Below are 54815 nucleotides of genomic sequence, written 5' to 3'. Positions count from 1 at the left end.
GTGCGGCTCGAGCCGAGCACCCTGACCGCGCCCACGGCGGCGCCCGCGCCGGTCGTACCCCCCGCTCCCCTCGCTCTGCGCAGGTGGGTGCGCGAGATGGCCGCGATCCTCGAGCCCGACGCGGTCGAGTGGACCGACGGCTCCCCCGAGGAGTGGTACCGGCTGACCGGTCGCATGGTCGAGGAGGGCAAGCTGATCGCTCTGAACGCGGAGTGGCGCCCCGGATCGTTCCTGGCGCGCACCGATCCCGACGACGTCGCCCGCGTCGAGGACCGCACCTTCATCTGCACCACGGACGAGGCCGATGCCGGCCCGACCAACAACTGGCGCGAGGCGTCGTCGATGAAGGCCGAGATCGCTCCGTACTTCGCGGGCTCGATGCGCGGCCGCACGATGTACGTCGTCCCGTTCTCGATGGGCCCGGTCGGCGGCCCGCTGTCGCAGCTGGGCGTGCAGCTCACCGATTCCGCCTACGCGGTGCTCAACATGCGGATCATGGCGCGCGTCGGCGCCGCTCCGCTCGCCGCCTTCACCGAGGACACCGCCTTCGTGCGCGGCGTGCACTCGGTCGGCTTCCCGTTGCGCGACGCCGACGGCACGACCCGCGAGGACGTCGCCTGGCCCTGCAACGAGACGAAGTACATCACCCAGTTCCCCGAGACCCGCGAGATCTGGTCGTTCGGCTCCGGCTACGGCGGCAACGCGCTGCTCGCCAAGAAGTGCTTCGCGCTGCGCATCGCGTCGGCGATGGGCCGCGAGGAGGGCTGGCTCGCCGAGCACATGCTCCTCATCCGCATCGTCTCGCCCGAGGGCCGTCGCTACCACGTGGCGGCGGCGTTCCCGAGCGCGTGCGGCAAGACGAACCTGGCGATGATGCAGCCGGCCCTGCCCGGCTGGCGGGTCGAGACGCTCGGCGACGACATCACCTGGATGAAGAAGGGCGAGGACGGGCGGCTCTGGGCGATGAACCCCGAGACCGGGTTCTTCGGCGTGGCTCCCGGCACCGGGCAGACCTCGAACCCCAACGCTGTGCAGACCCTCTGGGGCAACACGATCTTCACCAACGTCGCACTGCGCGAGGACGGCGACGTGTGGTGGGAGGGGCTCACCGACGACGTGCCCGAGCGCCTGACCGACTGGCGCGGCGAGCCCTGGACGCCCGCCTCGTCGACGCCGGCCGCGCATCCGAACGCCCGCTTCACGGCGCCCGCGCTGCAGTGCCCGTCGCTGTCGGACGACTGGGACGCCTTCGAGGGCGTGCCGCTGGACGCGATCGTCTTCGGCGGCCGCCGCGCCACGAACGTGCCGCTCGTGACGCAGGCCACCTCCTGGCAGCACGGCGTGTTCCTCGGCGCGACCATCGCCTCCGAGAAGACCGCGGCGGCGGAGGGGACCGTCGGCGAGCTGCGCCGCGATCCGTTCGCGATGCTCCCCTTCTGCGGGTACAACATGGCCGACTACTTCGCGCACTGGCTCGCGGTCGGCGAGGACCTCGGCGCGAAGGCGCCCGCGATCTTCCAGGTGAACTGGTTCCGCAAGGGTGCCGACGGCTCCTTCCTCTGGCCGGGCTTCGGGGAGAACGCCCGGGTGATCCAGTGGCTGGTGCGCCGGCTCGAGGGGGCCGCCGACGCGCGGCGCAGCCCTCTGGGCGACCTGCCCGTCCAGATCGACACGCACGGGCTGAACCTGTCGGACGCTGTGAAGCGCGAGCTGTTCGCCGTGCCGGTCGAGGCGTGGCTGGACGAGTGCGCGCTGACCGAGGAGTTCTTCGCGAAGTTCGGCGACCGGCTCCCCGCCGAGCTCACCGCCGAGCTGGCGGCGCTCCGCTTCCGGCTGCTCGCGCAAGAGCTCACCGCGGAGCCCGCGGTCTGACCCGACTCGCAGGCTCCGCGCCTGCGCACCCTGTGGCCCGCGGGAGGAGCATCCCCCTTCTCGCACCCCCTTCCGCGGGTCCACGTCCTTCAGAACCGCGGATCGCCGCGGAGCAGGAACACTGGAGCACATGACCGACCGCATCACCCTCCGCTTCCTCGCCGCTCCGCAGGACGCCACCGCCGACGGCCGCAGCGCCCAGGCCGGCCGCGTGCTCGAGTGGATCGACAAGGCGGGCTACGCCTGCGCCGTCGGCTGGAGCGGCGGGTACTGCGTCACCGCCTACGTCGGCAACGTGCACTTCACGCGGCCGATCGTCGTGGGCAACCTCATCGAGGCGAGCGCGCAGGTGATCCACACGGGACGCAGCAGCATGCACGTGCTCGTCCGGGTCGGCCAGGCGGATCCGCGCACGGGCCTCTACGAGCCCGCGACGCACTGTCTCCTGATCTTCGTGGCGGTGGACGGCGAGAAGCGGCCGCGCGCGGTGCCGGAGTGGCGGCCGCGCTCGATCGAGGACGGCGCGCTCGCCGAGGGCGCCGCGGCCCGCATCGCCGGGCGGCGGGCGCTGCACGAGGTGATGCGGGAGCAGCGGTACACCGACGAGGGCACCGGACCGCGGATCGTCTTCCGCTTCCTCGCGGCTCCCGGCGATGTCAACTGGGGCGGCAACGCGCACGGGGGCATCGTCATGCGCTGGATCGACGAGGCGGCCGACACGGTCGCGCAGCGCTGGAGCGGGCGCGACGCCGTCGCGGTCTACTCCGGCGGCATCCACTTCTACCGCCCGGTCCGCATCGGTCACCTCGTGGAGGTGGAGGCGCGGCTGATCCACACGGGCGGCCGGAGCATGCACCTGGCGATCCACGTGCGCTCGGGCGACCCCCGCACCGGTGAACTCGAGCTGACGACCCAGTGCATGAGCGTCTTCGTCGTGCCGGGACCGGACGGCACCGCGGAGTCGGTGCCGCGGCTCGAGCAGGTGACCGACGAGGACCGCCGTCTGGACGCCCACGCCCTCGAGCTGATCCGCCTCCGCGCGGAGCTGCCTCCGCTCCCCCTGGACCTCGCGGCGCTCGCTCCGGTGGAGTGAGGATCCTCGACGCTAGGGTCGGAGCGTGACCCTCCCGATCCTCGTCGTCAACGGACCGAACCTGAATCTGCTCGGCACGCGCGAGCCCGAGCTGTACGGCTCGGCGACGCTCGCCGACGTCGAGTCGCTCGCGACCGAGCGCGCCGGCGCCCTGGGCCTCGACGTGGAGTTCTTCCAGGCGAACTCGGAGGGCGCGATCATCGACCGCCTCCACGCGGCGCGCGGCACCTGCTCGGGAGTGGTCCTCAACGCGGGCGCCTACACCCACACCTCGATCGCGATCCGCGACGCCGTGCTGGCGACCGAGCTCCCGATGGTCGAGGTGCACATCAGCAACGTGCACCGCCGCGAGGAGTTCCGGCACCGCTCCTACCTCTCGGACATCGCGGTCGCCGTGATCGTCGGGGCCGGCATCGCGGGGTACGGCTTCGCGATCGACGTTCTGCACCGCGGCCTCGTAGCCTCGGAGGCATGACGCAGCAGGATCCCGCCCGTTCCTTCGGCAGTGCCGTCGACGCCTACGACCGCGGGCGGCCCGGCTACCCGGACGACGCGGTCGACTGGATCGTGGCGCACGCGCCGGCCCGGGCGCCGGGCGCCCGCCTGCCGGAGCGCGCTCGTGCCGCCGGGGCGGACGCCTCCGATCGCCTGCGCGCGCTGGACCTCGGTGCGGGGACCGGCAAGTTCACGGCGTCCCTCGTGGCGCGGGGTCTCGACGTCACCGCCGTGGAGCCCGATGGCGCGATGCGCGGGCGGCTGGTGGAGTCGCTGCCCTCGGTGACCGCGCTGCCCGGCACGGCGGAGGAGATCCCGCTCGAGAGCGCATCGGTCGAGCTCGTGACGATCGCGCAGGCCTGGCACTGGGTCGATCCCGTCCGGGCGAGCGAGGAGATCGCGCGGGTGCTCGTGCCGGGCGGAGTCGCGGCTCTCGTCTGGAACATCCGCGACGAGAGCGTGCCGTGGGTGCGCCGCCTCGGCGAGGTGGCCGGCTCCTCCCCCGCGGAGCGTTTCGAGACGCTGCAACCGCCGCTGGGACCTGCGCTGGTGCGCCGGGCCTTCGCGGCGTTCGACTGGACGTTCGAGCTCGAGCGCGCCGCCCTGCTCGACATGTTCGCCTCGCGGAGCTACGTGATCGCCCTGCCGGAGGAGGAGCGGGCTGCGGTGCTCGCCGCGGTGTCGGGAGTGGTGGAGGGGCTGTCGGGCGACCGCGTCGGGATGCCCTACGCGACGCGGGTCACGCTCGCGGGGCGCGCGGGCTGACGCCGCTCCTGCTGGTCGGACGATCTCAAGAGGCCCTCCGCGGCTACTGGATCAGCGAGTACCCCCGCTGGTCGAGCAGCCGCGGCAGCGGCGTCTCGAGACCCACCACCGCCGAGAGGACGGGGATCTCGATACGCCCCTCCGCGGCTACTCGATCAGCACGGGGCCTCCCGCCCCGGTGCTACGCGACCTCTTTCGGGTCGCCGCCCACGCGGCCGGCCCGCTCGAGGGCCGTGATGGCGTCCCGCTCGTCGTCGGTCAGCTCGAAGCCGAAGACGTCGATGTTCTCGACGATGCGCGCCCTCGTCGACGACTTGGGGAACACGATGTGCCCGCGGTCGAGGTGCCAGCGCAGCACGACCTGTGCGGGAGTCACGTCGTGCGCCTCCGCGGCTCCGGTGATCACGGGCAGCTCCAGCAGCGGGTACTTGCCCTGCCCCAGCGGGCCCCACGCCTCCGTCGCGATGCCGTGCTGCGCGCCGAACGCCGTCACGGTCGGCTGCTGGTGGTACGGGTGCAGCTCGATCTGGTCGACGGCGGGCACCACCTCGGTCTCGGCGAGCAGGCGCTCCAGGTGCGGCACGAGGAAGTTCGAGACGCCGATCGAGCGGGTGCGGCCGGCCGCCTGCAGCTCCTGCATCGCCTCCCAGCTCTCGACGTAGCGGTCCTGCGCGGGGCTGGGCCAGTGGATGAGGTAGAGGTCGACGGAGTCGAGGCCGAGCTTCTCGAGACTGCGGTCGAGGGCTCCCGGCGCGGTGTCGCGGCCCTGGTCGCCGTTCCACAGCTTCGTGGTCACGTAGAGCTCGTCGCGCGCGAGCCCGGAGGAGGCGATCGCGCGGCCGACGCCCTCCTCGTTGCCGTAGATCGCGGCCGTGTCGATGTGCCGGTAGCCGGCCTCGAGCGCCTCGGACACGATGCGCTCGGTCTCGTCGGGGTCGACCTTGAAGACGCCGAAGCCGAGCTGCGGGATCGAGGTGCCGTCGTTGAGCGTGAGGGTGGGGATGCTGGTCATGCGTCCACTCTGGCGGCGAGGGCCGACATCCGGCACCGGCTTGCGCTCGCCGACGGCTGCGCTCACGGAGGTCCGCGCTCACGCCCGAGGCGAGTCCGCCGGGCGACTACCCTCGAAGGGCGCCCGCGCGGGTGCACTGACCGCACGAGGAGCAGTACGTGAGCATCATCGCCGCCGCAGACGGATCCGCCCTGGGCAATCCCGGCCCCGCGGGCTGGGCCTGGTACGTCGACGACGCGCGCTGGGCCGCGGGCGGCTGGTCGCACGGCACGAACAACATCGGCGAGCTGACCGCGGTGCTCGAGCTGCTGCGCTCCACCGCGCACGAGGACGAGCCGCTGCACATCCTCTGCGACAGCCAGTACGCCATCAAGGCGTGTACCGAGTGGCTGCCCGGCTGGAAGCGGAAGGGCTGGCGCAAGGCCGACGGCAAGCCGGTGATGAACGTCGAGATCATCAAGGCCCTCGACGAGGCCCTCCAGGGCCGCGCCGTCACCTTCGAGTGGGTCAAGGGCCACGCGAACCACCGGATGAACGAGGCCGCGGACGTCCGCGCCCGCGCCGCCGCGACGGCGTTCCAGCGCAGGCAGCCCGTCGATGCCGGACCCGGCTGGCCGAGCGCCGCGGCCGCTGCCGCCCCGTCCGCGGCGGCCGTCGAGGACTCCTCCGCGACGCTGTTCTGAGCATCCGCACGGAAGCGGCCGTGGTCAGGGCAGGACGAGCATCCCGGTCGCGATCAGCTCCCGCACTCCCGGCAGCACGGACGCGCTGACCGCCTCCTCCTCGACCTGCAGGATCGACGCCACGGCGGCGATGATCGCCGCGAGTGAGAGCTCGCCGTCGCAGGCCCCGACGACCGCGGCGAGGGCCGTATCGACGTCCTCGGTGCGCGAGAAGCCGCCGCCCTGGCGCAGCCGTAGCACGGTCGGGTCGTCGTTGCCCGGCCAGTAGTGGCGCTCCTCCGTCACATCGCGCGCGACGACGAGCGACAACCCGGTCAGCGCGCGGTCGTCGAGGTCGGCGAGCCGCTCGAGCGCATCGAGGCAGTGCGCAAGGTGCCCGCCCAGGCCCGCCGTCGAGAGGGCGCCGTCCACCCGCTCGAGGCGGCGCAGCGGGGGCCGCGGACGGGCGGGCAGCCGCAGGGTGACGTAGCCGAACCCGACCCCCGTCACTCCGCGGTGCTCGAAGTCCTCGAGCCAGGCGTCGACCAGCGCGTCGAACTCCGCACCGCGGGTGGTCCCTCCGTCGCGGATCCACGTCTCGGCGTAGACCGCCGGGTCCTGCTGCTCGCGCTCGACCACCCAGACGTCGAGCGGCGACGCGGAGCCGTCGATCCACGCGTCCAGTCCCGCACGACCGGGTTCGAGCGCCTGCTCGAGAGGAGCCCTCGCATCGGCCAGCCATGCGCGCACCCGGTCGAAGGCGTCGGCCGTGGCGCGGTACTCCCAGTTGCCGAGCAGCTGCGCGACCCCGCCCGGAGTCAGGTGCTCGGCAGCGCCGAGCACGACGCGGCGCACGATCTCGTCGCCCTCGAGCCCGCCGTCGCGGTACTCGTACGACGGCACGCCGGCACTGCGCGGAGTGATGACGAACGGCGGATTCGTGACGATGTGATCGAACCGCTCGCCGGCGACCGGCTCGTACAGGCTGCCGTGGCGGAACTCGATCGAGTCGATCCCGTTCAGCTCGGCGTTGAAGGCGGCGATCGCCAGCGCCCGGTGCGAGATGTCGGTGGCCACCACCCGGTCCGCGTGCCGCGACGCGTGGAGCGCCTGGATGCCGCAGCCGGTGCCGAGATCGAGGACGCTGCCGACCGGGCGCTGGATCATCAGTCCGGTCAGGGTCAGACTGGCGCCGCCGACGCCGAGGACGTGGTCCTCGGACAGCGCGCGGCCCAGCGCCAGCTCGCCCAGATCGGAGGCGATCCACCAGGACGCGGCGCCGTGCAGGTCGACGAGGTCGTAGGGCCGCAGATCCAGCGCGGCGACGACGACCGCTCCGGCCTCCGCGCGGACGAGCTCGAGGCCGATCGCTCCCTCGAGTCCCAGCGACGCGAACGCCGCCCCGGCCTCCGCGGCCGTCACCGGATCGGCGAGCAGGAAGAGCCTCGCGAGGACGGCGCGCGCCTGCTCCTCGGGCGATGAATCGGAGCGGCGCTCGAGCGCTCGGCGCGCGGGCACGCGGTCGCCGCGGTGGAGGGCCTCGGCGGCCGCCTCCCCCCACAGCTCGCGGACGGCGTCGACGCCGTAGCGGGCGCGGAGGAGGTCGTCGCGGAGGCGCGCGATCAGCGCGCGGTCGATCTGGTCGGGAGCCTGCACCGCTCCATCCTCGTGCACGTCCGGAAGCGATCGCGCACCCGTGGCTACGATCGGAGCATGCCCCTCACCGGAGAATACGAACCGAGCACGTCCGCCTGGGCCCGCGAGCAGGCCGAGCTCTACGAATCGAGCGGAGGCGCGGAGGGCAACCTCCTCCGCGGCAAGCCGATCATCGTCCTCACCACCGTCGGATCGCGCAGCGGGAAGCTGCGCAAGACCGCGCTCATGCGGGTCGAGCACGACGGCGAGTACGTCGTCGTCGCCTCCAAGGGCGGCGCCCCCGAGCACCCCGTCTGGTACGGCAACATGCTGAAGGAGCCGCACGTCGAGCTCCAGGACGGGCCCGTGAAGAAGGACTACACGGCGCGCGTCCTCGAGGGCGACGAGCGCGCGGTGTGGTGGGAGCGCTCCGTCGCGGCCTGGCCGGACTACGCGGAGTACCAGACGAAGACCGAGCGCGAGATCCCGCTCGTGCTGCTCACGCCCTGGAGCTGACCCGCGATCGGCCGGGCGCGCCTCGGCGCCCCGGCCCCGTCACTCCGGATCGACCCTCGACGCGATGAGGTCGAGCACCTTCGGGTGCGACAGCAGCGCGAAGTGCCCGACGACCGACACCGCGATGTTCTCGCGCGCGCCGACCAGGCGGCTGCCGCCGGGGATGTACTGGTCGCGCATGCCGTAGATCGACGTGATGCGCGCATCGGCGTCGCGCTCGGCGAGCAGGGTCCGGATGACCGGGCGGTGCGGATCGAACTCGCGCAGGGCGCGGGCGGGTGCGATCCGTGCGAGTGGTGAGCCGGTGAAGGGCGTCGAGACCGCGATCATGCGGTCGATGCGCCGCTCCTGCAGGTCGTCGACCACCATCATGTGCTTGCCGATCAGCCCGCCCTTGCTGTGCGCGACGACGACCACGTCGCGCAGGTCGTGCTCGCGGAGGTACTGCTGCCCGAGGGCCGCCGAGGCGACGATCGGACGCGTGTTGTGCCCGAGCGCCGGCAGCACGTGGATCGGATGGCCGGCGCCGTTCAGCCGGTCCGCGACGGGCCGGAGGAAGTGCCACGTCTCGTAGACGCCCGGGATCAGCAGCACCGGTGCGCGATCGCCGTCGGAGTAGTGCGAGACGTCCCAGCCGTCGCGCAGATGCGCGAAGCGCGACCCGTAGGCGTAGCGGTAGTCGCGGAGGTAGGCCCGCCGGAGCGAGACGGAGCGGCGCGCCGTCCCGGATCTACGCGCCGGCATACGCCTGTTCGAGCGCGTGGATGTCGAGCCGGTCCATCGCGAGCATCGCCTGCATGGCGCGGGAGGCGCCGTCGGCGTCGGCTCCGCCGAGGAGGTCGCCGAGGACGGATGGGACGATCTGCCACCACAGCCCCCATCGGTCCCGGAGCCACCCGCACCGGCTCTCCTGACCGCCGTCGGCCGTGAGAGCGTCCCAGAGCCGGTCGAGCTCGGCCTGCGACTCCACGGTCACCACGATCGAGACCGCCTCGGTGAAGGGGAAGCGCGGGCCCGCGTTGATCGCCTGGAACCGCTGCCCGTCGAGCTCGAACACCACCGAGAGCAGCGCTCCCGGTGACGGCGACCCCTCGGGCAGCACGCGGCTGTCGAGGATCCGCGAGTTCGGGACGAGCGACGTGTAGAACTCCGCCGCCTCCCCCGCCGCGTCGTCGAACCACAGGAAGGTGCTGACCGCGCCCATGGGAGCCTCCTCGTCCTCGTGCCGCGGACCGCCGATCAGAGCGGATTCACTCCGAACGCCGTCGCGAGCTTGTCGATCTTCTTGGCCCGGCCCAGGCGCGGCAGGTCGCTGCCGTCGCGGATCACGCGCCCGCGCGCCTCGAAGTCGTCGAGGAAGTCGCGCGCCCACGCCACGTCGGACGGGGTGGGGCTGATGACCTCGTTGATGACCGCGAGCTGCTCGGTGTCGAGGCAGAGCTTGCCGGTGAGCCCGAGCGACACGGTCAGAGCCGACTGCTCGCGGAGCACGGGGTGGCTGTTCGAGACCGTCGGACCGTCGATGGGGCCGGGCAGATCCCCGATGCGCGAGGCGACGACGAGGCGCGAGCGCGGGTAGGCCATGGCCAGGTCGTCGGCGCTCGTGCCGGTGTCGCGGCGGTAGTCGCCGCTGCCGAACGCGAGCCGGAAGCAGCCGCGGGCGCGGGCGATGGAGACCGCCTCCTCGATCCCGAGGGCCGATTCGACGAGGGCGAGGACCGGGGTCGAGCCGCCGAGGCGGTCGAAGGTCTCGGTGACGTGCTCCGCCGCCTCCGTCTTGGCGAGCATGACGCCGGCGAGGCCGGGCAGGCCCTTCAGCGCATCGACGTCGTCCGACCAGAAGGGCGTGGAGTGGTCGTTGATGCGGACCCACGCCTTCTTGTCGCCCTTCAGCCACTCGACGACATCGGCGCGGGCGGCGGGCTTCGCCTTGGGATCGACCGCGTCCTCGATGTCGAGGACGATCTGGTCGGCGCGAGACGCGTGCGCGGCGTCGAAGGTCTCGGTGCGCGTGGCGTTGACGAGGAGCCACGAGCGGGCGATCTCGGCGGGCACGTCGCGCCCCTTGCGCGTCAGGGGGGCGGGGGCGGTGGTGGTGTCGGGCGACGTCACGTGGTGGTCCTCTCGGTGGCGCGGTCCTCGCTCCGCGGACTCCGCCGCTGGGCGGCGGTGCCGGCTCCAGGGTAGCGGCATCGCGAGTGCGGCCGCCGTCGGCCGGGCCTCAGGCGCGCTCGGCCAGGCCCTTCGCGAAGGCGGCCTGGCCCACGTGCTGGGCGTCGTCGTCGACGACCGAGACCAGGCGGACGCCGAGGGTCACCGGCGGGTCCCACTGGCGGTCGACGACCTCGGCGAGGTCCTCGTCCGAGAGCGTGTCGAGGTAGGCGAGCGTCGTCGTGTGCACGGCGTCGTGGTACTCGGCGAGCAGGTGCGCGGGAACCGCGGCGAGCGCCGCCACCTCGGACGGCTCCTGTCCGTACCCGCTCGCGCCCGGCTCGAAGGGCAGAGCGGAGCGGCCGTGGAAGTCCTCGGCTGTCCACACCTGCTCGTGACCTGCGAGCGGCGCGAGGTGGTCGTCCTGCACGCGCGTCAGGTGCCAGATCAGCCAGGCGGGCGAGTTGGCCTGCGCATCGGCGCGGAAGCCGAGCTGCTCGGGAGTGATGTCGTCGAGGACCGCGTGCACGTTCTGGTGCACCCGGTCGAAGGCGTCGCGGAGGAGGTCGATGGCTGCGCTCATCGCTCCAGTCTGCGCGGAGGCCCGCCTCCGCCGTCACCCCCTCGCCCCGGGCTCGGAGCAACCCCGGAGGCTGATGCCCGATAGTGGCTCCGTGACTCCCGGAACCCCGTACCTGGCGACGAAGCCGTGGCTGACCTCCTACGCGGAGGGCGTCCCGAGCGAGATCGATCCGCCCACCCAGACCCTCGTCGACCTCCTCGAGGACTCGGTCGCCCGCTACCGCCGCGGCACGGCCCTCGAGTTCTTCGGTGCCGGCACGACCTACGCCGAGCTCGGCGAGAAGGTGTCCCGGGCCGCGGAGGGGCTGCGCCGGCTGGGCGTCCGCCCCGGCGACCGCGTCGCGCTCGTGCTGCCCAACTGCCCCGAGCACGTGATCGCGTTCTACGCGGTTCTGCGGCTGGGCGCGATCGTGGTCGAGCACAACCCGCTCTACACGCCGCGGGAGCTGCGTCGGCAGTTCGAGGACCACGGCGCGCGCGTCGCGGTGGTCTGGGACAAGGTCGCCGACACCGTTGCGGCGATGCCCGCCGATGTCGGCGTCGAGCGCGTCGTCGCGGTCGACCTGACGGAGTCGTTCCCGCTGGCGAAGCGCCTGGCGCTGCGCTTGCCGCTGCCCAAGGTCCGCGCGGCTCGCGCGAAGCTGACGGGGCGGCCCCGCTCGCGCTCGGTCCTCCCGTTCTCCCGCCTGCTCGGCGGCCGCCGGCTCTCGCGCTCGCACCCCCGTCCCTCCCTCGGCGACACCGCACTGCTGCAGTACACGAGCGGTACCACCGGCACGCCGAAGGGCGCGATCCTCTCGCACGCGAATCTGCGCGCGAACGCGATGCAGGGGCAGGCGTGGGTGCCGGGGCTCCGCGAGGGCGACGAGACGTTCTACGCGGTCCTCCCCCTCTTCCACGCCTACGGACTCACGCTCTGCCTGACCTTCGCGATCAGCATCGGGGCGAAGGTCGTGCTGTTCCCGACGTTCGACGTGGGACTCGTGAAGGCGGCCGCGAAGTCCTCGCCGCCCACGTTCCTGCCTGCAGTGCCTCCCGTGTACGACGCACTGGCGCGGGCGTCCGAGCGCGGCGAGCTCGATCTGCGCGGCATCCGCTTCGCCATCTCCGGAGCGATGGGGCTCCCCGTCGCGACCGTCGACCGCTGGGAGCGCGCGAGCCGCGGGCTCCTCGTCGAGGGCTACGGCATGACCGAGAGCTCGCCCGTCGCGATCGGCAACCCGGTGGGGCCGACTCGGCGGCCGGGCACCGTGGGCGTGCCGTTCCCGAGCACCGAGATCCGCCTCGTCGACCCGGCCGACCCCTCCGTCGACCGCGGTCCCGGCGAATCGGGCGAGCTGCTGCTGCGCGGGCCCCAGGTGTTCCAGGGCTACTGGAGGCGCCCCGGCGAGACCGGCGAGACGCTGCTGGCCGACGGCTGGCTCCGCACGGGCGACATCGCGACGGTGTCGGCGGACGGCTTCGTGACGATCGTCGACCGCGCCAAGGAGCTGATCATCACGGGCGGGTTCAACGTGTCGCCGTCCGAGGTCGAAGGCGTCCTCGAGTCGCACCCCGACGTGTCGCGCGCGGCCGTGGTCGGGCTGCCCCGCCCGGACGGCGGCGAGAGCGTCGCGGCCGCCGTGGTGCTGCGGGCGGGCGCGGCCGTGGACCCCGAGGCGCTGCGCGACTTCTGCCGCGTGCACCTCACCGCCTACAAGGTGCCCAAGCGCGTCGTCCCGGTCGACGAGCTGCCGACCTCGCTGATCGGCAAGGTGCTGCGCCGCGAGGTGCGCGACCGGCTGCTGGGCTGACGGATCCCGGAGGAGGACGACGTGGCGAGGATCGTGCAGTACCGCCGGATCGGCGGACCGGAGGTGCTCGAGGTCGTCGACGTGCCCGAGCCCGAGGCTCCCGTGGGCGGCCTCGTGGTCGGGATCCGGGCTGCGGGCGTGAATCCGATCGAGTGGAAGATCCGCTCGGGTGTCCGACCGAGCCCGCTTCTCACGGAGCCGCGCCGGCTCGGCTCGGACGGGGCCGGAGTGGTGACCGCGATCGGCGCCGGAGTCGACGGCCGGCGCGTCGGGGACGAGGTCGTCGTGCAGGGCGCCTCCGGCACGTACGGCACCTCCGTCGTGGTCCGTCCCGAGAACCTCGATGCGAAGCCCCCGACCGTCTCGTTCGAGCAGGCGGCCGCGCTCGGCATCCCGATCGGCACCGCCTACCAGGCCGTCGTCTCGCTCGGCGTCGCCGAGGGCTCGACCTTCCTCGTGCACGCGGGGGCCGGAGCGGTCGGGCAGGCCGCCGTGCAGTTCGCCCGGGAGCGGGGCGCCCGGCTGATCGCGACCGCGAGCCCCGCGAACCACGAGCGGCTGCGTGCGCTCGGTGCAGAGCCGGTGGCCTACGGGCCGGGCCTGCTGGCCCGGCTGCTCGAGGCGGCTCCCGACGGCGTCGACCGCGTGCTGGACGCCGCGGGCACCGATGAGGCCGTGGACGCGTCGCTCGCCCTGGTCCGGGATCCGCAGCACGTGGGCACCGTCGTCGTGGGGGCGCGCGCGGCGGAGCTCGGCATCCGCGCCTGGTCGGGCGGCAACCCCGTACCGCTGACCCCGGAGGAGCTGACCCTCCGCCGCGAGGCGATCCCGCACGCCCTCCGGCTGCTCGCCGAGGGCCGCTTCACGGTCGAGCTCGGGCCGCGCTTCGCCCTCGAGGACGTCGTCGACGCCCACCGGGCGAGCGAGGACGGGCACGTCCGCGGGAAGATCCTCCTGGTGCCCTGACCGGCACCGTCCGCTCTCACCGTCGAGAAGGAGCCCGCCGTGGCCGCAGACAACCTCGTCCCCGTGATCCTCGGGGGTGCCCGCACCCCCTTCGCCCGCTTCGGCGGCGCGTTCGCCACCCTGTCCGCGACGGAGCTCGGTGCTCACGCGGTCCGCGCGGCCCTCGAGCGCTCGGGCGTGGAGGCGCCCGACGTCGACGCGGTGATCCTCGGCCAGGTGATCCAGGCCGGGGCCGGGCAAGGGCCGGCGCGCCAGACGGCGATCCTCGCGGGCCTGGGCTGGGACGTGCCCGCCGTGACGATCAACAAGCTCTGCCTCTCGGGTCTCACCGCGGTGATCGATGCGGCCCGGCTCATCCGGACCGGCGAGGCGGCCGTCGTCGTCGCCGGTGGGCAGGAGTCCATGACTCGTACCCCCCACCTGCTCCTCGGCGCCCGCGACGGCGTCGGGGTCGGTGCGCAGCCGCTCGAGGACGCGCTTCTGCACGACGGGCTGCTCGACCCGTTCGACCGGCGGATCATGGGCCGGGTGACCGACGACGGGAACGCCGAGCGCGGCATCCGGCGGGATCGCCAGGACGCCTACGCGGCCCTCTCGCACCGACGGGCCGCGGCCGCCCGGGCGGCGGGGGTCCTCGCGGAGGAGATCGTGCCGGTGGCCGTGCCGCAGCGGCGGGGCGAGGACGTGGTCGTCTCGGAGGACGACGGGATCCGACCGGAGACGAGCGAGGAGATCCTCGCCGGCCTCCGACCCGCCTTCTCCCCGGAGGGGACGATCACCGCCGGCAGCTCCTCCCCCCTCACCGACGGAGCCGCGGCGCTGGTCGTCGCGAGCCGGGGCTGGGCGCGCTCGAGAGGGCTGACCTGGATCGCCGAGATCGCCGAGCACGGGCAGGTCGCCGGCCCCGACAACTCGCTGCACTCGCAGCCGTCGGCCGCGATCCTCCGCGCGCTCGCCCGGCGCGGCGGCACTGTCGCCGACCTCGACCTGATCGAGATCAACGAGGCGTTCGCGTCGGTCGTGCTGCAGTCGGCCGACGACCTGGGCCTGGCTCCCGAGGCGGTCAACCTCGACGGAGGCGCGATCGCGCTGGGCCACCCGGTCGGCGCCTCTGGCGCGCGTCTGGCTCTGCACCTCGCACTCGCGCTGCGGCGCCGCGGCGGCGGACTCGGCGTCGCCGCCCTCTGCGGTGGCGGCGGCCAGGGCGAGGCGCTCCTGCTGCAGATCTGACGCACCTCGCGAGATCCCACTCCGGCACGCCTTGCGCGGCGTGTCGCGTACCGCACCGGCATCTCGCGGGCGCCGGATCGTGGTCGGGGGGCCCGGCGTCCCGTCAGACCCTCCGGCTACGCTCGCGGCATGAGCATCCTCAGCCCCGACGGCCTCGAGTTCGTGACCGAGCGGCACCTGGCCACCCTCTCCACTCCGGGTCGCGGCGGCCGCCTCCACGTCGTCGCCGTCGGGTTCACCTACGAGGACGGCGTCGTGCGCGTGATCACCTCGCGCGAGAGCCAGAAGGTGCTGAACGTGCGCCGCGGAGGCACCGCGACGGTCGGTCAGGTCGACGGCATCCGCTGGTTGAGCCTGGGCGGACCCGCCTCGATCGAGGAGGAGCCCGACGCGGTCGCGCACGCCGTCGACCTCTACTCGCGCCGCTACCGCGTTCCGCGCGAGAACCCGCTCCGGGTCGCGATCCGCATCGACGTCGACTTCGCGCTCGGCTCCTCGGGCCTGCGAGCCGAGTAGCCCCCGTGGGCTCGACCGACGCTCTGCGCGCCGACGGCTCCGTCTCCTCGCTGCGCACCCATCGCTACGTGCGGCTCTCGCTCTGCGCGGCGGTGCTGCTGCTCGGCGCCGGAGTCGGCTGGCACCTGGTCGCGGTCGGTCCGCTGCGTTCCATCAGCGCGGCGTACTACACGCCCGCCCGCTCCGTGTTCGTCGGCGCGCTGTCCGCCGTGGCGGTGGCGCTCGTCGTGCTCGCCGGGCGCAGTCTGCGCCGCTACCTCCTGCTCCTCGGCGGGATGACGGCGCCGCTCATCGCGCTCGTCCCCGTGCCCCTGCGCTCGGACGAGCTCACGACGCTGACGGGCACGGGCTGCCCCGCAGGTGCCGCGCGCTGCCTGCCCGCGAGCGCGGCCGACGAGGTCGCGGTCGGGATGCTCGCCTACCTGGTCGTCGCGTCGGCGGTCCTCGTCGCCTCGATCGTGCTCCTGGCCCTGGACCGCCGGTGGGACCGGATCGCGGCGGTCCGGAGCGCCGTCGCGGCGGTGCTGCTGGTCGCCCTCGCCGTCGCGTCGGCCACTCCGGCCTTCGCGCTCGCGGGTCACTACGCGGCCGCCGCCGTCTTCTTCCTGCTGATGGCCGCTGTCGCGGGTGTGCATGCGTACGAGGTGCGAGCGGAGGGAGTGCGCGGCCCGGGCTCGCCTCGTGGCTACTCGATCGCGTACGCCGGGCTCGCGGTGCTGCTCGCCGTGACCGATCTCGCGCTGGTCGTTCTGGTGGTGAGCGGCCGCGGGGAGGCGCTGCTCGGTGAGCAGTGGCTCCTGATCGTCGAGGCGGTGGCGCTCGCCCTCTTCACCGTGTTCTGGGTGCTGCAGACCATCGAGAACTGGGGCGAGCCGGACCCGTCGCTGCACTGACCGTCGACCGTCGGTGGGCGCTCCGCCTTCCCGATGGAGTCCACCGGTACCGAGCTCAGCCGGAACGAGCCTCGCCCGGTCGGCACCCGCTCTCTAGCGGGCCTGACCCTGACAAACACAGAAGGCCCGCTCTCGAGCGGGCCTGACCCTGACAAACACAGAAGGCCCGCTCTCGAGCGGGCCTGGCCTTGAGAAACACAGAAGGCCCGCTCTCTCGAGCGGGCCTTCTGCAGTACCGGTGGATCCGAGGGGATTCGAACCCCTGACCTCTTCATTGCGAACGAAGCGCGCTACCAACTGCGCCACGGACCCGTGCCTCCCGAGCCGTCACCGGCCCGAACAACTCGTCCACACTAGCACGCCGCGGAGCGGGCTCCGAATCGACGAGCGGAGCCGTCAGGCTCCCCGTCGGCGCTGCAGAGCGCGGTCGAGGTCGATCGCGTCGACGCCGTCCACGACGCCCATCGACGCGAAGCGCGAGGTGGGTCGAGGGGCCTCCGGAGCCGGCGCGGGAGCGGCGGCGCGGGGGGTGCGGATCGGGGCGACCTCGGGAGCGGCGGCGGCGGCGCGCTGCGCCAGCTCCGCCTCCGCTGCTGCGGCACGCAGGCGCTCGACGGCGTCGATCGACGCCATGGCGCTCGCGGCCACGGTGCCCCGCGAGAGGTACAGCGGCTTGGGCAGCGGCTTGGGCGTCCAGCTCGCCGCCTCCTCCGCGACCGCCGACTCCTCCTCCGCGGGTGCGTCCTGCGCGAGCTCGGCCTCGAAGACCTCGGCGGGGCGACGCGAGACGGGGACCGACGTCGACGCCTCCGCCGCGGGAGCCGCCGCACGACGGCGCCCGGGAGCCAGCACCAGCAGTGTCGCGACTCCCGCGACGAGGAGCAGTGCGCCGAGCGAGGGCACCACCGCGGTGCCGCCGAACGGCAGCATCACGAGCCCGACCAGGCCGGCGACCATTCCGACCAGGACCGCCGCCGCCGCACCCTGACGCCAGCGCAGCACACCCGGCTCCGTGCGAGTGCTCTGCTCCGTGGTCGCGGATGCTCGTCGCAGCGCCTCGCGCGCCGCCTTCTCCGCCTGTGCCAGCTCCATCGCCTGTGCCTTCTCTTCGGCTCGTCGTCGTGTCTCGGTGGCCCGGAGGGTGCGCTGCTGCAGCGCGACCTCGCGGGCCGTCGCCTCCGCACGCACGTGCTCGGGCACCTCCGCGGTCTCGGCGAGGATCCGCAGCGTCTGCTGCAGCCTCACCGCGTTGCGCTCGGTCGCGTTGTACGACCGTCGGCGCATCCACGTGGGGATCAGGTAGGCGACCCACAGAACGGCGGCGAGCGCCCAGACGACGCCCCCACCCAGCCAGTCGCTACTCATGCGACCCACGCTAGGAGTCGGAGGGTGTCCCGTCCGTCATTACGGGTAGGTGTGTCCGCGCGGATCGCCGAGAAGGCGGCTCCCCGTCCGGGGGATCCCCGCGCCGTCCGGCGGTCCGGAGAGACCCGAGCGGTGCGACGCGCGCTGGTCGGCCTCGCTCGGAGTGCCCACGTCGTGCGGCACCTGGCCGTCGAGGTAGCGGCGCAGGACGCCGCGCGGCACCTCCTCCGCCACGAGGGCGAAGCAGAAGTGGTCGCGCCAGTCGCCGTTGATGTGGATGAACCGGCGCCGGAGGCCCTCGTAGCGGTAGCCGAGCTTCTCGACCACGCGCAGGCTCGGGCGGTTCTCGGGCCGGATGCAGATCTCCATCCGGTGCAGACCCAGATCGAGGAACGCGTGGTCGGTCGCGAGGGCGACGGCGATCGGAGTGATGCTGCGGCCGGCGAACCGCTCGGCCACCCAGTAGCCGATCGATCCCGACGAGAGCGAGCCGTAGCCGATGTTCGAGATGTTCAGCTGCCCGGCGAGCTCGCCGTCCCACTCGATCAGGAACGGGACCCCTCCCCCGGCGCGGGCGTTCTGCTGCAGCGAGCGGATGCTCGCACGCACGTCGAACGCGGCGCCGCCGCGGGGATCGGACGCCTCCCACTGCCGCAGCCAGGCCCGGTTGGCGATCAGCTCGCGCTCGAGGGGGCGGGCGTCGCGGACCCGGATCGGGCGGATGGTGACTCGACCCTCGGAGAGTGTCGGGACTGGCAGCGGCATGTCCCGACTGTACTGCGGGATCGGAGGGGCGGAGAGGGGTGGACCGGAGCGGTCGGAAGGCTCACCGGGCCCGCGGATCCGGCCCGCACGCACGGGATCCCCCGCCGGAGCAGGGGATCCCGTCGGTGCTGTGCGAGGCGCGACCTCGTCGTCAGAGCGTGCTGACGAAGTCCTTCAGCCACGGCTTGAGGTCCTCGCCCAGGTCGGGACGGTCGGACGCGAGCTGCACGATCGCCTTGATGTAGTCGAGCTTGTCGCCCGTGTCGTAGCGGCGTCCGCGGAACACGACGCCGTAGACTCCGCCGAACTCGGCCGGGTCCTGCGCCATGCGCTCGAGCGCGTCGGTCAGCTGGATCTCGCCGCCCTTGCCGGGCTGGGTCTCCTCGAGCACGCCGAACACGTCCGGCTTGAGGACGTAGCGGCCGATGATCGCGAGGTTGGAGGGCGCGTCCTCCTTCGAGGGCTTCTCGACGAGACCGGTGATGCGCACCACGTCGTCCTCGTCGGTGGCCTCGACCGCAGCGCAGCCGTACAGGTGGATCTGGTCGGGATCGACCTCGAGCAGTGCCACGACGGTCGTGTCGCGCTGCTCGGCGACGTCGATCATGCGGGTCAGGAGGGGGTCGCGGGCGTCGATGAGGTCGTCGCCCAGGAGGACGGCGAAGGGCTCGTCACCCACGTGGCGCTGCGCGCGGGAGACGGCGTGGCCGAGGCCCTTCGGCTCGCCCTGGCGGACGAAGTGCACGTCGGCCAGGTCGCTCGCGTACTTGACGTGGGCCAGCTTGGCGTCGTCGGCCTTCTTGCTGAGGTTGAGCTCGAGCTCGGGGACCGAGTCGAAGTGGTTGGCGAGCGCGTTCTTGTTGCGCCCGATGATGACGAGGACGTCCTGGAGACCGGCGTCCGCCGCTTCCTCCACCACGTACTGGATCGCCGGCTTGTCGACGACCGGCAGCATCTCCTTGGGGATGGCCTTGGTCGCCGGCAGGAAGCGGGTGCCGAGACCGGCGGCAGGGATGACGGCTTTGCGGATACGAGTGCCCATGGGGCGTCACTATAGCGGCGGTGATGGTCGCGGATGTTTCGCGGAGAGTCGGGGAGCAGGCGGTCGGCCCCTGTTCTGGGTCACCCCCGGATGAGCGGCACTCAGCGCGCCCCACCACCGCCGATCCCGCCGGTCACCCCCGATCTAGACTGAGCGCATGCCAGCCGACACCACTCACGAGAAGCGGGCGCTGCGCGCCGAGCTGCGCGAGCGCCGACGCACGCAGACGACCACCGCTCGCGAGCAGGCCACGGCCCGCATCACGGAGCACCTCATCGACCTGGTCACCCGTCACGGCGCCGGGTCGATCGCGTGCTACCTGTCGGCGCCCGACGAGCCGAGCACCCGCCCGTTCCTCGGCTGGGCCGAGAGCCACGGCATCCGGGTCCTCTTCCCCATCTCCCGCCAGGACGGGCTCCTCGACTGGGCCGTCGGCGACGGGCACACCGAGACGCAGGGCCTGTTCGGGATGCCGGAGCCGGTCGGCGCCCTCCTCGGACCGATCGCGATCAACGACGTCGACCTGATCATCGTCCCGGCCGCCTCCGTCGACCGGACGGGCATGCGGATGGGCTGGGGCCGCGGCTACTTCGACAAGACCCTCGGCTCGATGGAGAAGTGCCCGCCGGTCTACGCGGTCGTCTTCGACAGCGAGCTCGTCGACCACGTGCCCAGCGAGGTGCACGACCAGGCCGTCGACGGCGTTGTGACGCCCTCGGGCGTCCTCGACATCGCGCGCTGAGCGCACTCCTCCTCCTCCCCCTCCTCACTCCCCCTTCGCTTCAGGAGCACCAGTGCCCACCTACTCCTACCGCTGCACGCAGTGCGGCAACGCCTTCGACATCCAGCAGAAGTTCACGGACGACACCCTCACGGAGTGCCCGAGCTGCCAGGGCGCGCTGCGCAAGGTCTTCAGCGCGGTCGGCGTGACCTTCAACGGGTCCGGGTTCTACCGCACGGATTCGCGCTCGTCCGGGGCGAAGGGGTCGTCGTCGGGGTCGGACTCGTCGTCGTCGGGGGGCTCGACGCCGGCGCCGGCGTCCACGGGCGGGTCGTCGTCGGGAGGCTCCTCGTCGGGAGGGTCGTCGTCGTCGTCGTCGGGTTCCTCGGGATCCTCGTCCTCGGGCTCCTCCTCCTCCGGATCCTCCTCCTCCTCCGGGTCGTCGTCCTCAGGGAGCTGACCTCGACGTCTCGCACTCGGCGACACACCTCCGCGCACGACCCTCCGCCCGCCGGCAGAAACGGAACAGACCATGATCAACGGCTTTAAGGAGTTCATCCTCCGCGGCAACGTCATCGACTTGGCTGTCGCCGTGGTCATCGGCGCGGCGTTCACCACCATCGTCAACGCGATCGTGACGGGCATCTTCAACCCGCTCATCGGAGTGATTTTCGACGCGTCGTCGCTGGACTCGCTGGTCTGGCAGATCCGTCCCGCCGGTAATGGCCAGGACGCGTCGGTCCTGGCGTGGGGTTCGGTCCTCTCGGCCCTCATCCAGTTCGTGATCGTCGCGTTCGTGCTGTACTTCGCCTTCGTCCTGCCGATCAACCATCTCAAGAACGCGGCGTTCAAGAAGAAGATGGACGACGCTCCCGCTGCCGAGGACAAGGCGCCGACCGAGCTCGAGCTCCTCGCCGACATCCGCGACCTGCTCGCCAACGGCGGCACCGCCACGACCGCCAACTCGGGCAAGCACGTCGACTGAACTGCTCTGTTCTTCCTCGCCAGCGGCGAGGAAGAACCGCGGTCGGCTTCCCGAGGTGGGCGCGTTCCGCAGAGCGTTGTGCGGACGGTGCGTCCGAAACGCTCACACGCGTTTCGGACGGCACCTGCACCCTGCGGAGGTCGCCCTGTGGACGGCTCCGCGTCGCACCGAGGTGGCCGAGTTGTCGCCAGCAGGGGCGGCATCCCCTCCCCCGCTGGTCGAGTAGACGCCGCAGGCGGCGTACCGAGACCACCTGTCCCCCGGTGATGCGGATCTCGATACGCCCGCTGCGCGGGCTACTCGATCAGCAGAAAGTGGCCGCTTCTCAGCGGTCAGTCCGCGCAGCAGAGGCGCCGGACGACGCCGCACGGCTCAGTAGTGGGGCGGGACGTCCTGGCGGAGGCGGGAGTCGTTCGGGCCGGTGTCGGGGCGGAGAGGCGGCACCTCGGGGTCGGGCACGGGGGCGTCGTGCGGCGACGGGTCCGTGCCGGGCTTCGCAGGCAGGGTCGCCCGCCGACCGCCGCGCGAGCGCCGGAGCGGGCGATCGGCTCCGGCGGGTGCGGCGGTCGGCGGGTCCTCGGTCACGCGTCGTCGCGCGGCTGGATCTCGATCGGCTGGGTCTCGCTCGACACGGGCGCCGGCGCCGCCGTCGCGACGACCGCGGGAGCCGGCGTCTCGGGCTCGGGTGCCGGAGCCTCGTCGGCCGGACCCCCGATCAGCCCTGCGACCCGTGCGGCCACGGCCTCGGGGTCGGCAAACAGCTCGAAGTTGTGCACGCGCAGGTAGTGCCAGCCGAGACGGCGCAGCAGCTCCGGACGCAGCCGCAGCGAGACCCGGAGGCTCTGCGTGCTGACGTCGCGGTCGGTCTCGACCACGACGGCCCGCGTCCCGTGCGCGGCCACCAGCGCCAGCTTGCCCTTGTGCCCGATGTTCACCCTCAGCCCGCGGCGCTCGAGGCGTGCGGCCAGATCGACCAGCATCGGCTCGGAGTAGTCGTCGCGGTCGCTCGGCTGGACGCGGTCCTCCGCCTCCTGCAGCACCTGCGCGAGCGCCACCATGCCGTGCCGCATCCGCGACTCGTCGATGTCGCCGGGCCGGAAGCACGAGACGATGTCCATCGAGCGACGGGCCCTGGTCATGCCGACCGCGAGCAGCCGCTCGCCGCCCGCCTCGGCCAGCGCGCCGAAGTTCGACAGCAGCCGTCCGTGCGGAGTGCGGCCGTAGCCGATCGAGAAGATGACCCGGTCGCGGCTCTGCGCGACCGACTGCTCGAGGGTCACGACGGTGAACGGCTCGGGTCGGTCGCCGAGGATGAAGTCGTTCAGGTCGGTGCGCTTGGCGAACGCGGTGAGGACGGCCTGCTGCACGCGCACGGCGTGACGCGGGCTCGCGGTGATCACCATGAGCGACTCGCGCGGGCGGATGACCGCGTGCTCGAGGACCAGCTCGACGACCTTCGCGACCTCGGCGTCGACGGACTCGACCGCTCCGGAGTCGTTCTCGGGCATGCCGTGACCGCTCGCGATGTAGTGGAAGCGGAGCGAGTCGTGGCCGAGGAAGGATCCTGCCCAGGGCAGGGAGTCGATCCGGCCGCCGTAGAAGCGGCGGTTGACCAGCTCGGCGAGGTCCTCGCCGCCGGCCCGGTAGCTCCGGGTCAGCGTGACCGTGTTGAGCAGCTCGCCCAGTCGCGCGAGCGCCGACTGCGCGTGCAGGGCCTCGACGTCGGTGCGGGTCGCGGTGCTGCCGAACTCGACCGACTCGTCGACGCGCAGGCCGAACGGAGTGGGCGTCTGCGTCACCGGATCGCCGAACGCGACGACCTGCTTCGCGCGGCGGATCGCTCCGACGTTCTCGGCGAGGGTCGTGGCACCGGCGTCGACGAGGAAGACCGTGTCGAACGTGGTCTCGGTGCCGATGCGGTGCACCTCGTAGGGCGACACGAGCCACGCCGGAGCGAGCACGCGCGACAGGTGCGGAGCCGCCTTCTGCAGCTCCTGCGGAGTCGTCGCCGCCTCGGTGCGCAGCAACGCGCGCAGGGCGTCGCGCTCCTGCGGCCAGTCGACGAGGCCGATCTTCCAGGTCTCGGACAGCTTCCAGGCCAGCAGCTCGGCGCTGGAGGCGGCGTGCGCCTCGTCGACGAGCTTGAAGTCGGCCTCGAGGCGGTCGAGAACGGAGGTGTTCCCGCCGAGCAGCGCGCGCTCGTCGGTCAGCATGATCTCGAGGGCCGAGCGCCACCAGGCGAGGTCGAGCTCGATCGCGACCAGCTCGGCGGGCACGTGGCGGCGCGAGAGGTCGGCGAGCAGCGGATCCAGGCCCCACTCGCGCAGCGTCGAGAGCAGCGTGGTGCGCTCCTGCAGGTTGGCCAGGACCTCGCTGTCCTCGGCGAGCCCGGAGACCATCGAGGCGAGCTCGGCCAGCGGGAGCGAGGCGAGCTGGACGTTGGTGCCGCGACGGCCGAGCGGCTCGTCGAGTCGGCCCAGGTCGTCGGCGACCTGCTGGTACGCGACCTGCACGTCGGCGACGCCGACGGGCACCTCGGGCACCGTGCCGGCGACGGCGTAGCGCTGCCAGAGGGTGCGCTGCTGCTGCACGCGGCGCAGCGAGGCGTTGAGATCGGTGACGTGCGCGCCGGGCCGCATGTACTCGCGGGCGAGCTTCTTCAGGCGTCGTCGGTTCGTCGAGGACATCTCGGCGGCGTCCCGACGCGGCGAGGTCGCCACGATGAGGTCCTGGATCGACCGGTCGAAGACGGCCGGCTGGAACTTGTCGAGGGTCTCGCGGACGTCCTGGAGCAGGCGCAGGTAGATGCCGAGCTCGGCGACCGACTCGAACGGGCGCATCCGGGTCTGGCCGATGACGTCCTGGGCGCGGTCGAGCAGTCGAGGCAGATCGCGCAGGTGAAGCCGCTTGGCGAGCTCGTGCGCCGCCTCCGCCTCGCTGGTCGAATCGAAGTGCGCGCCGTACCACGGCGAGTCGCCCGGACCGTAGCGGAACTCCCCCAGCCGGGCCGACTCGATCAGCATGCGCGTGGCCTCGGGGCGGCTGTGCGCCAGAGCGGTCACGGCACGGCGCTCGAGGCGCGCGGTGGTCGACGGAGGAGTGCGCAGCTGCGACAGGCGCGCGAGCTCCTCGAGGGCCTGCAGCGCCGAGACGCCGAAGCTGTCGTCGCGGCGCGAGAGCGCGCCGCGGTAGTCGAGGAGCACCTTGCGCAGGCGCAGCAGGGCGTCGTCGATCTCGCTCACGAAGGGGCGCGCGGCCTTCTCGTTGCGGCCGATCGACTGGATGAGGTCGCGGCGCAGCGTGCGCGGGCCCACGGCGATGCCGCCGAGTCCGGCCGAGACGAGCCGCTGGTGGATGCTGTCGAGGCTCGAGCGGCGGGCGCCCACCACGAGCACCCGCTTGTGCTGCGCGGCGAGGGCGCCGATCGCGTTGACGATCGTCTGGGTGCCGCCGGTGCCCGGCAGAGTCTTGACGACGAGGGAGTTGCCGGCCGCGATGTTCGCGATGACCTGCTCCTGCTCGGCATCGGCGTCGAGCAGGAGGTTGTCGGTCGCGGGCGGACGCTCGTCCTGCGGGATGATCGAGGCGACCTTCTGCGACTGCTGGAGCGAGCGCTTGGCGGCGGGGTTGCCGGCCACCGCGTCCAGCACCGGGTGCTCGAGCATCCGGGCGTCCCGGAGCATGTCGCCCGCCACATCGGCGAAGCTCGAGACCACGAGGCGGGGGTGCACGGCGAACCAGGGCAGGTGCGAGGTCAGTCCGCGGAGCTGGTCGATGACCGGCTGCGGCTTGAAGACGCCGCTCTGCACGGCGAGCTCGACGAACTGCTCGGGATCGACGGTGATCCCGAACTGCTGCTTGAGGGCGCGCGCGAGCTGAGGGTTGAAGAACGGCTGACCCTTGAGCTTGAGCTCGAAGTCGCGGCCGTAGCGCCGGATCGCGAGCGGACGCAGCAGGACGGGAGCGGTGAACTCGGTCTCGCCCGCGCGCCACTGCGCCAGCCCGATCGCGAGGTGGACGCCCTCGATGCCGCGGACCGAGCGCAGCTCGATGCCCTTGTCGGTGATCGCCGCGGCCGCGTTCTTCGCGGTCCGCAGGGCGAGCTCGTCGCGGATGAGCGAGGAGAGGAGGGTCGTCTTGCCGGAGATGAAGGGAGGGAGGCCGCCCGGATGGGTGGTCGACAGCTCGATCCGCGTCCGGGGCGAGTCGACGAAGTGCAGGAGAGGCGACGGGCCGCCCACCTTCGCCAGCTCGTCACGCCACGACTGCCACACCGGATCCGCGACGTTGCCGCTGCGGTAGCCCGCCTCACCACTGGTCACCTGTCCGGGGGACGTGGTGGTGGAGGAGAGCTGGAGAGCGGACGCCTCCCGCGGGTCACCGGATTCGGGTGAGGTCGCCACCGGTCCGGCTCCTGGGAAATCGTCGACACGTTGCACACGGACACCCTAAACCGGGTACATGCGAAAGCCTGTAGCGACGCGGAGGACGCCCGGACGGGGGCGGCGGATCGAACGGGAGCCGTCTCAGAGCGCCCAGGAGCCGAGCGGCGGGACGGTCTCGACGCTCCGGCGATCAGCGGAGACGCGCACGCGACTGCCCGAACGATCGTGCCCGCCGACGCACGCGACGACCGTCATCACGAGCTCGGCGTGATCACGGGTGAGGTAGCCGAGGGCGGCGCGCAGGTCGATCGGGAGCCCGGTCGCCAGCGACAGCGCGATGCGGGCGACGGCCTCCTCAGAGAGATCCAGCGCGTGCACGTGGCGCTCGAGCGCGGCGAAGTCGATCGACCGGTGCCCGCCGGAGCGGGTGCGCAGGACCCAGGGACGGGCGGAGTCGGCGCATCCTGCGCGGGCGAGGAGCTCCTCCGCGAGCCGCACGGCGGGACCGGCGGGCAGCCGGCTCACGACGAGGCCCGCGTGCGGCGTCGACGGACGGAGCGGACGACGACCGGTACGGCCGCGACGACGAGGCACAGCGCCCCCGCGATCGCCGGGGTGAGCCAGCCGAGCGCGCTGACGCTCTCGACCGACGCGCCGAGGTACTGCCACTCGGCGAGGGCGTGGACGAAGAGGGAGAAGAAGCCCAGGGCCACGCCGGTCAGAGCGGCGACGAGGTCGGCTGGGCGGACGACGCCGCGGCGCCCGGGCGCCGGTGGGGTGTCGCTCGGAGGAGTCCCGGTCGAGAGGGTGTCGACGAGGCCGGTGAGGGTGGGGTCGGGCATCCACCGATCACAGCAGCCCCGGCGGTACCGCGACATCGTCCTCGAGCATGATGTCGCGATCCGAGAGGCTGGTCGTGCGGGCCGGTCAGGCCGGAGCCGGACGCGATCCGAGCGGGGACTGGAAGCGGAGGAGGTAGCCGTCGGGGTCGACGACCAGCAGCTGGCGGACGCCGGCAGCCCGCTCCCCCGTCCGGTACCAGCGCGTCTCGGGCTCGAGGAAGAGCGCGATGCCCGCCTCCCGGAGCGCCACCGCCACGGCGTCGGCGTCGTCGACGCGGATCTGCAGGTTCAGGCCGCGACCGAGCGGACGCTCGAGCGCGCCCGTGATCCAGTCACGCCCCGCGCCGATGCGGTCGAGCATGACGTGGGAGCCGCCGCGGACGAGGTAGGCGAACCCCACCTCGGGGCGGGAGTAGCGGACGGAGAAGCCGCAGGGGCCGCACCAGAAGGCCAGGCTGCGCTCGAGATCCCCGACCAGCAGCTCGGGCACGAGGTCGGGGTCGTCGGAGCTCACCGGCACAGGGTGCCACAGCACCGGGCGGGCACCCCTCCTCAGTAGGGTGAGGCGATGACCGAGCCGCGATCCTCCGACGAGTGGCCGCTGCGGCAGGCGCCGCCCTCGTTCCCCCTCTCGGCCCTGCTGGTGGTGCCGATCACGATGGCGATCGCCGGGACCCTGAGTGTGGTCGCGATCTCCCAGCTGGGGTTCGTCCCCGTGCAGATCCTCGTCGTCGGCGGCCTGCCCTACGCGGTCCTGGCGCTCCTCGTCTCCGCCGCCCTGCGGATCCGCGTGCTCCGCCGACCGATCGACGAGCAGGCCGACGACCTTTTCGCGACCGGCCGGAGCCCCGCTCAGCGGATCACCTTCGCCGTCGCCGTCTGGCTGCTCGTGCTCTGGCTCGTCTGGGCCGCGCTCTGGGTCGCGACCGCCGAGGGGGCGTTCCTCCTGCTGGGCGGTCCGCTGGTCGTCGGCGCGGTGATCTCGATCGCCGCGAACGCCCGCCTGCTCTACTCGCCCCGGGTCGCGCTGGCCGAGGTGGAGGCGGTGCGCGCCCACGCACCGGGTCGGGGTGCGATCCTCGCCAACTGGGTGCTGGCTCCCGTCTCGTGGTTCGCCTTCGCGATCCCGGCGACGGTGCTCGTCAGCGACGGCGTCCTGTTCTGACGCCGGCCCGCGTCGTGGGCGTGTGCTCCGGCAGCCCGTTCTCGCGGCGGAAGCGCGCGGCGGCCAGGGTCGACTTCCCGCTGGTGGACGGGCCGATCACGCAGATCCGCTCGCCCAGGTCGACGAGGGCGGGCGGGAGCGTCAGCGCGCTTCCTCCGGCGTCTTCGTGCGACCGGGGAGCAGCAGCAGCCCCGAGACGCCGACGACGATGAGCAGGATCGCGACGACCGTGACGAAGGACGTCAGCGCGAGCACCGGCATGATGATCGTCAGGATTCCGGCGATCACCGAGGCGATCCCCGCCGCGATCGGCAGCCAGGCCGGACCGGACACGGTGCGGCCGCTCGTGATGCTCGAGACGCCGTCGAGGATCCAGCCGAGGCCGATCACGAGGCCCAGCACGGTGAGGGACTCGAACGGGTTCGAGAGGCACAGGATGCCGGTCACGAGGATGAGCGCGCCGAGCAGGCCCGCGAGCCACCGCACGCGCGCCTCGAGCCGGGAGGCGGTGAAGGCGAGGAGGAGGCGGAAGACGCCCGCTGCGATCAGGTGGATGCCGAAGACGATCGCGACCGTCAGCAGGGTCGGCCCCGGGATGAGCACGGCGATCACTCCGAGCACGATCGCGATCAGCGAGACGCCGATGATCCAGCTCCGCTCGACGGCGGTGCGGGACAGGGCGGGAGCGGCGTTCTCGGACATGGCGTTCCTTCGCATCGGGAGTGGACGCCTCGAACGCTAGGGCACGTCCGCCGCGCCGCGCACCGCCTTGCGCCCGCGCCGCCCGCCTGTCAGAGGCGCAGACGGCGCAGCAGCTGCGCGTTGAGCGCGACGATCACGGTGCTCGCGCTCATCAGCAGGGCGCCGACCTCCATCGGCAGCACGAAGCCGATCGGAGCGAGCACTCCCGCCGCCAGCGGCACGGCCGCCAGGTTGTAGCCCGCGCCCCAGGCGAGGTTCTGCCGCATCTTCGCGGCGGAGGCACGCGAGAGCGTGAGGATCCGCACCACTCCCCGCGGGTCGTCGGAGGCGAGGACCAGAGCGGCCGAGGCGATCGCCACGTCCGTCCCCGCGCCGATCGCGATGCCGACGTCGGCTCCGGCGAGCGCGGGGGCGTCGTTCACGCCGTCCCCGACCATCGCGACGCACCGACCCTCGGCCCGCAGCCGCGCGACGACGTCGCTCTTGCCGCCGGGCAGGACGCCGGCGACGACCTCGTCGATGCCGAGCTCGGCGGCGACCCGTCGGGCGACGGGCTCCGCGTCGCCGGTGACCAGAGCCACGCGCACGCCCTCGCGGCGCAGCGCCGCCACCGCCTCCGCGGACTCCGGGCGTACCGCGTCCTCGAGCACGAGGGCGCCGAGGACCACGTCCTCGTGCAGGACGTGCAGCACGGTCGCGCCGCGCTCCGCTGCTCCGGCGCTCTCGGGAAGCGGGGCGAGGCCCCGCTCGGCGAGGAGCGCGGGGCCGCCGACGGCGATCCGGGCGCCGTCGACGACGGCCTCCACTCCGATGCCCCCTCGCGTGAGGAAGCCCTCGGCGCGCCGCTCCGACCCGCCCGCCGCGCGGACGATCGCCGCGGCCAGCGGGTGCTCGCTGTCGCGCTCGACGGCGGCGGCCAGGGCGAGCGACTCCGGAGCGCCGAGCACCTCGACGACCTCGGGACGACCCAGGGTCAGGGTGCCCGTCTTGTCGAAGAGCACGGTGTCGACGGTGCGCATCGCCTCGAGCGCGGCGCGATCGGTCACCAGGATGCCGGCGCGGGCGGCCTTCTCGGTCGCGATCGACACGACGAGCGGGATCGCGAGACCCAGCGCGTGCGGGCACGCGATGACGAGGACGCTGACGGTGCGCACGAGAGCCGTGTCGGGCATCCCGAGTGCGAGCCAGACCACGGCGGTGACGACGGCGGCGCCGAGCGCGAACCAGAAGAGCAGCGCGGCGAAGCGGTCGGCGAGCCTCTGCGCGCGCGACGAGGACGATTGCGCCTGCGCGACCAAACGGCGGATGCCGGCGAGCGCGGTGTCGTCGCCGGTCGCGTCGACGCGGAGCCGCAGCCGGGCGTCGGTCGCGACGCTGCCCGCGACGAGGCGGTCGCCGACCGTGCGCGCCACGGTGCGCGACTCCCCCGTCAGCACCGACTCGTCGATCTCGGCGGACCCCTCGAGGATCTCGCCGTCGGCCGGGACGCGGGCTCCGGGCCGGACGAGGACGACGTCGCCGACCGCGAGGCCCTCGGGCCGGATCCGCTCGACGCCGTCGGGCGTCTCGCGCTCGGCCTCGTCCGGCAGGAGAGCGGCGAGCGAGTCGAGGGCGCTGGAGGCCTGCGCGAGCGAGCGCATCTCGATCCAGTGGCCCAGCAGCATGATCACGATCAGGAGCGCGAGCTCCCACCAGAAGTCGAGGCCGTGCGGCAGCAGTCCGGTGCTCGCGCCGAGCGACGACACGAAGGCGACGGTGATCGCGAGGGCGATCAGCAGCATCATGCCGGGGGTGCGGGAGCGGATCTCGTCGAGCGCGCCCGTGAGGAACGGGCGGCCGCCGAGGACGAAGAGCACCGTGCCGAGCACGGGCGGGACCCACGCGATCCAGGAGGCGGAGGGGAGCCGGTAGCCGACGAGGTCGGCGAACATCGGGCTCAGCAGCACCGTGGGCACGGCGACGAGCAGCATGGACCAGAAGAGGCGGCGGAACATCGCGACGTGGCCGGAGTGGCCGTGGCCTCCGTGGCCGGAGTGGCCGTCGTGGTCCTGCTCTCCGCGGTCGGAGTGCCCTTCATGTCCGGAGTGGTCCTGCTCTCCGTGCCCGGCGAGGCTCTGAGTGTCGTCTCCCCGGTCGTGCCCGTGCTCGACCGCTGCATCCGTCTCGTGCGTCATGCGCTTCTCCTTCCAATACCCCCTGGGGGTATCAACGGAGGGAGGCGGGGTCTATTCCCGATCCGCCGACGCGGGCCGCTGCGGCAGCAGTGCGCTGACCTCAGTGCTTCGGCGACGACCCCGCCGCGCGGTGACGGCGGATGCTGCGGACGACGAGCAGCAGCACCAGGACCCCGATCGCGCCGTAGATGATCGCGTCGAGCACCCCCGCGTACTGGTCGACGAGCTCGTACTGCGTGCCGAGTGCGGCACCCAGGCCGATCAGCAGGCCGTTCCAGACGCCCGAGCCCAGGATCGTGAGAGCCGAGAACAGCAGGAGGTTCATCCGCTCGGCACCCGCCGGGAGCGAGATCAGGCTGCGCACGCCCGGGATCAGCCGGCCGAACAGCACCGCCCAGGTGCCGTGACGGCGGAACCAGCCGACCGCCTTCTCGAAGTCCTCGCGGTCGACCAGCGGCAGCTTCGAGAGCAGGCGGATCGAGCGCTCGGTGCCGATCCGGTAGCCGAGCCAGTAGAGGACGAGCCCGCCCAGGTACGCGCCGAGGGTCGCGGTGATCACGACGAGCACGAGGTTCATCCGGCCCTGCTGGGCGAGGAAGCCCGCCAGCGGCAGCACCAGCTCGCTCGGGATCGGCGGGAACACCGTCTCGATGAGCGTCAGCAGTCCGACGCCCACCTCGCCGAGCGCGGCGATCACCCGCGCAGCGACGCCGACGAGCCCGGAGAGCTGGTCGATGCTGTCGGAGGAGGTGGAGGCCGTAGAGGCAGGGGCGAGGGCGAGGGTCGCGATCGTCATGACTGAGAAGCTACTCAGTGCCCGAGCGCTCCACCTGGGAATCCGGCGGCGTGGTCGATCCGGGCGGTCAGGGAGCGCCGGTGAGGACGACCTCTCCGGACTCCTGCAGGCGAACCTCGACCGAGGCGATGTCGGCGAGCGGCAGGCCGGTCGCGAGGGTCGGGTGCATCGAGCTGCCCGGCGTGCTCGTCCACGATCCGATCGGCTCGGAGCCGCCCGAGGTGTCGGTCACGTACATCACGTACCCGACCGACCGCGCACCGGGCGAGGACCCCTCGGCGCTCTCACCCCAGCTGCAGTCCATGTCGATCCGCGTGCCCCAGTCCTCGGCGACGAACTCGACGGTCGCCTCCACGGGCACTCCCGGCTCGCTCGCGAGCGAGACCGTGTAGCCCGTGGTGTCGACGGTCGCGGCGGTCTCGCCGACGACCATCGGCAGCGCGATCGCGGCGGCGGCCGAGACTCCGGCGGCCGCGAGCACGAGGCCCGCGACCCGCACGCGCGTGCGGCGCCGGACGGAGTCGGTGGCCGCGGCGAGCCGGGACAGGAGCGCGGGCGGCGCGGTCTCGGCGGGCTGCTCCCGAGGGGTCTCGAGCAGGCGCAGCGCCTCCTCGGCCGGCAGGTGCGCGAGGAGACCGGGCAGCGGCACGAACTCGCCGAGGCCCTCCCGGCACGCGGGGCAGGCTCGGAGGTGCTGCTCGTAGGCGCGGCGGTCGGCGCTCGACAGCGATCCGAGCAGGTAGGCGGCGTCCCAGTCCCGGAAGGCGTCGCCCTCGGGTGCGTCGTCACGCGCGTCGGTGCTCACAGCTCGGTCACTCCTCTCTCCTGCAGTGCGAGCTTGAGCGCCCGCATGCCGTAGTGCATCCGCGACTTCACGGTGCCGGGCGCGATGCCGAGCAGGTCGGCGATCTCGGCGACGGACCGGCCGCCGTAGTACGCGTGCACGATCACCGCGCGGTGCTCGAGGCTGATGCCGCTGAGCGCGTCCGAGAGCAGCCACGCGTCGAGCACCTGGTCGGTGCGGTCGGCCGACGGGCGCTCCGGCACCTCGTCGGTGCCGATCTCGCGGGCGTAGCGGGCGCTGCGACGGTCGTCGATCACGAGGTTGCGGGCGACGGTGTAGAGCCACGAGCGCGCCGCTGCCTCGCCCTGAGCGAGGATCGCGGGGTTCTTCCACGCGCGCAGCAGCGCCTCCTGCACCACGTCCTCCGCCATCTGGCGGTCGCCGGTGAGCCGGAGGACGAACCTCCACAGCGCCGCGGAGTGCTCGTCGTGCAGTGCACGCAGCAGCTCGGCCTGATCCTCGGACATGCACCACCTCTGACCCGTCCAACGTAACGGCGGCCCGTCCGGTTCATCCACGTTCCGGTTCGCGCCGACGGCCGCACTCTGGTACTCCGGGTACGGTGACCTTCCCCGACGCCGCCGATGCGGCCCGCGTGCGCGTGTTCCTGCGCGAGAACCGCGAGCAGATCCTCGCCGACGTCCGCCACCTCGTGATGATCGAGAGCCCGAGCGACTCGCTCGAGGCCCTCGGCGAGCTGCACGCCTACCTCGTGCACTGGGTCGGCGAGCGCCTCGGCCACGCCGCCGAGATCGAGCACCAGCGCGAGCAGGACGCTCCGCGCGCCTCGAGCTGGACCTTCCCGGGCAGCGCGCCGGGCCGGGGCCCGCGGGGGTCGCGGCCGTTCGTGGCGCTGCTCGGCCACTACGACACGGTCTGGCCGCTCGGCACGACCCGGGCCTGGCCCTTCGCGGTCGACGGCGACCGGCTGAGCGGGCCGGGCACCTACGACATGAAGGTCGGGCTCGTGCAGATGGTCTGGGTCGTCGCGGCGCTGCGGCACGCGCGCCTGGAGCACCCTGCGATCCGACTCGTGATGAACGGCGACGAGGAGGTCGGGAGCCTCGTCTCGCGCTCGTTCCTCGAGCACCAGAGCCGGGGCGCCGAGGCCGCGCTCGTCTTCGAGGGCGCCATCGGCGACGCGGTGAAGACCGCTCGCAAGGGCATCGGCAACTTCGTCGTCGACGTCGTCGGCATCGAGGCGCACGCCGGCGTGGAGCCCGAGAAGGGCGCGAGCGCGATCCACGAGCTCGGCGCCCTGATCCCCCGGGTGCTCGGCATCGCGCGGCCGGAAGCGGGGACCACCGTCAACATCGGCCTGATCGGCGGCGGCAGCCGGGTCAACGTGACGACCGCGAAGGTGCGGCTCGAGCTCGAGGCGCGCATCCGGAACTCGGCCGAGGCGGCTCGCGTCGAGGCCGAGATGAACGCCCTGCAGGCCAGTGACGAGCGGATCCGCATCGAGGTGCGCGGATCGTGGCAGCGCCCGGTGTTCGAGCGGACCGCCGCCGTCGGCGCCCTGTTCCGCCGGGCCGAGCGCCTCGCCCGCACCATGGACCTGCCGCTCGTCGAGACCGCGGTCGGCGGAGCGAGCGACGGCAACCTGATCGCGGCCCTCGGCATCCCGGTGCTCGACGGCCTCGGCGCCCCCGGAGCGGGGGCGCACGCCCGCGGCGAGTCGGTGAGCATCGAGGGGATCCTCGAGCGCACCACCCTCGCCGCCCTGCTGGTGGCGAGCTTCGCCGCGGAAGGGGAGCGACTCCCGTGATCCATGAATCGAGACCGGTCGGGATCGTCATCGACGCGCCCGCCGACGAGGTCTACTCCTTCATCGTCGATCCCTCGAACCTGCCCCTCTGGGCCGCGGGGCTCGCGGAGTCGGACGTCGAGGAGGTCGACGGGCACTGGTTCGCCGACTCCCCGATGGGGCGCGTGGAGGTGGTCTTCGCTCCGCGGAACCCCTTCGGCGTCGCGGACCACCGCGTGATCACCGCCGAGGGGCGCGTCTTCGACAACCCGCTGCGGGTCCTGGCGAACGGGGACGGAGCCGAAGTGGCCTTCACCGTGCGCCGGTACGAGGGGATGACGCTCGAGCAGTGGGACGAGGACTGCGGTCGCGTCGCGGCCGATCTGGAGACCCTCCGCGGACTGCTGGAGCGCACCGGCGACTGAGCGTGCTCTAGATTCGTTGCAGCCCGGCGAGCGCCGGTCGCCCGCGCGAGAACGTTGGATGCGATGACCTCTCCCGACCAGACTCCCGTCCGCCCCGCCGGCGGCATCGAGCTCAACGGCCTCGACACGATCCAGGAGTCGGAGCGGCACGGCCGCCCGCGCGACCTGTTCTGGCCGTGGTTCGCGGCGAACGTGTCGGTGCTGGGCCTGAGCTACGGCTCGTTCCTGCTCGGATTCGGCCTCTCCTTCGCGCAGGCCACCGCCGTCGCCGTCATCGGCATCGTCGTGTCCTTCCTCTTCTGCGGGTTCGTCGCCGTGGCGGGCAAGCGCGGCTCCGCGCCGACGATGGTGCTCAGCCGCGCCTCGTTCGGGGTGAACGGCAACCGCCTGGTCTCCGTGATCTCCTGGCTGCTCACCGTGGGCTGGGAGACCGTGCTCGCCTCGCTCGCCGTGCTCGCGACCGCCACCGTCTTCGAGGAGTTCGGCTGGGACGGCGGAGTGCTGACGAAGGTCGTCGCGCTGATCGTGGTGGCCGCGCTGATCGTGATCGCCGGAGTCGTGGGCTTCCGCCTGATCATGCGCCTCCAGCTCGCGATCACTGTCGCCACCGGCGTGCTCACGGTGGTCTACGTCGCCCTCGTGCTCGACGACATCGACCTCGGCGCGGTCGCGAGCCTGCCCTCCGGCTCGGCCGGGGCCGTGATCGGCGGGCTCGTGTTCATGATGACCGGCTTCGGACTGGGCTGGGTGAACGCGGCGGCCGACTACTCCCGCTACCTGCCGCGCACGGCGGGGACCGGCGGGGTCATCGCCTGGACGACCATCGGCGGCGCGGTGGCCCCGGTCGTCCTCGTCGTGGTGGGGCTCCTGCTCGCCGGCTCGTCGCAGGAGCTGTCGGACGCGATCGCGGCAGACCCGATCGGCGCACTCGCGACGATCCTGCCGACCTGGTTCCTCCTCCCGTTCATCGTCGTGGCCCTGCTCGGACTCATCGGCGGCGCGGTGATGGACATCTACTCCTCGGGCCTCGCGCTGCTCAGCACCGGGCTCAAGGTCTCGCGACCGGTCGCCGCCGGCATCGACGGGGTGCTCATGGTGCTCGGCGCGATCTACGTCGTGTTCGTCGCGGGCGACTTCCTCGGCCCGTTCCAGGGCTTCCTGATCACGCTGGGCGTGCCGATCGCCGCGTGGCTGGGCGTGTTCCTCGCCGACCTCCTCCTCCGTCGCCGCGACTACGACCAGGAGGCGCTCTACGACGCGCGGGGCCGCTACGGCAGCGTCTCGATCGCGCCGGTGCTGCTCGTGGTGGTCGGCTCGGTGATCGGCTGGGGCCTCGTGGTCAACTCCTCGCCCGGCTTCGGCTGGGAGGGCTACCTGCTCGGGCCGATCGGCGGACGCGAGGGCGAGTGGGCCTACGCCAACCTCGGAGTCCTCGCGGCGCTCGTGATCGGGTTCGTCGGCGCTCTCGTCTCGTCCTCGGCGAGCGTGCGCCGGCAGGAGTCGCGCGCGTGAGCCTGCTCGTCGCGATCGACCTGCAGCACGTCTTCGCCGACGCGGACTCGCCGTGGGGGTCGTCGGAGTTCGCGCGGGCGGCCGCCGGGACGGCGCGGCTCCTCCCCCTCTTCGGCGACCGGGTCGTGACCACCCGGTTCACCGCGCCGACCGAGCCGCAGGGCGCCTGGGTGCCGTACTACCGGGACTGGCCGTTCGCGCTCGTGCCGGACGGCGATCCGCTCTACGCCCTCGTGCCCGGCTTCGACGGTCACCGGGTGCTCACGGCGACGACGTTCGGCAAGTGGGGGCCCGAGCTCGAGGCGCTGCTCGACGACTCGCGCGAGATCGTGCTGACCGGGGTGTCGACGGACTGCTGCGTGCTGTCGACGGCGCTGGCGGCGGCGGACGCGGGGGTGCGCGTGCGCGTCGTCCAGGACGCGTGCGCGGGCGCCTCCGAGACGGACCACCGGCGCGCGCTGGACGCGATGGCGCTCTACGCGCCGCTGATCGAGCTGACGACCGTGGACGAGGTGCTCGCGGAGGGCGTCGCACGCAGCTGAGCGGCGCTCCCGACCGCCGCTGTGCCTCGGATGCCGTCTACCGGCATGATGGGCGGATGCCCAGCACGGACGGCCGCGAGTCGGCAGCACCCCGGATCCTCGTCGTCGGCGAAGCGCTGATCGACATCGTCGAGCGCGACGGCGCGAGCAGCGAGCACGTCGGCGGCTCGCCCGCCAACGTCGCGCTCACCCTGGCGCGACTCGGACGCGACGCGACCCTCGTCACCGACATCGCCGACGACGAGCGCGGACGCCGCATCGGCGAGCACCTCGGCGCCTCGGGGGTGAGCGTCGTGCACGGCGACGCTCCCCGCACCTCGACCGCGAAGGCCCGGATCCGGCCCGACGGCTCGGCGGAGTACGAGTTCGACCTGTCGTGGAACCCGCCCGCCGCAGACCCGACGCCCTTCGGGCACGTGCACACCGGCTCGATCGCCGTCTACCTCGAGCCCGGCGGATCCGCGATCCTCGACCTGCTGGAGGCGCTGCCGGCCGGCACGACCGCGAGCGTGGACGCGAACATCCGCCCGGCCCTGGTCGGCCCGCACGCCGCGGCGCTCGCGCGCTTCGAGCGGGTCGCCGCCTCGTGCGAGATCGTGAAGCTCAGCGACGAGGACGCCGAGTGGCTCTACCCCACGGTGCAGCTCGACGAGGTGCTCACCCGGATCCTCGGCCTGGGCGCGCGGCTCGCCGTCATCACCCGCGGCGGGGAGGGACTGCTCCTCGCGTCCGCCGTCGCCCGGGCGACGGTGCCGGCCGCCCGCATCGTCGTGGCCGACACGATCGGAGCCGGCGACTCCGCGATGGGCGCGATCCTCGACGAGGCGTTCCGGCAGGGGCTCGGCGCGCCGAACGGGATGCTGCTCGACGAGCCCGCCTTGCGGGCGATCGGACGCTGGGCGGCGCGGGTCGCCGGCATCACGACCTCGCGCGCCGGGGCGAACCCGCCCACCCGCGCCGAGGCCGAGACGGAGTAGATCGTCACGGACCCGTCACACGACGGGTCTTCCGCGCGGGGTGGGGGCTGTTCCTAGACTCGGACATGGGAACAGCACCGAGCTCCACCGCCACGGTCGTCCTGCTCGTCGGTCCGGGGACCGACGGCCTGCTGCGCGACCTCGACGCCCTGCCCAACGTCGACGCCCGTCCGGGCACCGGCCCGGGCGCGCACCCGTCCGCCTCCACCTACCTGCTGCACGACGCGGATCCGCTCGAGCACGTCGCGAACGCCTGGATCGAGTTCTTCGAGGACCGGGCGACGCACGGCGCGCTCGACGTCGAGATCGAGACCGCGCTCGGCGTCTTCCGCCGCGGCGAGGCCGCCCTGCCCGACTACTACGTGGTGCTCGAGCCGGAGTCGGCACCGGCGAACTGGAAGCACTGGTGGCTGGGCGTGCTCCCGCACGCGGCGCCCGCGCGAGTGCTGCCGAGCTCGTCCGATCCCGGGGCCGTCCGCCGGCTGCTGGGCCGGCTCCCCCAGGGGCGGCCGTTCCCGGACCCGGCGTCGTGGCTCCCGGACGTGCGCTTCAGCGTTCCGGACCGCATCGGTCTCGTCTGACCGTTGCCCGCCTCCGCCGCCGGGTATTGACTGATCGCGATCGCACCCCGAGCAGGAAGAAGGACACCGTGGCCACCAGTCTCAGCCCCTACATCGGCTTCGCCGGCAACGCCCGCGAAGCGATGGAGTTCTACCGCTCCGTGTTCGGAGGCGAGCTGCAGGCCAGCACGTACGCCGACTTCCAGGCGAGCGAGGACCCCGCCGACCAGGACCGCCTCATGCACTCGCAGCTGACCCTGCCCAACGGCCTGCTGCTGATGGCCTCGGACAGCCCGAGCGCCATGCCGGCGTCGGAGGGCAGCCGGATCCAGATCGCTCTCTTCGGCGAGGACGACGCCGAGCTGAGCCGCTGGTTCGCGGCGCTGGCCGAGGGCGGCGAGACTCCGATGCCCCTCACCGACTCCCCCTGGGGCGACCGCTTCGGCATGCTGGTGGACCGCTACGGAGTGGAGTGGATGGTCAACATCTCGCCCGCGTCGGACTGAGCGTCCCGATCGGCCTCCGCGCAGGCGCAGAATGGAGGGACCGCTCGGCTCCGGTCGAGAGCGGTCCCCTCTTGACTGACGAAGGCTGCAGATGACGATCACGCTCGGGTACAAGGCGTCGGCGGAGCAGTTCGGAGCACGGGAGCTCGTCGAGCTCGCCGTCGCCGCCGAACGGCACGGATTCGAGAGCGCGGTGGTCTCGGACCACTTCCAGCCGTGGCGCCACACCGGCGGCCACGCACCGTTCTCGCTCGCGTGGCTCGCTGCGGCCGGCGAGCGGACGTCGACCATCCGGCTCGGCACCTCCGTCATGACGCCGCACTACCGCTACAACCCGGCCGTGATCGCGCAGGCGTTCGGCACCCTCGGGGTGCTCTACCCCGACCGCATCATGCTCGGCGTCGGCACGGGCGAGGCCCTGAACGAGGTCGCGACCGGCTACCAGGGCGCCGGCGAGCAGACCTGGCCCGACTTCAAGGAGCGCTTCGCGCGGCTGCGCGAGGCGGTGCGTCTGATGCGCGCGCTGTGGGCGGGCGACCGCGTCTCGTTCGACGGCGAGTACTACTCCACCCACGAGGCGTCGATCTACGACAAGCCCGAGAGCGGAGTGCCGGTGTACGTCGCCGCGGGCGGACCGGTCGTCGCGAAGTACGCGGGGCGCGCCGGCGACGGCTTCATCTGCACGTCCGGCAAGGGCATGGAGCTGTACACCGAGAAGCTGCTGCCCGCCGTCGAGGAGGGCGCGGCGGCCGGCGGACGCGACTCCTCGACGATCGACCGGATGATCGAGATCAAGCTCTCCTACGACCCCGACCCGGCGCTCGCGCTCGAGAACACGCGCTTCTGGGCGCCGCTCTCGCTGACTCCCGAGCAGAAGCACTCGCTGACCGATCCGGTCGACATGGAGCGCGCCGCCGACGAGCTGCCGATCGAGCAGGTCGCCAAGCGCTGGATCGTGGGCTCCGACCCCGACGAGACCGTGGCGCAGATCAAGCCCTACGTCGACGCGGGCTTCACCCACCTCGTGTTCCACGCCCCCGGCGACGACCAGCAGCGCTTCTTCGACGCGTTCGAGCGCGATCTCGCGCCGCGCCTGCGCGCGCTCTGAGCACCCTCCCTCCCGCCGGCACCGCGCCGGCCGACCCCTCCGGAAGAGCCGCCACCCGCATGACCTCCTCCCCCACGGCCACCGTCCTCGACCGCCTCGCGCACGGCGAGCCGATCACCCGGGCGAGCGCCGAGCTCCTGCTCGGAGCGCGCGGCGACGACCTCGAGCTGCTGCTGTCGGCCGCGGGCGCGCTGCGCGACGAGGGGCTCGCCCGGCGAGGCCGTTCCGGAGTGATCACGTACTCGCGCAAGGTGTTCGTGCCGCTGACGAAGCTGTGCCGCGACCGCTGCCACTACTGCGTGTTCGTCGAGACGCCGGGCGGCCTCGCGGCCAAGCGCGAGTCGACCTTCATGGAGCCGGAGGAGATCCTCGAGGTCGCGCGGGCGGGGGCGGCGCTGGGCTGCAAGGAGGCGCTCTTCACCCTCGGAGACCGGCCCGAGGACCGCTGGCCGGTCGCCCGCGCCTGGCTCGCCGAGCACGGCTACGCGTCGACCCTCGAGTACGTCCGCGCGATGGCGGTGCTGGTGATGAGCGAGACCGGCATGGTCACGCACCTGAACCCCGGAGTGATGTCGTGGGCCGAGCTGCAGCGCCTGCGCCCGGTCGCCCCGTCGATGGGCATGATGCTCGAGACCACCGCGACGCGCCTCTGGTCCGAGAAGGGCGGCGTGCACTACGGCTCGCCGGACAAGGACCCGGCGCTGCGCCTCCGCGTGCTCGAGGACGCGGGTCGCAGCCGCGTGCCGTTCACCACCGGCGTGCTGCTGGGGATCGGCGAGGACGACGCGGAGCGGGCGGACGCGCTGTTCGCGATCCGCGAGTCGCACGAGCGGTGGGGTCACGTGCAGGAGTGCATCGTGCAGAACTTCCGCGCGAAGCCGCGGACGGCGATGCAGAACGAGGTCGACCTCGAGCTGCAGGAGTACGTGGCGAACGTGGCCGTCGCCCGGCTCGTGATGGGTGCCGACACCACGATCCAGGCGCCGCCGAACCTCACGGACGAGCAGGAGCTCGGACTGCTCGTGCGCGCGGGCATCGACGACTGGGGCGGCGTGAGCCCGCTGACCGCGGACCACGTGAATCCGGAGCGGCCCTGGCCGAACATCGACGACCTCGCGCGGCTGACCGCGGCGGCCGGGTACCGCCTCCGGGAGCGCCTCACCGCGCATCCGCAGTACCTGCGGGAAGCGGCGACCTGGATCGACCCGCGGGTGGCGCCGTACGTGCGGGCCCTCGCCGATCCGGAGTCGTGGCTCGCCGACGAGGCGGCGCCGGTGCTCTCCCGGCCGTACCGCGAGGAGTTGGATCCGCCCGCGCGCGCGGTCCCCTCCTCCGCTCTCGCCCCGGTCCTGGCGCGGGCCGCCGAGGACCCCGCCGGCCTCTCGGACGACGACTACCTGGCGCTGCTCGCCGCGGACGGCGACGACCTCGACGCGCTCGCCGCTCTCGCCGACGACGTGCGCCGCTCGGTCGTCGGCGACACCGTCTCGGTCGTCGCGAACCTCAACATCGACACGTCGCTCTGGCGCTCCGGCCTCGACGAGGAGGCGCTGCGCGAGCTCGCCGACGAGGCCGTCTCGTTCGGAGCCACCGAGCTGTGCCTCCAGGGGGCGCTCGCCCCGGGACTCCCGGGAGACGATCTCCTCCTCATCGCGCGGACCCTGCACGAGCGGCAGCCGTCGCTGCACCTGCACGCCTTCCGCCCCGCCGAGATCCTCGACGCCGCGGAGCGGACCGGGCGCACCGTGCCCCAGATGCTCGACGCGCTGCGCGAAGCCGGAGTCGCGAGCGTGCCGGGCACCGCGGCGCGCATCCTCGACGACGGCGTCCGCGCGGTCCTCAGCGAGGGAACGGATCCGAGCGTCGCCGCGTGGCGCGAGTCGGTCACGACCGCGCACCGCCACGGCCTGCGCTCCACCGCGACGATGGTCTACGGCCACGTCGAGACTCCGCAGCAGCAGATCGCGCACCTGCGCACGCTCGCCGCGATCCAGGACGAGACCGGCGGATTCACCGAGGTCATCGCGATGCCGTTCGTGCCGGCGGAGGCGCCTCCCGCGGTCGTCGCGCTCACCCGCGGCGGCCCGACCCTCCGCGAGACGCGGGCGGTGCACGCGGTCGCGCGGCTGCTCCTGCACGGGCGGATCCACCACGTGCAGACGGCGTGGACCAAGGTCGGGCTGCACACGGCGCAAGTGCTGCTCCGCGGCGGCGCGGACGACCTCGGCGGGCTGCTCCTGGACAGCGTGCTCCGACCGGAGTCGGGCGCCGAGGCGCACCGCTCGCTCGACATCGCGACGGTCGACCGGGTGACGCGCGAGATCGGGCGCGGCTGGCGGCAGCGGACCACCGACTACGGCGTCGTCGACCCGGCGCGCGCGGTGCGCCTCGACGCCCCGGCGGCCGGCGCACCGGTGCGGGTGCGGCTCCCGCTGCGCGAGGCGCGACGCGCCTCATGACGTGCCTGGGCTCATGAGTCGCCGCGAGGCGTTCCTCGAGCGGCAGGCGTCGCTCGTGGCGGAGTCGTCGGTGCTCGTCGGCGGGCGCACGGTGCGGGTGTGGACGGCCGGGAGCGGGCCCGCCGTGCTGCTGCTCACCGGTCCGGGCCGGGGCGCGCGGGCGGATGCGGCGCTGCTGCTGCCGATGCTGGCGCGCCGGCGCCGCGTCGCCGCTCTGGAGCTCGCCGACCTCGCCGATCCGTGGGAGGACGGACCCGCGGCGGTCGCGGCCGTGCTCGACCTGCTGCAGGTCGAGGAGGCGGTCGTCGTCGGCCATTCGCTGGGAGCGGCGGTCGCCGTGCGGGCGGCGGTGTCCGATCCGCGGATCCGGGCGCTGGCCCTGGTCGCCGGGTGGGCCGCTCCGACCGAGCGGCTGATAGCGATCGCGCGCCTCTGGGCGTCCATCGGCGCGGCGGCGCGGGCAGACCTCTCGCGTTTACTCGCGGTGCGCTCGCTCATGGAGCTCGGCCCGGAGCGGACGCCGCCGTTCGGGCCGGAGGCGGACGTCCTGCTCGCCGCGGCCGTCCGGGCCGACGTCTCCGAAGCGGCCGCGCGCCTCCGGGTGCCGGTGCTCGTCGTCGGCTGCACGGCCGACTCCGTCGTCGGGATCGAGGGGTCGCACGCCCTGCTCGGCACGATCGACGACGCCCGCTTCGCCGAGGTCGACTCAGGACACGCGGTGCTCGCCGAGCGCCCGGCCGAGCTGCTCGCCCTGCTCGAGCACTTCCTCGCCGATCCCTCGCGCGACGCCCCAGGCTCGGTCCTGCCCCGGAGGAGCGTCTGATGGCCGAGGAGGTCGACGTCCTCGTCGTCGGGGCGGGCTTCGCCGGCATCGGAGCCGCAGCACTGCTCGCCCGCCGCGGCGGTACGTCGTTCGCGGTCCTCGAGCGCGCCGATCGGGTCGGCGGGACCTGGCGCGACAACCACTACCCGAACGTGTCGTGCGACATCCCCTCGCACCTCTACTCCTACTCGTTCGCCCCGGAACCGGACTGGTCGGCGCTCTACGCGCCCGGCGCCGAGATCCAGGCGTACCTCGAGGCGGTGGTGGCGCGCGAGCGCCTCGAGGCGCACCTGCGGCTCGGCACGGACGTGCTCGCGATGGACTTCGACGAGGAGTCGGAGCGGTGGCGGGTCCGCACGTCGCGCGGCGACTGGTCGGCGGCCGTGCTCGTGGTCTGCGCGGGCAGGCTGTCGGAGCCGCGCCTGCCCGCGATCCCGGGGCTCGACGCGTTCCCCGGCACGGCGTTCCACTCCGCCCGCTGGCGCGACGACGTCGAGCTCGACGGCGCGCGGGTCGGACTCGTGGGGTCGGGTGCCTCCGCGGTGCAGATCCTGCCGCACCTCGCGGAGCGGGCGTCCGACGTGGTGCTGTTCCAGCGCTCCGCGCCCTACGTGGTGCCGCGGCGGAACCGGGAGTACCCGCTCGCCGAACGGCGGGCGCTGGCGCGCGTGCCCGGGGCGGTGCAGCGGCTCCGGGAGGAGCTGTTCTGGCGGGCCGAGCTCGGCTTCGCCGGCCGCGTGGGCGTGCCGGCGGCGATCGACGGCCTGCGCGCGGACGCGCTCGACCACCTCGCGGCGCAGGTCGCGGATCCCGCCCTGCGCGCGGTGCTCACCCCCGACTACGAGATCGGCTGCAAGCGCGTGCTGCTCTCGGACGACTACTACCCCGCGCTCGTGCAGGACCACGTGCACGTCGTGCCGAGTCCGCTGCGCCGCCTCGACGGCTCCACGGCGATCGGCGACGACGGCCGGGCGCACGAGGTCGACGTGCTCGTCTTCGCCACGGGCTTCCACTCCACTCGGCCCCCGTTCGCCCGGCGGATCCGCGGCCGCGGCGGCCTGCTGCTCGCCGAGCACTGGGCCGACGGGATGCGCGCCTACGACTCGACGGCCGTGCACGGCTTCCCGAACCTGTTCGTCGTCAACGGCCCGAACGCGAGCCTGGGCCACAACTCGGCCGTGCACATGATCGAGTCGCAGATCGCGTACGTGCTCGCCGCTCTGGAGCACCGCGACCGCACCGGCGGGGCGCTGCTGGAGGTGAGCGCGGAGGCGGAGGCCGCCTCCGTCGCGCGGATCGACGAGCTCAGCGCCGACACGGTGTGGACGAACGGGGGCTGCGAGAGCTGGTACGTCGACGCCGAGTCGCGGCGGCTGACGCTGCTCTGGCCGGATTTCGCCTTCGCGTTCCGCGAGGAGCTCGGCCGCTTCGACCCGGCGGCGTACACGGGCTGAGGGTGCTCGCGCAGAACCTCGGCTGGGAACGGTCGTCGCGCACGATGGCGGCTGAGGGTCGTCCTCAGCGGAGGTTCTGCACGTCCGTCCCTCTCCTCCACACGACTGATCGGGACCGCGCGCGGAGCGAGCCGCGGGGTCGGTGCGGCGGGTGCCGCGGGGTCGATGCGGCGGGTGCCGCGGCGGAGGGAGGATCATGGACGCACCCGATCCCTCCGCACGACAGGACCCCGCCATGCCGGTCGATCCCGCCTCCTCCGTCGCCCCGCCGCCTCCTCCCGCGCTCGATCACGACCGCGCCCGCGCACTGCTGCGCGAGCGGTACGGCGTCGAGGGCTCGCTCCGCGATCTCGGGAGCAACCAGGACCGCAACGTGCTCGTCGAGAGCGACGGGAGCCGGCTGCTCCTCAAGGTCGCGAATCCTGCGACCCCCCGCGCGACGGTCGCGGCGCAGACGGAGGCGGTCGCCCGGCTCGTCGAGGAGCTGCCCGGTCTGCGCCTGCCCCGGGCGGTGCCCGACCGCGACGGCCTGACCCTGCAGGAGCTGCGGCTCGGCGGGGCGGTCTGCACCGCGCGGGTGCTCGAGTTCGTGCCCGGTCGGACCCTGTCGGGATCCGGGTACCTCTCCCCCGCCGTCGTGCGGGCGATGGGCGCGCTCGCGGCGCGCGTCGACACCGCGCTGGCCGAGCATCCGCTCGAGGGCCTGGAGGATCCCGGTCAGTGGGACCTCCGGCGGGCCGCCGGCGTGGTCGAGGCCCTGATCGGGCGGGTGCCCCGGCGCGCCGCCCGGGTGATCCGCGCCGCGGTCGAGCAGGCGCTCGCCGTCGTCGAGCCGCTCGCTGCGGAGCTGCCGGTGCAGCTGGTGCACGGCGACCTCACCGACGACAACACCGTGGCGGGCGAGGGCGGAGCGCCCGACGGCGTGATCGACTTCGGCGATCTGGGAGCCGGATGGGCGGCGGGCGAGCTGGCGATCACGCTCTCCTCGCTCCTGCACCACGCCGACGCCGACGCGACGACGGTGCTGCGGGCCGCGGCCTCCTACGACGCCCTCCGACCCCTCTCCGACGCCGAGGTCGAGGTGCTCTGGCCGCTCGTCGTGCTGCGGGCGGCCGTGCTCGTCGTCAGCGCTCACGAGGTGCTCGCGGGCGACCCGGGCAACTTCTACGCCGCCGAGAACCTCGAGCACGAGCAGCTGATCCTCGAACGGGCGCTCGCCGCACCCCTGCCCGTGCTGCAGGCGCTGGTGCGGCGCTCCCTCGGGCGCGGTGGACCGGCCGGGCTTGCTCCGGCGATCACGCCGGCACTGCCGATCGACGCAGCGGTCCTCGACCTCTCGCCCGAGAGCGCCCTGCTCGACGCTGGGCGGTGGCTCGAGCCGGACGTCGAGGAGACGCTGATCGCCGAGGCGCTGCGGGACTCCCCGGCCGCGGTCCTCCGCCACGGCGAGCGCCGCCTGACCCGGGCCCGGCCCCATTCGGCGCACGAGCCCGAGACGGTCGCCCTGCACGTGGCGGTGCACCTCGCCGAGCCCGCCGTCGCGGTCGCTCCGTTCGACGCGGAGGTCGTGGCGGGTCCTCCGGGCGTCCTCGTGCTGCGGGGCGCCGAGGTGCGGCTGCTGCTCGAGGGCGTCGAGGACGTCCCTCCGCCCGGGACTCTCGTCGCGGCCGGCGACCCGATCGGCCGGATCCCCTCGGCCGTGCGGGCGCATGCGCTGCCGCGTGCGCTCGACGGGGTCGAGCCTCCGCTCTTCGCCCGCCCCGCCTGGGCCGACGCCTGGCTCGACGTGCTACTCGACGCGACGCCCCTGATCCTGGGGCACGCCGTCCCCGCGCCCGAGCCGGACGCCGAGGTCCTCCCCCGCCGGCTCGCGCACCTCGCCGACGTGCAGGAGCACTACTTCGAGGAGCCGCCGACGATGCTCCGCGGCTGGCGCGAGCACCTCGTCGACGACTCCGCGCGCGTGCACCTCGACGTGCTCAACAACGTGACCTCGATCGGCCACGGGCACCCTCTGCTGGCCGAGCGCGTCGAGCGGCAGTGGCGCCTCCTGAACACCAACTCGCGCTTCTCCTACCCCTCGGTCGGCGTCTTCGCCGAGCGCCTGGCGGCCCTCCTCCCCGACGGGCTCGACACCGTCCTGCTCGTGAACAGCGGATCGGAGGCGGCCGACCTCGCGCTGCGCCTGGGCCGCGCATGGTCGGGTCGCGACGACGTGCTCGCGGTCCGCGAGGCGTACCACGGCTGGACCGCGCTCTCGGACGCGGTCTCCACCTCCGTCGCCGACAACCCGGGAGCCCTCGAGACCCGGCCGTCGTGGGTGCACACCCTCGATGCGCCGAACAGCTACCGCGGGGTCCATCGCGGCACCGAGGCGTTCCGGTACGCCGAGGAGGCCGTCGAGCGGATCCACGCCCTCGCCGCCGAGGGAGCGGCTCCCGGCGCCGTCATCGCCGAGACCTACTACGGCAACGCGGGCGGCATCCCGCTGCCCGACGGCTACCTCGCCGCCGTCTACGCGGCCGTCCGCGAGCACGGCGGGCTCTGTATCGCCGACGAGGTGCAGGTCGGCTACGGCCGGCTCGGCGAGTGGTTCTGGGGCTTCGAGCAGCAGGGAGTGGTGCCCGACGTGGTGGCCGTCGCGAAGGCGATGGGCAACGGGCATCCGCTCGGCGCCGTGATCACGACGCGCGCGATCGCCGAGCGCTACCGCTCGCAGGGCTACTTCTTCTCCTCCGCGGGAGGCAGTCCTGTCAGCTCGGTCGTCGGGACGACGGTCCTCGACGTGCTCGAGGGCGAGGGACTGCAGGGGAACGCCCGCACGGTCGGAGCGCACCTCCGCGGCCGGCTCGAGGAACTGGCCGAGCGGCACCCGCTGATCGGCGCCGTGCACGGTCACGGCCTCTACCTGGGGCTCGAGCTCGTGCGCGACCGCGAGACGCTCGAACCGGCGACGGAGGAGACCCGCGCGATCTGCGAGCGCCTGCGCGAGCGCGGCGTGATCGTGCAGCCCACCTCCGATCGCCAGTGCGTGCTGAAGATCAAACCACCGCTGTGCTTCACCCGCGAGAGCGCCGACTTCTTCGCCGACCAGCTCGACGAGGTGCTGACGTCCGGCTGGTGAGAGCGGACCCGCGCCCGCCCACGCGGACGTGCCGGGGTCGATCCCATCGTCACCGGCGCGCCCGGTTCCTACCCTCGAAGGCATGAAGCACATCAGCTACGCCGACAAATCACTCCTCGCGGGCGACGAGGTCGTCGATCTGCTGCTGCACTACGCGGCTCGGCTCGCCGACCACGGCGCCGCCGACGACGTCGACGTGCACGTCTTCAGCTCGGACGGCGACGAGACGATCGCCACCTTCGTCCTCGGCCCCGGAGTGGGACTCATGGCCGAGGTCGCGCACACGAGCATGCCCGCGCCCGACAACACCGAGGCGATGGCCTACCTGCGCGAGAAGCTCGAGCTGCTCGACTCCCCGCCGCACGGCGGCCTGATGGACCCCGAGGACACCGAGCTCGACGCCTTATACACGGAGCAGTTCGCTCCCGATCCGAGGGACTCGCCTTCCGACTGAGCCGCGGCTCAGACCGCGGGCAGAGCCGCCTCGAGCCGCGCCCGCACGTCGAGCAGGACTTCGTCGATGCCGGCCGTCGCGGTCGCGGTGAGCGGCAGCGAGAGCAGGAGGATCGCGCTCAGCACAGGGGCGAGCGTCGCGGCGCGGGCGTCGATCAGGCCGTCTCGCTGCAGGATCGCGGCCACGGCCGCCTCCGTCCCCGCGACGATCGCGAGAGCGTCGGCGTGCCGCGGCTCCTAATGGTCGCCGACGACCATCTCGCGGAGGCAGGTCCGCCCGTTCTCGACCTGTGCTCGGTTGCACTCGACGATCGGCACGGCGAGCGCCAGGAGCGCGTCGACCGGGTCGTCGATCCGCTCGGCCACCGCACGAGCGCCTCGGCGTCGTTCGCGTTCTGCACCGGGAGGAGCAGCGCGCCCTCGGCCTTCGCGGAGAGGAACAGGGTGCCGATGTCGGCGCGATCGGCATCTGCTGCGTGGTGACCTCGTCCACTCCGTGCTCCGCGAAGAACTCGCTCGCCGCGCGGTGATGCGCTCGAGCTTCTCGAGCGTGTTGCGCTCGCGGCGTCCGACGAGGGCGGGGTGCACGGCGGGTCCTCCGGGAGAGGTCAGGGGAACGCTCCTCCTCCCGCGCCGCGACCGGGAGGAGGTCGTCGCGGCCGAGGGGTCGCTCCGCACCCGCCGAGCCGGGGATAATCGTCTGCGATGCGTGAAGACGACGATGTCGACCTGGTGATCGACGCCTGGGCCGACGCCCTGCCCGACCTCGACTTCGCGCCCCTGGACGTCGTCTCCCGGCTCCGACGCCTCAGCCCGCGGGTGCAGGAGTTCCGCCGCCAGGCCTTCGCGGTCAGCGACCTCGCGCCGTGGGAGTTCGAGCTGCTCTCGATGCTCCGGCAGAACGGCGCGTCCGGTCTCACTCCTTCGGCGCTCGCGGCTCGCCTGGGCATCTCGAGCGGCAACCTGGCGAACCGGCTCGACCGCCTCGCGGCTCGCGGCCTCCTCGTCCGCGAGCAGAACGCCGCCGACTCGCGGAGCAAGATCGTCTCGCTCACGCCGCGCGGCACGAAGCGCGTCGACGAGGCCATGCGGCACCTGGTGCACGCCGAGGGCGAGGTCCTCGCCGACCTCGACGCGAAGCAGATGGCCGTCCTCATCCAGTGCCTGCGCACGATCAGCGAGACGCTCGACCGCCTAAGGTGAGCTGCTACTCCGGGCGCCCCGTGAGGTCAAGCCCGTGGGAGCTCGCAGCCGACCGACGTAGCGTGAGGCATGCGCGGTGAGGCGAGAGCCGGACGCGCTACGACACGCGAAAGCGGAGAGCACCATGACACAGACACCCATCATCCAACCCGCGCGATGGAGCCGGAACGGAGTCCGGATCGTCGTCGTCCCCGGGGCGGAGCTGCCCCGGTTCCGGCTCGAGATCGACCGCCGCCTTATCACCGACCCCTTCGTCGCCACCGGCCCCTTCGCCTCGGTCGAGGAGGCCGAGCGCGCCGCCGAGATCGCGGCCTCCGCCCTCGGCCGGAAGATCCCGGCCTGACCCCGAGGTGCGCGCACTGCTCCTGAGCGGAGAGGGCCGCTACAGCGACCCCTGGCATCCGTTCCGCGAGACCAGCGCCGCCGTCGCGGACCTGCTGACGTCTCGCGGTCACCGCGTCGAGATTCGAGGGGATGTCGAGGAGGCTCTCGCGGAGGAGCTTCGGGGGCTCGTCGTCGTGAACGTCGGCCTCCCCCGCGACGGGAGCCCCTCTCCCTCCTCGACGACAGCGCGCGACGGTCTCGCCCGACTGCGCGACTCGACCCTGCCGGTCCTCGCCCTCCACGTCTCGTCCACGAGCTTCGCCGATGCACCGGAGTGGACGGAGCTGCTCGGCGGCCGCTGGGTGCCGGACGTCACCATGCACCCGGACTTCGGCCCGGCGCGGATCCGGGTGCGCCGCGACCGGCCGGCGGTGCAGGACGTGCCCGACTTCGACGTGGAGGACGAGCGCTACTCCTGGCTCGAGGTCGCGGACAGCGCCGAGGTGCTCGCCGTGCACGAGCACGACGGAGTGGAGCATCCGCTCGTCTGGGCCCTCGAGCGCCCGAGCGGCGGACGCACCGTCTACGACGCCCTCGGCCACACGGCCGAGTCGTACCGCTCGCCGGGGCACCGGGCCCTGCTGGCCGCGGCGCTCGACCATCTCGGGGCCTAGACCAGGTCCTCGAGGGCGCCGGTCGGCAGTGCGATCCAGCCCTCGGCCTGGGCGGCGTCGCGGTGCTCCGGAGGGATGGGCAGGGTCGCGCCGAGCGCGTGGGCGCGCGCGTTCAGCGCCGCGACGACCGCATCGAGTGCGTCGTTCGACCGCTCCATCAGCGCGAACGCGTCCGCCGGCCCCTCGAGCCACGGAGCCGCGCGGCGCAGGGCGGCGACGGCCGCCGGCACGGCCTCGGGGCGGGTCTTGTAGCCGGTGGTGTCGATCCGCCAGTGGCGCAGCGCCGCCGCCGGGTAGACCTCGACGAGGCGTCCGCCTCCCGACCGGTCGACGTCCTCGCCGGCGGCCTCGAAGGCCTCGAGCAGCTCGGCGCAGCGCATCGCTGTCATGCCCAGTCGGTCGGTCGAGACGCTCAGCGGCCAGCGCCCGGTCGCCTCGCGTGCGGCGCGGTCGGTCTCGCGGTAGGCGAGCCGGCGGCGCCAGTCGCGGCCGGCGAGGGTCCGCGGAGCGACCTCGCGCCGGGTGTGCGCCTGCACGAACGCGGCGAACTCGAGCGGCCAGCCGAACGCGCAGTCGATGCCGACCGCACGGGCTCCGCGCGAGAGCTCGACGATGTCGGCGTCGGAGGAGTCGAGCGCCACGGTGCGGACGACGGCGCGCCCCTCCGCCCACTCCACAGCGGCCCGGGCGGTGCGGCCGGGCTCCGCCGCGAGGTCGACACCGATCGTGAGCACCTCCCGAGGCTAGGGCCTGGTGACCACGATCTCGCGTGCTCACCGGGACCCTGCGTCGGACGACTACCCTCGACCCCAGCGGCGCCGCGTCGCCCCCGAAGGAGCGCCATGAGACCCGCCGTCGCCGTCGTCCGGATCCTCGTCGCCCTCACGGTGCTGACCGCGGTGGCCGCGACCGCTCTCGACACCGCGTCCCGGACCCCGCTGAACCCGCTCAACTTCTTCGGCTTCTTCACCATCCAGGGCAACATCCTCCTCGCGGTGATCCTGCTGATCACCGCCGGGCTCTCGCTGGCGCGACGGCCGCAGGGATCGGGCCTGGTCCTCGCGCGCGGCGCGGCCACCGGCTACATCGCGATCGTCGGAGTCGTCTACAACCTGCTGCTCGCGGGCCTGGCGGGCGGCGTCACCCTCCCGTGGGCCAACACGGTGATGCACGTGCTGTTCCCGCTCTACGGAGTGCTCGACTGGCTGCTGATCGGCGACCGGCCGCCGCTGCCCTGGCGCCGCCTCTGGGTCGTGGTCGTCTATCCGATCGTCTGGCTCGTCGTCGTGCTCGTGCGCGGAGCGACCGACGGCTGGGTGCCGTACCCCTTCCTCGACCCGGCGAACGGCTACGGCTCGGTGGCCGCCTACGTGGCGGCGATCGCGGTGGCGTTCGTGCTCGCGGGTGCACTGGCCTGGGCGGTCAGTCGCGTGCACGTGCTCCGGATCCCTGCCACGCGCTGAGGAAAGTGCATTCCGGCCGTTCTGGGGTCAGGGCCGCATGACGCTTCCGAGGTCCCTGGACCTAGCGTCGACCTCGGCGGCCCCCGTCGCCTCCGACCGAGAGCGATCCCCATGCCGCGCCACTTCCTCCCCCGTCCGCCCCGATCCGCCCGCCGGAGCCGCCTCGCCGCCCTGGCCGCCGGTGCCGTCCTCGCCCTGACCGCCGCCCTCGTGCCGGCGAGCGCCGCCACCGCCGCGACTCCCACGCTCAAGGTCCTCGCGCTCGGCGACTCGATCACGCGCGCCTACGGCACCTGCGGGTCGCTCGGAGACTGCCCGAGCAACAACTGGTCGACCGGCACCTCCTCCTCGGTCAACTCCTTCACCGCACGGCTGCGTGCGGCGAAGCCCGGCACCACTGTGACCTCGGCAAACTTCGCGAAGACCGGCGATGTCATCGCTCAGGTCCCCGCGCGCATCGCCGCGGCCGCTGCAGCCGGAGTGAAGCCCGACGTCGTCACCCTGCTCATCGGCGGCAACGACCTCTGCTCCCCTGACAACAAGGTCGCCGCCGACGGGTACACGATGACCCCCGCCTCCACCTTCAGCGCCTCGGCGACCACCGCGATCTCGACGATCCGCACCACGTGGCCGACTGCGAAGATCGTGCTGTCGTCGATGCCGAACGTGGCCTCGGAGTGGTCGGTCGTCCGCAGCGGTGTCGGTGCGGTCGTGTGGTCCTCGGCCAAGCTCTGCCGCACCACCCGCGGTGTGAGCTCGACGGGAGCGCGCTTGAGCACGACGGCCGCCGCGGCCTCGGCCGCCGCCGCGAAGACACGCACGGCGCAGTACAACACGGCGCTCAAGAACGCGTGCGCCGCCGCCGGTCCGCTCTGCGACTACGACGGAGGCGCACTGACCGCCACGCCCGTCACCAGCTCGCTGATCGGGAAGGTCGACTACTTCCACCCCAGCGTGGCCGGTCAGGCGAAGATCGCCTCGATCCAGTGGAACGCGTCGAACTTCGCGACCACCGGCTGAGCGGACCGCGCTCAGCCGTCCTGCGGGCGCTCGCCCTCGAGGCGGCGCCGCTGCTCCTCGGCGAGCCGCGCGTAGTGCGCCTCCTCGCGCTCGAGATCCGCGAGCTGCTCCTCCGTCGACTTCTGCGGAGGACGCACGATGATCGTCTGCGGGGAGGCGGGTCGACGGCGCTGCCGCGGCGCCCGGCCTCCGGGGATGAACGAGCCGCCCTCCCCGCGCTTCCACTCGTGACCGAGCAGGAACCAGATCGTGACGCCGATCAACGGGATGAACACGATCAGCAGGATCCAGGCGATCTTGGGCAGGTTGCGGACCACGTTGTCCGGCTGGCGCACGACGTCCACGAGCGCCAGGACCATCAGCACGACGGTCAGAAGCGAGAAGAGAAACCCCATGCTGAGAGGGTACGTGCCCGGGCGGTGGAGGCCACCGGTTCCCCAGCCGGTGCGTGGCACGATCGGAGGATGAGCGAGCCCCGAGACCGCCCGAGCACCCGTCGCCGTCTCACTCCGCGACGCCTCGCGGCCCTCGCGGCGGGTGTCGTCGCGCTCGTGGGACTCGCGCTCCTGGCGCTCGTGCCCCTGCAGTACGCGACGCTGGCCGGCGCGGGCTTCGACTCCGTCTGCCGGGCGAGCGTCGGGCGGGTGCCCGCGGAGGAGGGCGGACTTCTGCGCGGCGCGTGGTCCTGGTGGCCCCTCGGCACCTCGTGCGAGTGGACGCTGCTCGACGGCACGGTGACCGAGGTCCAGCCGGACTGGTCGACGACGGCCGTCGCGATCACGGGCGCGGCGCTGCTGCTGCTCGGCATCGCGGGCGCGGCCACCGCACTGCTCGTGCGGCGCCGCACCCGCGGCTGAGGATCAGCGGTCGAAGAACGACCCCAGGTCGCCGAGGTCGGGCATCGAGAAGTCCGAGACCTGCTCGCCGAGACCGGACACCTGCTCGCCGACGCCCGACACGACGTCGCCCGCCGATCCCGTGATGTCGCCGAACTCGCCCAGGTCGCCGAAGCCGGCGAGCCCGTCGAGGTCGACGCCCTGCAGGAGGGAGCCGCCGACGCTGCTGAGCACGGCGCCGCCGGCGACCGCGGCCAGCAGTCCGCCCGCGGCTCCGAGGCCCAGGCCCGCCGCGGCTCCGACACCGGCGCCCGCGAGGGCCCCGCGCGTGCCGGGCTTCGAGAACATCTTCTTCAGGAATCCGGGGTTCTGCGCTTCGCCGCGGGTGGCGGCCCTGGCGAGGTCGTCAGGGGCGGAGGAGCGCGGCTGCTCGTTCGCGGGCAGCTCGTCGCGCAGTCGCGCCTCGACCTGCGAGCGCTGCTCGGGCGTCAGCTTCGCGAACGCGTCGCGGTGCACCTGCTCGAGCTGCTCGGGGTCGGCGGTGCGGAGGAGGTAGTCGTAGCGGGCGATGGCGGCGCGGTCCTCCGCGGTGACCGCGGGCCGACCGGGGCGCGCGTCCTGCGGGCGCGTGGAGGGACGGTGCTCGGGAGCGCCGTACTGCGGCGCCGGACGAGAATCGCCGGTCACCTTGTCGGCGGCGGTGCGGACCAGATCGCGCCAGTCCGTCCCTCCGCTCGAGGACGCGGGGCGCGCGGTGGAGCTCGAGGAGCTCTTCGAGTCGAGCGCCTTCGACGCCATGCTGAGGATGCGCTTGAGAGTGCTCACAGAAGACCTTCCGTCGGGTGTCAGCCTCGATCATCCCGGTGCCGCCTGAGCGAAGGCCCCGGGAACGCTCTCGACGAGCCCGGAATCGCACGCCCCGGCCGATCGGTCGGATCCCCCGGTGGTCCGGTCGGGCGCCGTGCGCGCCGTCACGCCATGCTTCCCTCATGACTTCGACCGCCTCCGTCCCCGTCGTCCGCCCCGAGCCGACGGCCCAGCGGCTCCCCGTCGTCCCCCTCGTCGTGCTGATGCTCCTCAGCTTCCTGCTCGTCACCGCCGAATTCCTGCCGAACGGAGTGCTCACCGAGATGGCGGCCGGTCTCGGCGTCACCCCGGGTCAGGCCGGGCAGACGGTCACCGTGACGGCGTTCGTGGGCCTCCTGGTCGCCCCGACCATCGGCCTGGTCGTCCCGGGGCTCGATCGCCGCACCCTCCTGGTCTGGACCGCCGTCGCCGCCGGAGCGTCGAGCGTGCTCGCCGCCCTCGCGCCGACCCTCCCCCTGGTCCTCCTCTCGCGGATCCTGCTCGGAGCGGCCATCAGCGCGTTCTGGTCGATGTCGATCACGGTCGTCGCCCGCGTCGCAGGACCGGAGCGGGTGGGTCGGGCGACCATGTTCACGAGCGCGGGGCTGTCGCTCGCGACCGTCGCCGGAGTGCCGCTGGGCGTGATCCTGAGCGAGCTGATCGACTGGCGCGCGGCGTTCGTCGTGATCGGCGTGCTCACCGCGCTGCTCGCCCTGCCGCTGCGGCTCCTCCTGCCCCGCGTGCCCGCCGCCGCGTCCGCCGGGCTGGGCGTGCTGCTCGACACCGTGCGCC

At 73.1% G+C, this 54815-nt stretch carries 59 protein-coding genes, 1 tRNA gene and 1 pseudogene (2 of these 61 only partly in view); 35 read left to right on the top strand and 26 right to left on the bottom strand.

Annotated features, from left to right (window positions below):
• The 4 genes from C1I63_RS10790 to C1I63_RS10775 all read left to right on the top strand — a co-directional run.
• On the top strand, positions 1 to 1872 hold the 3' portion of the coding sequence (locus C1I63_RS10790) for a phosphoenolpyruvate carboxykinase (GTP) (protein ID WP_107574779.1). Its footprint begins 21 nt before the window's first position; only the last 1872 of its 1893 coding nucleotides appear in the window; the start codon falls outside the window, past its left edge; it ends in the stop codon at positions 1870 to 1872.
• A 130-nt stretch (positions 1873 to 2002) separates the two neighbouring features.
• On the top strand, positions 2003 to 2965 hold the full coding sequence (locus C1I63_RS10785; RefSeq protein WP_107574778.1) for an acyl-CoA thioesterase: 963 nt from the start codon (positions 2003 to 2005) through the stop codon (positions 2963 to 2965).
• A gap of 25 nt (positions 2966 to 2990) precedes the next feature.
• Complete coding sequence (gene aroQ, locus C1I63_RS10780; protein ID WP_107574777.1) at positions 2991 to 3440, top strand: type II 3-dehydroquinate dehydratase; 450 nt, start codon at positions 2991 to 2993, stop codon at positions 3438 to 3440.
• Positions 3437 to 4225: a class I SAM-dependent methyltransferase gene (locus tag C1I63_RS10775; RefSeq protein ID WP_107574776.1), complete on the top strand. Its 789-nt coding sequence runs from the start codon at positions 3437 to 3439 to the stop codon at positions 4223 to 4225. Before aroQ ends, C1I63_RS10775 begins: the two co-directional genes overlap by 4 nt.
• Before the next feature lie 181 nt (positions 4226 to 4406).
• Here C1I63_RS10775 and C1I63_RS10770 read toward each other — a convergent pair whose 3' ends face one another.
• Positions 4407 to 5237: an aldo/keto reductase gene (locus C1I63_RS10770; RefSeq protein ID WP_107574775.1), complete on the bottom strand. Its 831-nt coding sequence runs from the start codon at positions 5235 to 5237 to the stop codon at positions 4407 to 4409.
• Positions 5238 to 5395: 158 nt separating this feature from the next.
• Here C1I63_RS10770 and C1I63_RS10765 point away from each other — a divergent pair, with 158 nt between their 5' ends.
• Positions 5396 to 5920 (top strand): ribonuclease H family protein, encoded by a 525-nt coding sequence (locus C1I63_RS10765; protein ID WP_107574774.1) that lies wholly within the window; start codon positions 5396 to 5398, stop codon positions 5918 to 5920.
• A 24-nt stretch (positions 5921 to 5944) separates the two neighbouring features.
• Here the strand turns inward: C1I63_RS10765 and C1I63_RS10760 are convergent, their stop codons facing one another.
• Positions 5945 to 7555 (bottom strand): DUF7059 domain-containing protein, encoded by a 1611-nt coding sequence (locus tag C1I63_RS10760; RefSeq protein ID WP_107574773.1) that lies wholly within the window; start codon positions 7553 to 7555, stop codon positions 5945 to 5947.
• A gap of 57 nt (positions 7556 to 7612) precedes the next feature.
• Between C1I63_RS10760 and C1I63_RS10755 the strand changes: the two genes are divergently transcribed.
• Positions 7613 to 8050 carry a nitroreductase family deazaflavin-dependent oxidoreductase gene (locus C1I63_RS10755; RefSeq protein ID WP_107575821.1) on the top strand — a complete coding sequence of 146 codons (438 nt, stop codon included), beginning with the start codon at positions 7613 to 7615 and terminating at the stop codon, positions 8048 to 8050.
• A 39-nt stretch (positions 8051 to 8089) separates the two neighbouring features.
• Here the strand turns inward: C1I63_RS10755 and C1I63_RS10750 are convergent, their stop codons facing one another.
• The 4 genes from C1I63_RS10750 to C1I63_RS10735 all read right to left on the bottom strand — a co-directional run bounded on the left by C1I63_RS10750 (position 8090) and on the right by C1I63_RS10735 (position 10784).
• Entirely contained in the window at positions 8090 to 8794 is a 705-nt protein-coding gene (locus tag C1I63_RS10750) for an esterase/lipase family protein (protein WP_107574772.1), read from the bottom strand.
• Positions 8781 to 9254, bottom strand: a complete 474-nt coding sequence (locus tag C1I63_RS10745; protein WP_107574771.1) for a VOC family protein — start codon at positions 9252 to 9254, stop codon at positions 8781 to 8783. Before C1I63_RS10745 ends, C1I63_RS10750 begins: the two co-directional genes overlap by 14 nt.
• Before the next feature lie 35 nt (positions 9255 to 9289).
• Positions 9290 to 10162, bottom strand: a complete 873-nt coding sequence (locus tag C1I63_RS10740) for an HpcH/HpaI aldolase/citrate lyase family protein (protein WP_230671596.1) — start codon at positions 10160 to 10162, stop codon at positions 9290 to 9292.
• 109 nt (positions 10163 to 10271) lie between these two features.
• Complete coding sequence (locus C1I63_RS10735) at positions 10272 to 10784, bottom strand: mycothiol transferase (protein ID WP_107574770.1); 513 nt, start codon at positions 10782 to 10784, stop codon at positions 10272 to 10274.
• Between the two features lie 73 nt (positions 10785 to 10857).
• Between C1I63_RS10735 and C1I63_RS10730 the strand changes: the two genes are divergently transcribed.
• From C1I63_RS10730 to C1I63_RS10710, 5 genes are all read left to right on the top strand, one after another.
• Positions 10858 to 12576 (top strand): long-chain-fatty-acid--CoA ligase, encoded by a 1719-nt coding sequence (locus tag C1I63_RS10730; protein WP_107574769.1) that lies wholly within the window; start codon positions 10858 to 10860, stop codon positions 12574 to 12576.
• A gap of 21 nt (positions 12577 to 12597) precedes the next feature.
• A complete protein-coding gene (locus C1I63_RS10725; RefSeq protein ID WP_107574768.1) occupies positions 12598 to 13542 on the top strand; it encodes an NADP-dependent oxidoreductase in 945 nt (314 codons plus the stop codon).
• A 39-nt stretch (positions 13543 to 13581) separates the two neighbouring features.
• A complete protein-coding gene (locus C1I63_RS10720; protein WP_244907028.1) occupies positions 13582 to 14772 on the top strand; it encodes an acetyl-CoA C-acyltransferase in 1191 nt (396 codons plus the stop codon).
• Between the two features lie 129 nt (positions 14773 to 14901).
• A complete protein-coding gene (locus C1I63_RS10715) occupies positions 14902 to 15288 on the top strand; it encodes a pyridoxamine 5'-phosphate oxidase family protein (protein ID WP_077223765.1) in 387 nt (128 codons plus the stop codon).
• Between the two features lie 5 nt (positions 15289 to 15293).
• On the top strand, positions 15294 to 16181 hold the full coding sequence (locus tag C1I63_RS10710) for a hypothetical protein (protein WP_107574767.1): 888 nt from the start codon (positions 15294 to 15296) through the stop codon (positions 16179 to 16181).
• Between the two features lie 239 nt (positions 16182 to 16420).
• Here the strand turns inward: C1I63_RS10710 and C1I63_RS10705 are convergent.
• From C1I63_RS10705 to galU, 4 genes are all read right to left on the bottom strand, one after another.
• Positions 16421 to 16493: transfer RNA gene (locus tag C1I63_RS10705), tRNA-Ala, on the bottom strand.
• A gap of 84 nt (positions 16494 to 16577) precedes the next feature.
• Positions 16578 to 17546, bottom strand: coding sequence for an AAA family ATPase (locus C1I63_RS10700; protein ID WP_107574766.1), 969 nt, complete (start codon positions 17544 to 17546; stop codon positions 16578 to 16580).
• 39 nt (positions 17547 to 17585) lie between these two features.
• A complete protein-coding gene (locus C1I63_RS10695) occupies positions 17586 to 18311 on the bottom strand; it encodes a GNAT family N-acetyltransferase (RefSeq protein WP_082481011.1) in 726 nt (241 codons plus the stop codon).
• 151 nt (positions 18312 to 18462) lie between these two features.
• Entirely contained in the window at positions 18463 to 19353 is an 891-nt protein-coding gene (gene galU, locus C1I63_RS10690) for a UTP--glucose-1-phosphate uridylyltransferase GalU (RefSeq protein ID WP_055787900.1), read from the bottom strand.
• Positions 19354 to 19510: 157 nt separating this feature from the next.
• Here galU and C1I63_RS10685 point away from each other — a divergent pair, with 157 nt between their 5' ends.
• A complete protein-coding gene (locus C1I63_RS10685) occupies positions 19511 to 20095 on the top strand; it encodes a 5-formyltetrahydrofolate cyclo-ligase (protein ID WP_056866653.1) in 585 nt (194 codons plus the stop codon).
• Positions 20096 to 20147: 52 nt separating this feature from the next.
• Positions 20148 to 20288, top strand: a pseudogene (locus tag C1I63_RS20355) (FmdB family zinc ribbon protein); the annotation flags it as partial.
• 14 nt (positions 20289 to 20302) lie between these two features.
• Here the strand turns inward: C1I63_RS20355 and C1I63_RS20350 are convergent.
• A complete protein-coding gene (locus C1I63_RS20350) occupies positions 20303 to 20674 on the bottom strand; it encodes a hypothetical protein (RefSeq protein ID WP_342353124.1) in 372 nt (123 codons plus the stop codon).
• On the opposite strand from C1I63_RS20350, the gene mscL reads away from it, so the two are divergent.
• On the top strand, positions 20655 to 21059 hold the full coding sequence (gene mscL / locus C1I63_RS10675) for a large conductance mechanosensitive channel protein MscL (protein ID WP_342353121.1): 405 nt from the start codon (positions 20655 to 20657) through the stop codon (positions 21057 to 21059). The two genes, C1I63_RS20350 and mscL, sit on opposite strands and share 20 nt — an antisense overlap.
• 372 nt (positions 21060 to 21431) lie before the next feature.
• Here the strand turns inward: mscL and C1I63_RS10670 are convergent, their stop codons facing one another.
• The 5 genes from C1I63_RS10670 to C1I63_RS10650 form a co-directional block, all read right to left on the bottom strand.
• Positions 21432 to 21644: a hypothetical protein gene (locus C1I63_RS10670; protein WP_107574764.1), complete on the bottom strand. Its 213-nt coding sequence runs from the start codon at positions 21642 to 21644 to the stop codon at positions 21432 to 21434.
• A complete protein-coding gene (locus C1I63_RS10665; protein ID WP_244907026.1) occupies positions 21641 to 25462 on the bottom strand; it encodes a DEAD/DEAH box helicase in 3822 nt (1273 codons plus the stop codon). The genes C1I63_RS10670 and C1I63_RS10665 overlap by 4 nt, the downstream gene beginning before the upstream one ends.
• 123 nt (positions 25463 to 25585) lie before the next feature.
• Positions 25586 to 25969 (bottom strand): hypothetical protein, encoded by a 384-nt coding sequence (locus C1I63_RS10660; RefSeq protein WP_055787882.1) that lies wholly within the window; start codon positions 25967 to 25969, stop codon positions 25586 to 25588.
• Positions 25966 to 26286: a hypothetical protein gene (locus C1I63_RS10655; RefSeq protein WP_107574763.1), complete on the bottom strand. Its 321-nt coding sequence runs from the start codon at positions 26284 to 26286 to the stop codon at positions 25966 to 25968. Before C1I63_RS10655 ends, C1I63_RS10660 begins: the two co-directional genes overlap by 4 nt.
• 85 nt (positions 26287 to 26371) lie before the next feature.
• Positions 26372 to 26800, bottom strand: coding sequence for a bleomycin resistance protein (locus tag C1I63_RS10650; RefSeq protein ID WP_107575819.1), 429 nt, complete (start codon positions 26798 to 26800; stop codon positions 26372 to 26374).
• Between the two features lie 54 nt (positions 26801 to 26854).
• Here C1I63_RS10650 and C1I63_RS10645 point away from each other — a divergent pair, with 54 nt between their 5' ends.
• Positions 26855 to 27451, top strand: coding sequence for a hypothetical protein (locus C1I63_RS10645; protein WP_107574762.1), 597 nt, complete (start codon positions 26855 to 26857; stop codon positions 27449 to 27451).
• 141 nt (positions 27452 to 27592) lie between these two features.
• Here C1I63_RS10645 and C1I63_RS10640 read toward each other — a convergent pair whose 3' ends face one another.
• The 5 genes from C1I63_RS10640 to C1I63_RS10620 form a co-directional block, all read right to left on the bottom strand.
• Entirely contained in the window at positions 27593 to 28153 is a 561-nt protein-coding gene (locus C1I63_RS10640; RefSeq protein WP_055787874.1) for an HdeD family acid-resistance protein, read from the bottom strand.
• Between the two features lie 89 nt (positions 28154 to 28242).
• Positions 28243 to 30327 carry a copper-translocating P-type ATPase gene (locus C1I63_RS10635; RefSeq protein ID WP_107574761.1) on the bottom strand — a complete coding sequence of 695 codons (2085 nt, stop codon included), beginning with the start codon at positions 30325 to 30327 and terminating at the stop codon, positions 28243 to 28245.
• A gap of 100 nt (positions 30328 to 30427) precedes the next feature.
• Positions 30428 to 31123: a DedA family protein gene (locus C1I63_RS10630; protein ID WP_055787868.1), complete on the bottom strand. Its 696-nt coding sequence runs from the start codon at positions 31121 to 31123 to the stop codon at positions 30428 to 30430.
• Between the two features lie 67 nt (positions 31124 to 31190).
• Positions 31191 to 31928 carry an anti-sigma factor family protein gene (locus C1I63_RS10625; RefSeq protein ID WP_107574760.1) on the bottom strand — a complete coding sequence of 246 codons (738 nt, stop codon included), beginning with the start codon at positions 31926 to 31928 and terminating at the stop codon, positions 31191 to 31193.
• Positions 31925 to 32434, bottom strand: coding sequence for a sigma-70 family RNA polymerase sigma factor (locus C1I63_RS10620; RefSeq protein ID WP_107574759.1), 510 nt, complete (start codon positions 32432 to 32434; stop codon positions 31925 to 31927). Before C1I63_RS10620 ends, C1I63_RS10625 begins: the two co-directional genes overlap by 4 nt.
• 95 nt (positions 32435 to 32529) lie before the next feature.
• On the opposite strand from C1I63_RS10620, the gene C1I63_RS10615 reads away from it, so the two are divergent.
• The 13 genes from C1I63_RS10615 (at position 32530) to C1I63_RS10555 (ending at position 47658) form a co-directional block, all read left to right on the top strand.
• Positions 32530 to 33735: a M20/M25/M40 family metallo-hydrolase gene (locus C1I63_RS10615; protein WP_107574758.1), complete on the top strand. Its 1206-nt coding sequence runs from the start codon at positions 32530 to 32532 to the stop codon at positions 33733 to 33735.
• Positions 33732 to 34139, top strand: a complete 408-nt coding sequence (locus C1I63_RS10610; RefSeq protein WP_055787859.1) for an SRPBCC family protein — start codon at positions 33732 to 33734, stop codon at positions 34137 to 34139. The genes C1I63_RS10615 and C1I63_RS10610 overlap by 4 nt, the downstream gene beginning before the upstream one ends.
• A 63-nt stretch (positions 34140 to 34202) precedes the next feature.
• Positions 34203 to 35651, top strand: coding sequence for a purine-cytosine permease family protein (locus C1I63_RS10605; protein WP_107574757.1), 1449 nt, complete (start codon positions 34203 to 34205; stop codon positions 35649 to 35651).
• On the top strand, positions 35648 to 36193 hold the full coding sequence (locus C1I63_RS10600) for a cysteine hydrolase family protein (RefSeq protein WP_107574756.1): 546 nt from the start codon (positions 35648 to 35650) through the stop codon (positions 36191 to 36193). The genes C1I63_RS10605 and C1I63_RS10600 overlap by 4 nt, the downstream gene beginning before the upstream one ends.
• A 56-nt stretch (positions 36194 to 36249) precedes the next feature.
• Positions 36250 to 37170 carry a carbohydrate kinase family protein gene (locus tag C1I63_RS10595; RefSeq protein ID WP_107574755.1) on the top strand — a complete coding sequence of 307 codons (921 nt, stop codon included), beginning with the start codon at positions 36250 to 36252 and terminating at the stop codon, positions 37168 to 37170.
• Between the two features lie 65 nt (positions 37171 to 37235).
• Positions 37236 to 37751 carry a hypothetical protein gene (locus C1I63_RS10590; protein WP_055787843.1) on the top strand — a complete coding sequence of 172 codons (516 nt, stop codon included), beginning with the start codon at positions 37236 to 37238 and terminating at the stop codon, positions 37749 to 37751.
• A 68-nt stretch (positions 37752 to 37819) separates the two neighbouring features.
• Positions 37820 to 38236 carry a VOC family protein gene (locus tag C1I63_RS10585; protein ID WP_055787840.1) on the top strand — a complete coding sequence of 139 codons (417 nt, stop codon included), beginning with the start codon at positions 37820 to 37822 and terminating at the stop codon, positions 38234 to 38236.
• A gap of 91 nt (positions 38237 to 38327) precedes the next feature.
• The gene (fgd, locus tag C1I63_RS10580; RefSeq protein ID WP_211315611.1) at positions 38328 to 39344 is read left to right on the top strand and encodes a glucose-6-phosphate dehydrogenase (coenzyme-F420); all 1017 of its coding nucleotides are present in this window, start codon (positions 38328 to 38330) and stop codon (positions 39342 to 39344) included.
• Between the two features lie 59 nt (positions 39345 to 39403).
• Complete coding sequence (gene cofG, locus C1I63_RS10575; RefSeq protein ID WP_107574753.1) at positions 39404 to 41803, top strand: 7,8-didemethyl-8-hydroxy-5-deazariboflavin synthase CofG; 2400 nt, start codon at positions 39404 to 39406, stop codon at positions 41801 to 41803.
• A 13-nt stretch (positions 41804 to 41816) separates the two neighbouring features.
• The gene (locus tag C1I63_RS10570) at positions 41817 to 42626 is read left to right on the top strand and encodes an alpha/beta fold hydrolase (RefSeq protein ID WP_107574752.1); all 810 of its coding nucleotides are present in this window, start codon (positions 41817 to 41819) and stop codon (positions 42624 to 42626) included.
• Positions 42626 to 44080 carry a flavin-containing monooxygenase gene (locus C1I63_RS10565; RefSeq protein ID WP_107574751.1) on the top strand — a complete coding sequence of 485 codons (1455 nt, stop codon included), beginning with the start codon at positions 42626 to 42628 and terminating at the stop codon, positions 44078 to 44080. The genes C1I63_RS10570 and C1I63_RS10565 overlap by 1 nt, the downstream gene beginning before the upstream one ends.
• 196 nt (positions 44081 to 44276) lie before the next feature.
• Positions 44277 to 47204: an aminotransferase gene (locus C1I63_RS10560; protein WP_244907024.1), complete on the top strand. Its 2928-nt coding sequence runs from the start codon at positions 44277 to 44279 to the stop codon at positions 47202 to 47204.
• Between the two features lie 82 nt (positions 47205 to 47286).
• Positions 47287 to 47658 carry a hypothetical protein gene (locus tag C1I63_RS10555; protein WP_107574749.1) on the top strand — a complete coding sequence of 124 codons (372 nt, stop codon included), beginning with the start codon at positions 47287 to 47289 and terminating at the stop codon, positions 47656 to 47658.
• A gap of 8 nt (positions 47659 to 47666) precedes the next feature.
• Here the strand turns inward: C1I63_RS10555 and C1I63_RS20345 are convergent, their stop codons facing one another.
• Positions 47667 to 47843: a hypothetical protein gene (locus C1I63_RS20345; RefSeq protein WP_342353108.1), complete on the bottom strand. Its 177-nt coding sequence runs from the start codon at positions 47841 to 47843 to the stop codon at positions 47667 to 47669.
• 51 nt (positions 47844 to 47894) lie between these two features.
• On the bottom strand, positions 47895 to 48023 hold the full coding sequence (locus C1I63_RS20340) for a hypothetical protein (protein ID WP_342353107.1): 129 nt from the start codon (positions 48021 to 48023) through the stop codon (positions 47895 to 47897).
• 339 nt (positions 48024 to 48362) lie between these two features.
• Here C1I63_RS20340 and C1I63_RS10545 point away from each other — a divergent pair, with 339 nt between their 5' ends.
• The 3 genes from C1I63_RS10545 (at position 48363) to C1I63_RS10535 (ending at position 49858) form a co-directional block, all read left to right on the top strand.
• Entirely contained in the window at positions 48363 to 48860 is a 498-nt protein-coding gene (locus C1I63_RS10545) for a MarR family winged helix-turn-helix transcriptional regulator (protein WP_107574748.1), read from the top strand.
• Between the two features lie 124 nt (positions 48861 to 48984).
• Positions 48985 to 49203: a hypothetical protein gene (locus tag C1I63_RS10540; protein ID WP_107574747.1), complete on the top strand. Its 219-nt coding sequence runs from the start codon at positions 48985 to 48987 to the stop codon at positions 49201 to 49203.
• 7 nt (positions 49204 to 49210) lie between these two features.
• Complete coding sequence (locus C1I63_RS10535; protein ID WP_107574746.1) at positions 49211 to 49858, top strand: ThuA domain-containing protein; 648 nt, start codon at positions 49211 to 49213, stop codon at positions 49856 to 49858.
• Here the strand turns inward: C1I63_RS10535 and C1I63_RS10530 are convergent.
• Entirely contained in the window at positions 49855 to 50592 is a 738-nt protein-coding gene (locus C1I63_RS10530; RefSeq protein ID WP_107574745.1) for a DUF429 domain-containing protein, read from the bottom strand. The two genes, C1I63_RS10535 and C1I63_RS10530, sit on opposite strands and share 4 nt — an antisense overlap.
• Positions 50593 to 50700: 108 nt before the next feature.
• On the opposite strand from C1I63_RS10530, the gene C1I63_RS10525 reads away from it, so the two are divergent.
• Both C1I63_RS10525 and C1I63_RS10520 read left to right on the top strand, forming a co-directional pair.
• Positions 50701 to 51321: a Pr6Pr family membrane protein gene (locus C1I63_RS10525; RefSeq protein ID WP_107574744.1), complete on the top strand. Its 621-nt coding sequence runs from the start codon at positions 50701 to 50703 to the stop codon at positions 51319 to 51321.
• A 111-nt stretch (positions 51322 to 51432) separates the two neighbouring features.
• On the top strand, positions 51433 to 52341 hold the full coding sequence (locus C1I63_RS10520; RefSeq protein ID WP_107574743.1) for an SGNH/GDSL hydrolase family protein: 909 nt from the start codon (positions 51433 to 51435) through the stop codon (positions 52339 to 52341).
• Between the two features lie 11 nt (positions 52342 to 52352).
• Here the strand turns inward: C1I63_RS10520 and C1I63_RS10515 are convergent, their stop codons facing one another.
• Positions 52353 to 52736 carry a PLD nuclease N-terminal domain-containing protein gene (locus C1I63_RS10515; RefSeq protein ID WP_107574742.1) on the bottom strand — a complete coding sequence of 128 codons (384 nt, stop codon included), beginning with the start codon at positions 52734 to 52736 and terminating at the stop codon, positions 52353 to 52355.
• A 69-nt stretch (positions 52737 to 52805) separates the two neighbouring features.
• On the opposite strand from C1I63_RS10515, the gene C1I63_RS10510 reads away from it, so the two are divergent.
• A complete protein-coding gene (locus C1I63_RS10510; protein WP_107574741.1) occupies positions 52806 to 53198 on the top strand; it encodes a hypothetical protein in 393 nt (130 codons plus the stop codon).
• A gap of 3 nt (positions 53199 to 53201) precedes the next feature.
• Here the strand turns inward: C1I63_RS10510 and C1I63_RS10505 are convergent, their stop codons facing one another.
• Positions 53202 to 54002, bottom strand: coding sequence for a cation-transporting ATPase (locus C1I63_RS10505; protein WP_107574740.1), 801 nt, complete (start codon positions 54000 to 54002; stop codon positions 53202 to 53204).
• A 164-nt stretch (positions 54003 to 54166) separates the two neighbouring features.
• On the opposite strand from C1I63_RS10505, the gene C1I63_RS10500 reads away from it, so the two are divergent.
• Positions 54167 to 54815 carry the 5' portion of an MFS transporter gene (locus C1I63_RS10500; RefSeq protein ID WP_107574739.1) on the top strand. It continues 542 nt past the right edge of the window, so the window shows 649 of its 1191 coding nt (coding positions 1–649); the start codon lies at positions 54167 to 54169; the stop codon falls past the right edge of the window.

The sequence above is a fragment of the Rathayibacter caricis DSM 15933 genome, assembly GCF_003044275.1.
In the GTDB taxonomy this organism is placed as follows: domain Bacteria; phylum Actinomycetota; class Actinomycetes; order Actinomycetales; family Microbacteriaceae; genus Rathayibacter; species Rathayibacter caricis.
Note: the sequence above shows the minus strand (reverse complement) of the source record. Positions and strands in the feature narration are given on the sequence as shown.

Coding starts and splice junctions, on each gene's coding strand:
- C1I63_RS10785 (WP_107574778.1), top strand. CDS start 2,003: ATGACCGACCGCATCACCCTCCGCTTCCTCGCCGCTCCGCAGGACGCC.
- C1I63_RS10775 (WP_107574776.1), top strand. CDS start 3,437: ATGACGCAGCAGGATCCCGCCCGTTCCTTCGGCAGTGCCGTCGACGCC.
- C1I63_RS10770 (WP_107574775.1), bottom strand. CDS start 5,237: ATGACCAGCATCCCCACCCTCACGCTCAACGACGGCACCTCGATCCCG.
- C1I63_RS10755 (WP_107575821.1), top strand. CDS start 7,613: ATGCCCCTCACCGGAGAATACGAACCGAGCACGTCCGCCTGGGCCCGC.
- C1I63_RS10750 (WP_107574772.1), bottom strand. CDS start 8,794: ATGCCGGCGCGTAGATCCGGGACGGCGCGCCGCTCCGTCTCGCTCCGG.
- C1I63_RS10745 (WP_107574771.1), bottom strand. CDS start 9,254: ATGGGCGCGGTCAGCACCTTCCTGTGGTTCGACGACGCGGCGGGGGAG.
- C1I63_RS10735 (WP_107574770.1), bottom strand. CDS start 10,784: ATGAGCGCAGCCATCGACCTCCTCCGCGACGCCTTCGACCGGGTGCAC.
- C1I63_RS10730 (WP_107574769.1), top strand. CDS start 10,858: ATGCCCGATAGTGGCTCCGTGACTCCCGGAACCCCGTACCTGGCGACG.
- C1I63_RS10715 (WP_077223765.1), top strand. CDS start 14,902: ATGAGCATCCTCAGCCCCGACGGCCTCGAGTTCGTGACCGAGCGGCAC.
- C1I63_RS10700 (WP_107574766.1), bottom strand. CDS start 17,546: ATGAGTAGCGACTGGCTGGGTGGGGGCGTCGTCTGGGCGCTCGCCGCC.
- C1I63_RS10695 (WP_082481011.1), bottom strand. CDS start 18,311: ATGCCGCTGCCAGTCCCGACACTCTCCGAGGGTCGAGTCACCATCCGC.
- galU (WP_055787900.1), bottom strand. CDS start 19,353: ATGGGCACTCGTATCCGCAAAGCCGTCATCCCTGCCGCCGGTCTCGGC.
- C1I63_RS10685 (WP_056866653.1), top strand. CDS start 19,511: ATGCCAGCCGACACCACTCACGAGAAGCGGGCGCTGCGCGCCGAGCTG.
- C1I63_RS20350 (WP_342353124.1), bottom strand. CDS start 20,674: ATGACCACGGCGACAGCCAAGTCGATGACGTTGCCGCGGAGGATGAAC.
- C1I63_RS10655 (WP_107574763.1), bottom strand. CDS start 26,286: ATGCCCGACCCCACCCTCACCGGCCTCGTCGACACCCTCTCGACCGGG.
- C1I63_RS10645 (WP_107574762.1), top strand. CDS start 26,855: ATGACCGAGCCGCGATCCTCCGACGAGTGGCCGCTGCGGCAGGCGCCG.
- C1I63_RS10640 (WP_055787874.1), bottom strand. CDS start 28,153: ATGTCCGAGAACGCCGCTCCCGCCCTGTCCCGCACCGCCGTCGAGCGG.
- C1I63_RS10635 (WP_107574761.1), bottom strand. CDS start 30,327: ATGACGCACGAGACGGATGCAGCGGTCGAGCACGGGCACGACCGGGGA.
- C1I63_RS10630 (WP_055787868.1), bottom strand. CDS start 31,123: ATGACGATCGCGACCCTCGCCCTCGCCCCTGCCTCTACGGCCTCCACC.
- C1I63_RS10620 (WP_107574759.1), bottom strand. CDS start 32,434: ATGTCCGAGGATCAGGCCGAGCTGCTGCGTGCACTGCACGACGAGCAC.
- C1I63_RS10605 (WP_107574757.1), top strand. CDS start 34,203: ATGACCTCTCCCGACCAGACTCCCGTCCGCCCCGCCGGCGGCATCGAG.
- C1I63_RS10595 (WP_107574755.1), top strand. CDS start 36,250: ATGCCCAGCACGGACGGCCGCGAGTCGGCAGCACCCCGGATCCTCGTC.
- C1I63_RS10590 (WP_055787843.1), top strand. CDS start 37,236: ATGGGAACAGCACCGAGCTCCACCGCCACGGTCGTCCTGCTCGTCGGT.
- fgd (WP_211315611.1), top strand. CDS start 38,328: ATGACGATCACGCTCGGGTACAAGGCGTCGGCGGAGCAGTTCGGAGCA.
- cofG (WP_107574753.1), top strand. CDS start 39,404: ATGACCTCCTCCCCCACGGCCACCGTCCTCGACCGCCTCGCGCACGGC.
- C1I63_RS10570 (WP_107574752.1), top strand. CDS start 41,817: ATGAGTCGCCGCGAGGCGTTCCTCGAGCGGCAGGCGTCGCTCGTGGCG.
- C1I63_RS10565 (WP_107574751.1), top strand. CDS start 42,626: ATGGCCGAGGAGGTCGACGTCCTCGTCGTCGGGGCGGGCTTCGCCGGC.
- C1I63_RS10560 (WP_244907024.1), top strand. CDS start 44,277: ATGGACGCACCCGATCCCTCCGCACGACAGGACCCCGCCATGCCGGTC.
- C1I63_RS10555 (WP_107574749.1), top strand. CDS start 47,287: ATGAAGCACATCAGCTACGCCGACAAATCACTCCTCGCGGGCGACGAG.
- C1I63_RS10545 (WP_107574748.1), top strand. CDS start 48,363: ATGCGTGAAGACGACGATGTCGACCTGGTGATCGACGCCTGGGCCGAC.
- C1I63_RS10540 (WP_107574747.1), top strand. CDS start 48,985: ATGACACAGACACCCATCATCCAACCCGCGCGATGGAGCCGGAACGGA.
- C1I63_RS10525 (WP_107574744.1), top strand. CDS start 50,701: ATGAGACCCGCCGTCGCCGTCGTCCGGATCCTCGTCGCCCTCACGGTG.
- C1I63_RS10520 (WP_107574743.1), top strand. CDS start 51,433: ATGCCGCGCCACTTCCTCCCCCGTCCGCCCCGATCCGCCCGCCGGAGC.
- C1I63_RS10515 (WP_107574742.1), bottom strand. CDS start 52,736: ATGGGGTTTCTCTTCTCGCTTCTGACCGTCGTGCTGATGGTCCTGGCG.
- C1I63_RS10510 (WP_107574741.1), top strand. CDS start 52,806: ATGAGCGAGCCCCGAGACCGCCCGAGCACCCGTCGCCGTCTCACTCCG.